The organism is Silvibacterium dinghuense (genome assembly GCF_004123295.1).
GTDB lineage: Bacteria > Acidobacteriota > Terriglobia > Terriglobales > Acidobacteriaceae > Silvibacterium > Silvibacterium dinghuense.
Genome location: NZ_SDMK01000005.1, coordinates 1 through 57671 on the forward strand (window position 1 = coordinate 1; position 57671 = coordinate 57671).

The window sequence follows — 57671 nt, forward strand, 5'->3', positions numbered from 1 at the left end:
GGAACTTGATGTTCGGGTTGTGCTTCGACAGCACCTTCGTGATCGCCGCTGTCAGCGTCGTCTTGCCGTGGTCAATGTGCCCAATCGTTCCCACATTCACGTGCGGCTTCGACCGGTCAAATTTCTCCTTCGCCATTTCCCTTATCCTCTTCTCGAGCTTCCGTTATTCATTCCGGGCCTGCCCTCATCGGGCAGACCCGCGATCTTAAAACCTATCCAGGCTTACTTGCCCTGGTTGCGGGCGATGATCTCTTCCGAGATCATGCGCGGCGCTTCTTCGTAGCGGGCGAACTGCATCGAGTACGAAGCGCGGCCCTGCGTCGACGAGCGGATATCGTTCACGTATCCGAACATCTCCTTGAGCGGCACGATCGCCTTGATAACCTGCGAACCGCCCACGTGCTCCATGCCTTCGATACGGCCACGGCGGGAGTTGATGTCGCCGATGATTGTGCCCATGTGCTCTTCGGGCACGGTCACTTCGACCGCCATCACCGGCTCGAGCAGAACCGGGCTTGCCTTCTTGGCTGCTTCCTTGAACGCCATGGAACCGGCGATCTTGAAGGCCATTTCGTTCGAGTCGACGTCATGGTAGCTGCCGTCGAAGAGCGTCGCCTTGAAGTCGACCAGCTCGTAGCCGGCCAGCACGCCGTTCAGGAGAGCCTCGCGGATACCCTGCTCGGTCGGCTTGATGTATTCCTTCGGCACCACGCCGCCCTTGATCGCGTCGATGAACTCAAAGCCCTTGCCAGGCTCATTCGGCTCGAGGCGGATCTTGACGTGGCCGTAGTTACCCGAACCACCCGTCTGGCGGATGTACTTGCCTTCGGCTTCCGAAGCCTTGCGGATGGTCTCGCGGAAGGCCACGCGGGGCTCGCCCACGTTCGCCTCGACCTTGTGCTCGCGCTTCATACGGTCGACAAGAATTTCGAGGTGAAGCTCACCCATGCCGCTGATGATGGTCTGGCCCGATTCCTGATCCGTGCGAACCTTGAAGGTCGGATCCTCGTCAGAGAGCTTGGCCAGAGCCATGCCCATCTTTTCCTGGTCGCCCTTGGTCTTCGGCTCGATGGCAACCGAGATGACCGGCTCGGGGAAGGTGATGGCCGAGAGCGCCACCGGAGCGGAAGGCACGCAGAGCGTGTCGCCCGTCTTGATATCCTTCAGGCCCACCACCGCGCAGATGTCGCCGGCCATGATCTCGGTGATGTCTTCACGCTTGTTGGCGTGCATCTTCACCAGGCGGCCTACGCGCTCCGTCTTGTTGGTGCGTGGGTTCAGGATGGTGTCGCCGGTCTTGAGCACGCCCGAGTACACACGGATGAAGCTCAGCTTGCCGAACGGATCGTTGATCAGCTTAAACGCCAGAGCCGACATCGGAGCATCGTCCGAGGTCTCACGGGTCAGAATCGTCGTCTCGTCGGAGGGATCGATACCCTGAACCGCAGGCAGATCGAGCGGGCTGGGCAGATAGTCAACCACCGCGTCGAGCAGCGTCTGGACGCCCTTATTCTTGAAGGCCGTACCGCACATGACCGGGAAGACGTGCATGCCGATGGTCGCCTTGCGCAAAGCGCTCTTCAGCTCTTCGACCGTCGGGGTCTCACCCTCAAGGAACTTGTGCAGCATGTCGTCGTCATTCTCGGCGACGGTTTCGATCAGCTGCATACGGAAGGCTTCCGCCTTCTTGAGCAGGTCGGCCGGAATCTCTTCGACCGAGTATTCCGCACCCATCGTTTCGTCGTGCCATACGATGGCGCGCATCTCGATGAGGTCGATTACACCCTTGAACTTGGCTTCGGCACCGATCGGAATCTGGATGGCCACCGCACGGGCGCCGAGGCGCTTGCGGATGGTCTCGATCACATGCTCAAAGTCCGCGCCGGCCTTGTCCATCTTGTTCACAAAGCAGATGCGGGGAACCTTGTACTTATCACCCTGGCGCCACACGGTCTCGGTCTGGGGCTGCACGCCGGAAACCGAGTCGAACAGCGCAACCGCGCCGTCGAGCACGCGGAGCGAGCGCTCCACCTCGGCCGTGAAATCCACGTGGCCGGGGGTGTCGATGATGTTGATGCGGATGCCCTTCCAGTTGCAGGTCGTGGCAGCCGAGGTAATCGTGATGCCGCGCTCCTGCTCCTGCTCCATGTAATCCATGGTCGCAGTGCCTTCGTGCACTTCACCGATACGGTGCGTGATGCCCGTATAGAAAAGGATGCGCTCGGTGGTCGTCGTCTTTCCGGCGTCGATGTGCGCCATGATTCCGATATTCCGGCAACGAGTAAGAGGTACTTGGCGAGCCACGGTATTCTTCTCTCTCTACTTCTCTCGGACCGCAGGCCCGAGGTTGAAATCCAGTTGCTATGCAGGCAGGGCGCGCGATGCGCGCCTTATGCCTGGACGGCCAGTCTTACCAGCGATAGTGCGCGAAGGCCTTGTTTGCCTCGGCCATGCGATGAACGTCTTCCTTCTTCTTCATCGCCGCGCCGCGGCCATTCGCCGCGTCCAGCAGCTCAGCCGAAAGCTTGTCGATCATGCCCTTTTCACCGCGGGCGCGGCCGTAGCCGACCAGCCAGCGGATCGCGAGCGAGGTGCGGCGCTCGGGGTTCACTTCGATCGGCACCTGATAGTTCGCGCCGCCCACACGCCGCGTCTTGACCTCGAGCAGCGGCTTGCAGTTTTCGACGGCCTTCTTGAAGAGCGTCAGCGCATCCGCGCCGCCCTTGGCTTCCAGGTTCGTCATCGCGGTATAGAAGATCGTCTGCGCGGTCGACTTCTTGCCGCCCCACATCATCGAGTTGACAAACTTCGTCACGAGCGTCGAGTTGTAAACCGGGTCGGCAGCGACCTCACGCTTGGCGATATGACCTTTTCTAGGCATAAATCTTCAATCTCTCTCTGAAACTAAGCTTCGTTTCTTTGGCCAACCCGCTGGCTTGCGACCAACGGGAGCGCCGCGCGCAGCTTATCGCCGCGCGCGCAGCGCCTACTTCTTCTTGCCGCCTGCGGCCGGAGCACCGGCCTTGGCGCGCTTGGCGCCATACTTCGAGCGGCTCTGCGTACGCTTGACCACGCCGACCGAGTCGAGCGTGCCGCGAACAATGTGATAACGAACACCCGGCAGATCCTTCACACGGCCACCGCGGATGAGCACGATCGAGTGCTCCTGCAGGTTATGGCCTTCGCCGGGGATGTACGACGTCACTTCGATGCCGTTCGTCAGGCGCACACGGGCAACCTTACGGAGCGCCGAGTTCGGCTTCTTGGGCGTCTGGGTGTAAACGCGCGTGCACACGCCACGACGCTGCGGCGAACCCTGCAGCGCAGGCGATGCCGTCTTGTACCGCGGGGCCGTACGGCCCTTTCTTACCAGCTGACTGAATGTAGGCAATCCAGACTCCTTGCAAATCCAAACCGATGTAATACTTCCAAAATCAAATTCCAGGCACCATCGAGCAGCCCGACCGACTCCCGCCGCGCAGGATCTCTCGCATATCCGGCCCACAATCCATGCCCGGAAACATCCGAAACATGGGGGAGCCGCCCACTGCGCCCGCCTATCCCTATCCCAGCCTTCAATCCCTGACAAGAATCCCGACGGTGGCCGAGCGCAGCCTCGGAACCCTGAAAAAACGGGCTCATCCAGCTGGCCAACTCCGTTTCGCTGATTCCGGCCCCCATAGCCCGCCAAGGTGACGGGTGTCGAAGGCATCCATGCGATCCGTGCTGCGATCAACCCCTGCCCTACGTTCGTACCCCGGCAGGGGCTTCACAGAAATTCCGCGCCGGAGATCCACTTGCTGCCGGCTGCTTCTGTGACGGTTACTACCTGAGAGTCTCACTCGCCGCCATACATAGACGGAAAATAAGCACACTCGTGGAACCTTTTAAGAATAGCAATGGGAATCCGGGGCGTCAATAAAATCGCGGTACCGGCAGATAAAAATTCATGCTTTCCCACATCTTTTCCACGCAAAGGAACACTGCCCGGCACAAAATGACCCTTCCGGCCAGCCATAAAGCCATAAAGATGTCCATCAACCCCGGAGAGGACGAAAGAATGCGCGCAGATCCTCGGCCAGCAGCTCCGGCTGCTCTGCCGCTGCGAAGTGACCGCCCCGCGGCATCTCCGTCCAGCGCTGCACGTTGTAGCCCCGCTCCACCCACGCTCTCGGCGGAAACAGAATCTCTTTCGGGAAGCATGCGATCCCACAAGGAGCCCGCACAAAGTCCTCCGCGCCAAAGCGCAGCGGTGTCCGCCGCCCCTCCTGGTACATGCCGAAAGACGAGCCGATGCTCTCCGTCATCCAGTACAGCGTGATATTCGCAAGCAGCCGATCACGCGTAAAGGAGCGGAGAACATCGCCTCCGCAATCCGACCAGGCACGAAACTTTTCGACAATCCAGGCCGCGAGGCCGGCCGGTGAGTCATGCAACCCATAGGACAGAGTCTGCGGGCGCGTTCCCTGGATATGCGCATACGCCCCGTTTTCGTCGTACCAGGCCGCGGCGTCGCGCAGAAAGCGCTGTTCCGCTTCGCTCAGCGCCGCGCCTTCCGGCAGGTGCGGGCGGTAGGAACCAGAAATGAAATTGAGATGGATGCCAATCAGGCATTCGGCATGACGAAGTCCCAGTGCCGTGGTCACCCCCGCGCCCAGATCTCCACCCTGGGCGGCAAAACGCTCGTAGCCCAGCTCGCGCATCAAGCCGGCCCACATCTCCGCCACGCGGAAGAAGTTCACCCCAGCCGGCCGTGGTTTATCCGAGTAGCCAAAACCGGGCAGCGACGGCACCACCACATCGAAGGCGTCTCTCTCATCTCCACCGAAAGCCGCCGGATCGGTGAGGCGAGGGATCAGCTCCAGCATTTCCAGAAAAGAGCCAGGCCAGCCGTGAGTCAGGATCAGCGGCATCGGCGACGGCCCGTTACCCCTGGCATGCAGGAAGTGAACCCGCCCCTCCTTTGCCAAGTAGAGGCCGTGATTCCACGCCCGGAGCCGCTCGATCTCCTGCTCCCAATCGAACTCCGTAGCCCAGTAGCGGCAAAGGTCTTTGAGAAAGCCGGCGTCGGTACCGGATGACCATCCGGCCTCCTCCAGCGTCTCCGGCCAGCGCGTACGTGCAAGCCGCTCCCTGAGATCCGCCACTGCGGCAGCAGAATACGGCGGAATCCATGCTTCCAGACGAGATTCCATAGTGCGATCCTATCTCGCCCTGTGCGCAACCGGCCGATAGAACGTATCCACATAGAACCACGAGAAAGGGTTGTCATTTCGACCGGAGCAGGACAGCTTTATCGTCCTGCGTAGCGGAGAAACCTGCGGTTCTCCCGGTACCGGCAAAAACGCAGGTCCCTCCACTGCGCTGCGCTCCGGTCGGGATGACAACGATATGGGTAAGTTCTTTACTTTCAGACCATCTCTATGCGGATACAACCTAGGCCTTCCTGCGGTCCGCCTTCTACAAGTGGATACATCCTAAAAGCGACAAGGGCCGGATGCGCTTCACGCATCCGGCCCTTGTCGCACACAGACGAATCAGGCTTTCTTCTGCGGCCGTGACAGCGCCACTGCCGCTTCGCTGGTAAACATCCGGAAAACGAAGGTCTCCTGCAGATAGAGCTGCACCGTCTTCTCGTTGTGGCTCGAATACCCGATCGAAACATCCTGCCCGATATTGAGTTCGAAGTCCCCGCCGCGCGTCGTCAGCACAAAGGCGCCCTCGATCGCCGGAGCCCAGATCAGGTTGCCGTCCACGATGCGCTTCACGTGCTCGAGCACCGGGTAGCCGTGATCGCGGGTCTCGGCCAGCGCCGTGTACTCCTCGGCGCCCAGCACCACGGAGTAAGGACCATTGACGCCGACCAGCCGCAGCTGGCTCAGCGCATGCGCCACCGCGTCAGGATAATCGCGCACATCGGCAGGCAGCTTCTCGATGGGATTGCTGGTCACCTCCCGAATGCCTTGGATATTCGCGTCCTTATATCCGTTGAAGATCGCCCGATCTTCGGCAAAGGCCAGCTTCTTCGCCGCATCCTTGGCCGGCTGCCAGTCGGAATCCTCCGAACCGCGCTCCACGTCGTCGATAGTCTCGCGCGAGAGCTCGAAGGGCACACGCAGCTCCACCAGCGGCTTTACCTCGCGCTGCCGCGCCACGATGCCTTCGGCCGGAGCCGAAATGGCCTTCAGGTGACCAGTCCCCACCCCCGGCAGGGCAACGCCGCCCGGCGCAGGCACATCCACCACGCGACGTCCGGCCAGGTAGCGCTTCAGCGTCCGCCGCGTCTCTTCTTCGATCTGCTCCCATGCGGCGTCAGAAATCGGCGCCAGCTCCCGATGGAGGTTATTCATTGCTCTCTCCCTTCAGTGATCCTATCCCGAGCGAGCCTGCAGGCCCGGCATCCTTCTCCGGCGCGGTCGATGCCACCGCCGAAGCCTCGGTCTCTGCCGTTTCCGGCGCTTCCGGTTGTACGGCGTCAAGGAACGAGGCCGCGGGCACAAAGAACAGGTTGCCGGTCACCGCCGTGCTGAAGTCGAGCAGCCGGTCGTAGGTTCCCGGAGGGTTGCCGACGAACATGTTCTCGAGCATCTTCTCGGTCACACGCGGCGTACGGCAGTAGCCGATAAAGTAGGTGCCGAACTCGCCGTATCCCGGACGCCCAAAGGGCATGTTGTCGCGCAGGATCTGCTGCTGCACGCCGTTTGCGTCGTTGATGTTGGCCAGCACGTTGTGCGCATAGGGAGGCTTCTCGGAATCGAGCAGCTCCACGTCGGAGAGCTTGTGCCGGCCGATGATCTTCTCCTGCATCTCGGTCGGAAGCGCGTTCCAGCCCTTCATGTCATGCAGATACTTCTGCACGATCACGTAGCTGCCGCCCGTGAATGCCGGATCCTCGTCGCCGATGAATGCCGCTTCTTTGATCGCGATGCCGCGAGGGTTCTCCGTACCGTCGACGAAGCCCAGCAGATCGCGGGCATCGAAGTAGCGGAAGCCATGCACCTCGTCGACCACCGTCACCGCATCGCCCAGCCGGCCCATCAGCTCGATGGCCAGCGCGATGCACAGGTCCATGCGCTTGGCGCGGATGTGGAAGAGGATGTCGCCCGGCGTCGCCACGGCATGGCGGTTGCCGGCATGAAACTCCCGGAAGGGATGCAGCTCGGCCGGACGCGGCGCGCCGAAGAGCCGGTCCCACACCTCGGAACCGAAACCCGCCACGCAGGTCAACCCTGCCTCCATGTCTCGAAATTCAATGGCGCGGATCAGGCTGGAAAGATCGGCGCAGAATTCGCGCAGCTGCGCATACGCCTCATCGTCCGGACGAATGGAAAGCACCAGGAAAATCGCCGCCCGCGTCAGCGGCGAATCCACGGCCTGGGGAACCACGGGGTCATTTGCAGGGGACGTACCCATATCCTTGTTTGTCACTCCACACCGAGTATCGCATCTCACTTTGACGATAGCCGTTACGTGCTCTTCAAGATTGCCTCAATCTATGATCCCCAATCATCGAAGGATGCTGTTCTAGGCTGTATCCACCTATAGCGAACGTAAAAGGCTGTCATTTCGACCGGAGCAGGACAGTTTCATCGTCCTGCGGAGTGGAGAAACCTGCAGTTTTCTCCGGTACCGGCAAAAACGCAGGTCCCTCCACTCCGCTGCGCTCCGGTCGGGATGACAACCATATGGGTACGTTCTTTAGTTTCAGAACAGCTCTATGGGGATACAAACTAGTCTGAGAAACGCTATGAAAGAAAAAAGCCTCCCCCGGCTCCTTTTCGAGCTCGCCCTGCTCTGCCTGCAGATCGCCATTCCTCTGTTCTTTGCCTTTGTCGTGCCGCCGCGGATCGCGCCTGCCTACCTGCTCCTCGCGCTGGCGGGCGAATGGATCGAGTACCGCATCCGGCACAAGGTCTCGGTGCTGGATATGTGGGTGCTCGGCGGCAATGTCGCGCTGACGCGCTGCGCCGTGCTTTTGATCCACGGAAGACCTCCCGGGGAAAAAATCCTCCAGGTCCTCACCGGCACCGCCGTATTCATTCTGCTGCTCCTCCTGCATGAGTGGTGGAAGAAGGCCTGCGGCATCCGGAACCCGGAGCGCAAGCCTAAACCCGCGCCCGCGAGCCCGGCAGAGACCGCGTCCATTCCGCGGCGGCGCGAGCCCGTGCCCGACCCGGAGATCACCGGGCCCAGCGCCTGGGGCGCGGAGTTTCCGGTCACGCCCGAGGGCGAGACCCTGCGCGTCCTCTACGAGTCGGAGATCGCCATGGGAGGTCCGGTGACCGGCGACTACCTTTTCCCCGACGGCAGCCTGCTGACCGGCTGCGGCTCCTCGACCGGCTTTACGCCCGATGGCCGCTATTTCGTTGCGCCCCTCCCCTCGCGCGGCGAGTGGAGCCTGCTCCTCTTCGACCGGCAGGAGCATGTGCTCCATGTCTACAGGGACGAGGACAGGAATATCCCCTGGGAGATCGACCAGGTCGACAACGAGTCGGTGACCGGGAGAATCAGCCCGATCGTGAACAACGCCAACATCACCCTTCGCATCGACGACATCCTCGCCTATGCGGCCGCCCACGCCACTGCCGATCCCCTGGTGAACGTTGTGGACCTGAAGCTAGCACGGAAGCACCTGGAACATCTCGAGCGCTATCCCGGGACGTGGACACTACCAGACGCGCCGGCAGGCGCTCCGCTGGTCTCTCTGCACCCCTGGATGCCGGCGAGCCTGCGTGCGCTCAAAAACCCTCTTGCGCCGCTGTCCTCGCCGAAGAAGGAGCTGATCGTGAACGGCCAGCCCAGCGGCATGCTGGTCTGGCCCCACCAGCTCACCTCGTGGTTTGTCTGGCGCACGGACGGGCTGGCCTTCGCCTGCGAGGCCTCAACCGCCGAAGAAGGCGTGGAAGCGGCTTACCGCGTGTGGAGCGAGGCCGAGGGCTGGCGCGAGCTTTCGAAGCGCAGCCCGCTCCACTCCACCCGGACGAGCGTGAAGCGGGAGAAGATGGCCGCGCTCTATGCCGAAGCGCTCATCCTCGCGGGCAAACTCGAGCGGCTCTCCCTGAGCAGCGGCAGCTTCGGGCGGCTCAGCTCCTGGTGGCCGGACAGCTCGCGAAGCGGAGGGGTAAAGCCCTTTCCTCCCACCGCGATCGACGAGAAGATTTCGCTCACCGGAGCGTCCGTCCGCTATGAGAGCGAGCCACTGCGGCACGGCCGGCGGCTGACCTGGGAGTTTCTCCGCAAGGATCGCGAGGAGTGGGGAGGGTATGCGATCTTCCTCTGCTCGTTGGTGGGTCAGGGGGTGGGCCAGGGCGGCGCCCAGGCGCTCGACGGCGAGTGGCTGCTCGACCATGCCATCTCCCTGGACACCATTTCCCGGGACCGGCGCCACGTGGCCATGATTGCCTACGCGCCCGCCCCGGCGGTGCCCCACCGCGTGGCGGTGCTCGACAGTGAGACCGGCGCGCTCACCTGGCTCGCGGAAAGCTTCCCGGACCCGCATTTCGCAGGCTTCAGCCGCAGCGCCATCCATATCCTCTCTCTGGCCGGCCGCTCCTCCGAGAAAAAACGGGACATCTACGACTCGGCCAAGCAGCCGCCGGAGAGATACGACGAACTTCCGCCGCCTCCCGATCAGGCGTATGCGTTTCTGCAGTCCCGCCCGGATTCCGATCTCTACTACCGCCTCACCGAAGTAAAGCCGGACTGACCATGGCCCGGACCGGCCATGGCATGGAACGGCTATGGCATGGAACAGCCGCCTTCGGCCTTCGGCTCCCGCTGGTCGCGATCTGGGATGCATGGAGTGGAAGAGAAAAGGGTGCCCCACCCAAGCTCCGCCTGGGTGGGAAGGCACGGACCCCGCGCCAGCATCCTGCGAACCCGCACCTCGAACAGCGTGAGTTGCGTGGAGCACCCGGTTCAAACTCTGTCCCCCACTCAAGCAACAGAAGCTTGCGTAGGTCACCGCCGAGCGCCCATCAATTAAACTAAGTCCAGTGGACTAAGTTCACCTCTAAAACCCCTGCACCCGTCTCGCGACCATCGGGAGCGGGTGCCGAAGGCGAAAGGCCTGGACGGCCAGTCCTGCACGCAGCAGCCTTTCTGCTACATTCCCATCCATGAACGTTTGCCGTATGCTCCCGCTCGGCCTGATGGCCGCGGCGCTGCTCTCCGCCTCGCCTTTTCCCGCTCTTGCCCAGACTCAGAAACCGGCCGAAGCCGCTCCGGCTCACGATCCGCGTATCCCCGCGCTGCTCCATGATCTTGCCCAGGTTCACAGCATCCGTGAGACCGCGCTCTCGCCGGATGGCCAGTGGATCGCCTGGAACGACGGCCGCATCGAGCTCGCTCCTCTGACCGACACCCGGCATCCACGCATGGTCACAGCCTGCCAGCCAGGCGCGCGCGGCGCCGAGTCCGGACTCGCCTGGTCGCCCGACTCGAAGTCTCTCGCTTTCTTTTCCGAGTGCACGCCTGACCATAAGACGGCCATCTTTCTCGACGACGCAGCCTCCAGCACTGCACCGCGCCAGCTCACCGCCTTGAACGGCTATGCCAAGGAGCTTGAGTTCACTCCTGACGGAAAATCGCTCTCCTTCCTTTATGTCGAAGGCGCGACCCGGCCCTCCGGCGCTCTTGCCGCCATGAAGCCTTTCTCCGGTGTCATCGGTGTCGAGGGTCTCGAAGTGCAGCGCGTGGCCGCAGTTGACGCCGCCACCGGCGCCCTCACCCATCTCACGCCGGAAAATCTCCATGTCTATGAGTTCAGCTGGTCCCACGATGCGAAGCAGCTCACCTACGTCGCAGCACCTCCGCCGGGCGAGAACAACTGGTGGGTAGCGAAGCTGTTTACGCAGGCTCCGGGTAGCCAGCCCAAGGTCGTCTTCGACCCCAGCACGACGACCGGCGCGCTCCACGGTCTGCAGATCGCCGTACCTCGCTTCTCACCCGACGGAACGCAGATCGCTTTTATCGGCGGCCTCATGTCCGACCAGGGCTCGACCGGCGGCGATATCTACAGCATCCCGTCCACGGGCGGCGACGCCACCGACCTGACACCGAATCGCGAGGCCAGCCCGGCCTGGTTCCAGTGGATCGACGATTCCAGGCTCGGTATTGCCGAAACAAAGAATGCGGCCTCTCACCTCTTCGTCTGGGATCTCCATACCCGGCAGGAATCCTCCGCATACAACCTCACCCTCCCTGCTTCCGTGGGCGCAGGCGGCCTGTCGATGCAGATCTCCGTCGCCAGCAACAACACCATCGCCTTCATCGAATCTTCCTTCGCGCATCCGCCCGAGGTCTGGGCCGGCGAGATCAACGACCTTCACCAGATCACCCACCTCAACGACGGCCTCCAGCCCTCGTGGGGTAAATCCGAGGCGGTTTCCTGGACCAACGAAGGCTTCCACGTCGATGGCTGGCTGCTTTATCCGGCCAACTATGACCCGGCAAAAAAGTACGGCCTCATCGTCTATGTCCATGGCGGGCCTTCGGCGGCGAACATGCCCCGCTGGCCCGGAGCCGGCTTCGGCGCAGCGCCCTTTTCGGCGCTTGGCTACTTTGTCCTCCTGCCCAACCCGCGCGGCAGCTTCGGCGAGGGCGAGAAGTTCACCCAGGCCAACCGCAAGGACTTCGGCTACGGCGACCTGCGCGACATCGTTGCCGGCGTCGATGCCATCACCGCCTCCCACCCCATCGATCCGCAGCGGGTCGGCATCACCGGCTGGAGTTATGGCGGATTCATGACCATGTTCGCCGTCACCCAGACCGGCCGCTTCCATGCTGCCGTCGCCGGAGCCGGTCTCTCCAACTGGCAGAGCTACTACGGAGAGAACTCCATCGACCAGTGGATGATCCCCTTCTTCGGCGCCTCGGTCTATGACGACCCGGCGGTCTACGCGAAGAGCTCGGCGATCAACTTCATCAAAAACGTAAAAACTCCCACGCTGGTGGTCGTCGGGGACCGCGACGGGGAATGCCCGGCTCCGCAGTCCTTCGAATTCTGGCACGCCCTCCGCGATCAGCATGTCCCCACCCAGCTGGTCGTTTATCCTGATGAAGGCCACGGTTTCGTCAACCCCGAGCATCGCGTCGACGTTCTTGAGCGCGCACTCACCTGGTTCGACCAATACCTCCAGTAATCCTGCCGCGCCGCTCGTAGCATCCCAGGAGCGGCGCGGTTCCCTTGTCGATCCTGTTACCCAAAATCAACTAATACCCAGCTACGGCTGAACTCTGTGCTGAAAGGCTCCCCCGTGCTCGACGCACCTTTCCACAAGCTCGACCTGATCCGCCGCTCCCTGTCTCTTCACGAACCGACTATTTACCAGGCTTTCCTCGATATCGAAGACGAGTTTTACGCCATGCAGCGCCGTCTGCTCAAGCTGCAGGAGGAGATCCACCATCTGCGCAGCACGATCGCGGGAAATCTTCCTCAGGCACCGGAAAGCGGTCCCATGTCACAGACTTGACCCATTCCCGCTCCGGCCCGCTGATGCCGCTGCATTACGCCTCCAGATTCCATCCATTTGCTTTGGTACACTTCTGTGGAACCCTCAGTCTAATAAGGACGGTTCGACACTTTCGGCTGGTATAGACCGTCCGCGCCGCCAGCGCCCGGACGGGGAGGTTGCATGCAGCGGTTTCTCGCCTTTTTAGCACTGTTCATCTTTGCTCTTCCCGTAGGACTTTCGATCTCAGGTTGCCAGACTCAGACCGGCGACTATTGCAACGGCCTCGGCTATGGTCCAAAGACCACGGCTGTCTATGCAATCGACCTTGAGCCGAAGACCACCGGCATCTCTCTCTCCTGGGGCCAGACCGGCCAGATCACCTCGCCGACCGCGACCACCTGCAAAGGCGCCAGCGCCTCCGTCTCCAGCTATACCTACGGCAGCAGCAATCTTGACCTGGCGGACATCTCCCCGACCGGCGCCATCTGCGGCGGCACCTGGAATCGCCACAGCGCCGGCGGCATCGCCGACTACACCATCTGCACCCCGCCCTCCGGCTACACCAGCGAGACCTGCTCTTCCTCCACCTGCGGCGTCGTAGAGATCACGGCCACTGCGGCGGGCGTCACCAGTAATACCGTCCCGGTTTACATTCACCCGCCCATTTCATCGATCAGTATCAATGAGTCAGACTCCAGCTCGTCCGGCTCTACCCTGCCGACCTCCTGCGTCTCTCAGAACAACGCCGGGCCCACATTTACGGCGACGGGCAGCGATCCCAACGTCTTTGTCTATGGTCCGAATGGCACGGTGATTCCGTCCGCCGACATCGGCACCATCACCTATACGCCGGTCACCAGCTCGGTCGTCACCATCAATAACCTGAGCTCCACCGGAACCGGCACCAACGGCGCGACCACCGCCGAGCTCCCCGGCTCGACCGTCGTCAACGCCTCGGTGGCCAGCGTTTCGGCCGCGGCCGGCTACTTCTTCACCTGCGCGCCGACCAGCATCGACCTCTCGCTCAGCTCCACGACCATCAATCCGAGCACACCGCTGACCATCTCGGCGGCCATCGCGGATGCCAATGGCACCTCGCTTACCGGTCTGACGCTCGATTACACCTCGACCCGGCCGGAAGAGCTCGCCGTCAGCTCCGCAGGCGTCGTTACGGCAACCTATGCCTCGGAGGCCGCCGTCAACGCGATCTGCCAGCCGACCACCTGCAATCCCTCGCCTATCGACCAGATCGGCTATCTCGGCAACGGCATGCCTGTGGTCTCGAATACCCTGGACCTCACCTCGACCGGCCAGTCCAGCACCCTGCTCTGGATGGCCTCCACCGAGTCTCAATACTTCTCCGAGGTCGACCTCACCAACGGCACTCCCTCTTCGCCGGTCAAGCTGCCCTATATTCCGAACTCGATGAAGACCGATGCCTCGGGCACCAACCTCTTCTTCGGCAGCTATCGCGAGCTGATGGAGTACTCGGCCTCGACCAACTCACTGAGCCAGGAAAATACCAACGTTCCGGGTGTGGTGCTGGCTGTCTCTCCCGACTCGACCACGGTGGTCATCAACGACCAGCTCCGCGACGTGATCTACCTGTACACGGTCTCGAGCGAGTCCTACACGAGCATCGCCGGTGTAGCCACCAGCGCTCAGTTCTCACCCGACGGCAAGAATGTCTACATCGTCGGCTGCGTGCCCAGCGGCAGCACCACCGCCGGCCAGGGCTGCAGCGCGTCCAACAGCGGCGGCTCCGGCGCGCTCTTCGTCCACAACGCCAACAGCGGCTGGAGCACCTACAGCGGAACCTTCACGCTGAGCAGCGCCGCACAGGCCTGCACGCTGAATAACAACAGCTCGCTGGTGACCGGCAACTACGATCCCTTCTGCGGAACAGGCGTGGCCGTGACCATCCCGGCGGTCGGCCCCTTCATCTCCGGCGGCAGCGCCACCACCGCGCATAGCTTCTGCCCCAATACCAACGCAAGCCCGGTCTATTACCCGGCGGCTTCGATCGGCACTGCGGCCAACGCGGTGACCGATAAGGTCGGCGCCAGCAACGATGGCGCGCACATCTATGGCGCCAGCGCTTCGGACAATACCTTCTCCGACATCGGCGTCACCGTGCCGACCGGCGCATGCCCCTCCTACTCGGGCGATGCGTTGAGCTTCACCACAACGCTCAACCAGACGACGATGTCGCAGATCTCTCCGACCGAGATCACCGATATCGAGTCCTCGCCTTACTCCACCTCGGCCTTCGTCACGTATACCGCCAGCTCGGCCTCAGGCCTGCTGCCCTACTACGTGCCGTCCACCACCTCGGGCGCAGCCGGAACCCTCAGCTACCTCCAGCTCTCCGGCTCGGCTGAGGCGCCGGTCGCCGGTATCTACTCGCCTGACGCGTCGCTCTTCTTTGTCAGCACCACCGGCGATAACCTGGTCCACTTCGTCAACACCTCGACCTTCACCGACACCAAGACCATCAACCCTGGCCTGGTCAATCCTTCCGGGACCGCGGTTCCGGTGCAGATGATGGTCGTCAAGCCGCGCTCTACCACCTAGTCCGTGGCTCACCGCTCCAACTGAAAAAGCCTGCCTTCACCGGCAGGCTTTTTCAGTTGGAGCGGCCGAACTGGTCAGGCCCCAGGCTGTACCAAACCTGCGGCGGCCTGTGCCACGGCAGCAATCGCTGCCTCCTGGTCGGGAAACTTCACCTGCGCCTCTGTCAGATAAACGCATAGAAATACCGGGCTCCGTCCCTCGGGCCAGAGAACAGCGATGTCGTTCGCGGTCGCATGATCTCCAGTGCCGGTCTTGTCGCCTATCCGCCAACTCCCGGCGCGGCCCGAAGCAGCAAGGCCTGCACGGATGCGCGCTTTCCCTGTCGTATTTGCTTCCATCCACGCAACCAGCTGCGCCCGCGAAGCCGCCGACAGCACATTCCCCGTCACCACTTTGCGTAAATCGGAGACCATCTCTCCCGGAGCCGTCGTATCCCTCGGATCACCCGGCACCGCCTCGTTCAGCGAAGTCTCTGTCCGGTCCAGGCGTGTCACCTCATCGCCCAGGCTCCGCGCGAATGCCGTCACGCCGGCAGGCCCGCCGATCGATGCCAGGATCAGATTGGCGGCCGTGTTATCGCTGAGGGTCATGGCCGCCCGGCAGATATCGCTCACCGTCATGCCCGTATCCACGTGCCGGCTGCTCTCCGGCGAATAGGAGACGACATCCGCCTTCCCATACCGGATGAGCCGGTCCAGATGCTCCTCGCCACGATCTGCGCGTGACAACAGCGCCGAAACCGCGAGCACCTTGAACGTGCTGCACATGGGAAAGCGCTCGTCCTGCTTCCATCCGGCTCTGATACCGTTTGCCGGATCGAGAAAGCCCACACCGAGCCGGCCGCCTGTCCCTGCTTCGATGACCTTTAACCGCTGTTCGAATGCCGCAACGGCATCCGGCTTCTGCGCCCACAACCGACCGCTTCGCGCGATCAGCGCTTCTCCCGTCAGCAGCAGAGAAGCCCGCACCACATCCCGCCTCGAGATCACTTCCTATCCTCCATTCCCCTAGGGTGTATCGACCTATAGCGATAGTAAGAGGCTGTCATTTCGACCGGAGCAGGACCGTTTTGTGGTCCTGCGGAGTGGAGAAACCTGCGGTTCTCCCTGTACCGGCAAACCGCAGGTCCCTCCACTGCGCTTCTCCACCCCAGTGCGCTCCGGTCGGGATGACAACGATAAGGGTTAGTTCTTATTTTCAGACCATCTATGAGGTCGATACACCCGGGTGCCTTACTCTTCATCCGCCCATGCCAGGTGCGCGGTGACCTGCTCTGCGGTGAGAACGCCTCCCCACAAAAAGCCTTGTCCGATGCTGCATCCTGCGCGATACAGCATCGCCCGCTGGCGGCCGGTTTCAATCCCCTCCGCCTGCACCTCGAGCGACAGGTGCGGCCCCATCTGCAAAATGGCCTGCACGATCTTCAGAATCCCCGGCTCCTCCGCCATGCGCGCAATGAAACTCCGGTCGATTTTCAGGCAGTCCACGGGATACTCGCTCAAGTGCTTGAACGAGGAATATCCCGTCCCGAAATCGTCCAGCGCGATCCGCACGCCGGCCTTCTTCAACATGCGCAGCGCGCGCACCGCATAACCTGAGCCACGCTCCGCCAACACCTGCTCGGTGATTTCGATCTCGATCAGCGAAGGCTCTATCTGGAACTCATCCAGACGCGCGAGAAGGCTTTCGGCGAAATCATCATAGAGAAATTCCATCGGAGAAACATTGATGGAGACCGGCATCACCTGCAGCCGCTGCTGCTTCCATTCCTGTATATCCCGCAAAACCTTTCCCAGCATCGACTGACCGATCCCGGTCGCCAGCTGGTAATCGCGGAAAGCTTCGGCGACCGTAGACGCCGGCTGGAACGACTCGTCGCCACGACGCCAGCGGAGCAGCGCTTCAAAGCCGACCGTAACGCCATCCTTAAGCCGCACCTTCGGCTGATAGTGCGGCTCCACGAAGTCTTCGCGCACAATCTCACGCGCCACGGCGCGCTCCGTCGCGGCCTGCTCCATGGCCTGCTGCATGCTGCGGCTGTACATGAGCACGCCGCCACGCCTGCTGGTCTTCAGGTCATTCAGAGCCATATCCGCACAGCGCATCAAAAGCTGCGCGTCGCCCCCATCGGCAGGAAACATGGCGCAGCCTGCGCTCACACCCCAGTGGATAGGACGCCCCCTGTATGTGACCGGACGACTCATCCGGCTCAGCAGATCTTCCGCCTTGCTCTGCACCGCTTCCGCGTCCGCAACATTGCCCAGCACTACGGCAAATTCATCTCCTCCCAGGCGAACCGCAATGTCGCCACCGGTGAGCGCAGAGGCCAGCCTTCGAGAGAGCTCGCGCAGCAGATGATCTCCGGCGATATGCCCCATCGTGTCGTTGACATGCTTGAAGTAATCGAGATCGAACAGCATCAGCCCAAAGACCTGCCCGCTCTGCCGCGACTTATCGATCATGCGGTTCAACCGCGCGCGGAAGATACGCCGGTTGGGCAGACCGGTCAGGGCATCCACCTCGCTCGCCATCCGCAGGCGCTTCTCTGCTTCCCGTTCGAGCGTCACTTCACGGGAAACGCAAAGGATTCCTGTGATCTCGTTGTCTTCGCCACGCATCGGAGTCAGAACGTTGTCCCACTCCCTGGGCTTCTCCCCGGAAATCACGCTGCGGCCGGTGAATCGCGCGCTGCGACCGCGCCTTGCGGAGGCCAACGCTCTGCTACCGCGCTTGCGGACCTCTGCAGGCAACAGTTCCAGCCATTTCATGCCGAAGCCACTCTCGCCCTCTGCCACACCCAGTGCGAGGCATCCGGAACGATTCATGTGGCGCAGTGTGCCGTCGCGATTGATGATCTTGATGCAGTCGATGCTGGCATCCAGCATCTCCGTCTGTACCTCCAGCTGGCGCGCCTGAGCCTCTCCCCGCAATCTTTTTTCATGGATATCGACGCAGGAGCCGCACCAGACGGTGCCCTCTTCCGAATCCCCCGGCTGAATATGAAATAAGAACCAGCGATATTCCCCGGAAACAGATCGAAGACGGCACTCCACATCAAAAGTGAGTCCGCTCTCCTGGGCCTGCTTCCAAAGCTGCGATGCGCGCGCGCGATCTTCCGCATGCACCCATGCCAGCCATCCGGCGCGTCCAGTCTCGGTTGCTTCCGAACCTGTATACATCCGCCAGGAACGATTGAAGCAAACTTCTTCTTGACCAGTTCGTATCAGCCACATCATTTGCGGCAACCAGTCCAGGTTTCCGCAAAGCGTTTCCCCCATAGCCCCCAGTTCCCGAATACCTCTTCATCCTTTCCTCGGCCGCCGCTTACGCTGGAGTTGCCTGAGAATCGGGCCCCCTCGCATCACGCGAGCATGGCTCGCCGTCAGGACATTCCCTGTATCCCGCCGGCGCATGCCGCAATTGACACGAGTGATGCGTTGGATGCGCGCAATCCCGCAGCGCTGCCCGGCGGTCAAATTTTGGTCGTGAACATGTTCAGAGCCATGGGCTCTTCTAACCAATACTTCATCAGCAGACAAACTTTGATTCAGAAATTCAGTGCCACATGTAAATACATAATCCGATTCGCCTGGTTACTCGAGTACACCGTCGTCACCAATGCGGTCGAGTGCCCGAACTCCGGCGCGCTGAGCACTCCCTCCGGAGGACCGCCATTCACGATATTCAGAATGTTTTGTCCCTCGAAGCCCAGATTCATCTGGTATTTCCGTGCTCCCGGAGCTCCGCCCTCACCAGGCGTCACGGGGCCAAAGGCAAAGTCCCGCGAAGCACTGAAATTCAGCATCACCACCGCGGGCCCGGTGCCGTAATTGATGGGGATGACGTTCTGGCCCGGCAGCGGATCGGCATCGAAGTTCCCCCACTTCGTGCGATAGACACTCGGCCGCGAAAGATCGGTCGCAAAGGCCGGGCGGTCGTTGTACTGGGAATCGCCGTTCAGGTCCGTTCCAGTTGTGATGTTAAACGGCATGCTCGATTCGAAGACCAGGAAAGGATTGAGCTCGAACTTGCCCGGCGTGTTTGCCAGCGCCCCGACATACAACCGGTGCCGGATGTCGTTCGCTGCGCGGCCCCAGTCCTGGCGCAGATCGTACTGGTTCGAAGGAAAGCTGCCCGGTCCTGCTGTATCCGCTCTGGCATGCCCATAGCTGTAATTGCCGTAGAGCGTAGCCCATGAGGTCCGGTAATGCACGTTCACAAAGAGACGGTTGCGCGTTGAGTTCGCCTCGCTCTCGTATTCGTAAATGTTCTCGTTGCCGCCCATCGGCCGCGTACCGCTGGTTGGGTCGTCAGGGTTATACGTGCCGGGCAGCGGCGCGTTCACATTGCGCGTCAGCAGCTGGTCGAAGCCTTTAAACCAGCTCCAGTCCGCAGAGACCGTCCAGCGCTTGTCGAAGGTCTTGTCCACGCTCACGCCGCGCTGCACCACATAGGGAGCATGCAAGCGACTGCTGATGCGATAGATCGTCGGCTGCGCTCCAGGACCAAAATCCGCAGGAGCGGGAACGGATGGGTAGAAGTCCGGATCATTCACCACCCACCGCTGCTGCCGGATGCCGTTTTCACGCCCTGCAATGAGGATGTACTTCGGATCGAAGCGGCCATAGAAGATGCCCGCGCCAAGCCGCAGTACTGCCCACGCAGGCTTATCGTGATCGGGGCCGCGATTCGCTCCTATCCCCCATGACCAGCTCCCGCGCGGCGCCCAGTCCGCATGGTCGGGGATGCCTGACTGCATCTCATACCGCAGCCCGAGATCGAGGGTCTGGTTGGAGCGTATCCGCCATTCATCTTCGGCATAAAGTCCGAGGTCGGCCACATTCACGCGCAGCCGCGGCGTTCCCAGCGCATAGCTGAACTGGCTGGCTCCGCCGCCCAGGGTGCGGATCTCCGCCATCGTCAGCCCTGCTGCAAGCCCCTGCTCGGTAATCTCGTAGGCCTCGATCGAATCGAAGAGGAACTGTCCGTTGTAGCCTGCCGTCGAGGTGCTGTCGTCATCGACATCGCGCAGCCGTCCCCCCAGCCGCAGCAGATGGCGGCCCAGTTCGTGCGAAGCATAATCCTGCAGCTCGTAGCGGTTCTGCCCCTCATGCAGCTGCCCATTGCTATTGCCGCCTCCATTGAAGGCGCCCTCGACCACCACCTCGCTCGCCGCGCTCACCGGCACCGTGCTGTCATTGGTCCGCTGGAACTGGAAGCGCGTCTCGTTCACCGTGTGCGGTCCCCAGGTCTGCATATCGGCCAGTTGCAGAGCCTGCTCGGTATGGCGCGTGCTGAAGGCCATCGACGGCAGCGACAGCTGACTATCCAGCAGGTTGTCCTGCGCCTGCCGTCCAAACTGGTAGCGCATCGTGATCTGCTGGTGCTTTCCTATCTGAAAATCGATCCGCGGCCCGGCGTCCGTCGAGGTAAACGGGCTGCTCAACGCCGTCTGATACACCGGCCCGGTGCTCGACGTCGTCGCATACACATAAGACTGCGCGCCCACATCCTGCCGGTCGGCAGCCAGAAACCACGAACTGGACCTGGTCAGCGGTCCACTCAGATCGCCGCTCGCATAAAACGCCGCATACTCCGGCTGCTCCACGACAAACGGATTCTTGGTATCGAACGCCGAATCTTCACCCAGCAGGTCCAGGTCACCGTGCAGCTTGTCCCCGCCGGCCTGCGTGAAGACCTCCACATGGTTTTCGCCGGTCGAGTCGTACTGTGCCGAATAGGGGTTCTGGTTCAGCCGGATCTCGCGGATCGCTGCCTTGGGAGGCAGGCGGCTCATCGTGAAACCATCCACCTGCATGTTCATCGGCGATCCGCTGCCAGACATCGCCTGCAGCAGCGTCTTCAGATCGCCCGGGTTTGTCGGCAGCGATGCCAGATCGCGCCTGGTCAGCACCAGGGCCTGCTGCGAGCGCTCCGGCGTCGCATCCAGCTCTTCCCCGCTCACGGCTATATCCTGCCGCTGTATTTCTATCTTCAGAGAGAGCCTCAGCCGCAGTGAAACTCCGTCCTCAACCTGCAGCCCAGTGCGGTCCTCGGCCTGAAAACCCTTTGTCACGATGTGCAGAGAATAGGCTCCGGAAGCCAGAGCCTCGAAGCGAAAGGTGCCTTCCGCATCGGAGCGGCCCAGCAGCGAGGCTCCATCCGGCCCAGTCAGCACCACCTGCGCTCCAGCCACCAGCGCCCCGGTCGGATCGACAATCACTCCGGAAACGCTTCCTTCTGCTGCCCGTACCTGGCTGTGTCCTTCGGTGAGCACCTGCGCCCGCACCATTCCAGCCCCGGCGATCAACAGGAGAGCCAGAATCAACCAGGCTTGCGGAGTTCTTCGCCTCTCAGGCTTCCCCAACTGTCGATACGCCGCTACAGACCACCAGCCCATGGATCTCCCACACTGCGCATGGAGCAGAAAACAAGGCTCCTGTCGCGTCTTCACATCTACCTGGCAGACACCTCCAGCGGCACGCCGCCCGTACTTCTGCGCCGTCGCCCGCAAAGCTTTCTATGCGCGTTCCGGGTGACCTCAAGATAAATGAAAAATCTGCAATCGAGACAGCCAGCACGCGCTGGCCCATGCCGTCCGGTTGGGGGGAAAGACGGCTTTATTAACTAAACCGTAAATCCGCACGAAATCCCTTTTTCCCCACTCCCACTCTCGTGTTACTTCGTTGCTCGCGAAGTGGGATTTCCCATCCGGTGCTCTCGCAGGAGACTGATCCTGTCACGAGGGTTGCGGTTTGGGGGAACAACAGCTCTCAAGACGCGCAAGGCCCGCCATCCGGCGGGCCTTGCGTCTTTTGTATAGAGCCAATACGGTATTGTTCCGACGTGATTGCAGCGCTCATCGGAATCGGCATCGAAGCAGCTTCTACGCGCCGCAGCTTCTACACACCATGGTGCTGACTCAGCGTCCCGCCTGCTTCTTGAAAAACATACCCGCCGCCAGAAACAGCGCCGACACCACGGCCGCAAGCACGCCCCGGCTCAGAGCATGGTGATGCAGTGCGAGCACGGCATCGAAAAACCATGCCGCCGCACCCAGAAACCATATCCGATAGGAATTCCGGCTCACTCTATTTATGGGATGCAGCAGTCCATGGCAACGGTCCCTACTCCACCTTCAATACCAGGCACTTCAGGTACTCGGTCTCGGGGATGGTCAGCACCACCGGATGATCGGCAGCCGCGCCGCGCCGCTCGAGCAGCCGCACCCGCCGTCCGACATCACCTGCCGCAGCGGCCACGACGGCCTGGAACTCTGCTCCGGAAACATGATGCGAGCAGGAGTTCGTGACCAGTACGCCACCCGGACGCAGCATCTTCATCGCGCGCAGATTCATTTCCTTATAGCCGCGCAATGCCCCCTCCACCGCACGCTTCGACTTGGCAAAGGCCGGAGGGTCGAGCACGATGGTGTCGAACTTCGTTCCTGCCTCGCTCCAGTCCTTGAGCAGATCGAAGGCATTCGCCTCCATCCAGTCGACCTGCGCCTTCAGGTGCGGGTTCAGACCGAGATTGCTTTCGGCCACTTCGAGAGAGGCGTGGGAGACGTCGACGCCGGTGACCCGGCTGCAGGTCTGCGCCAGGTGCAGCGCGAAACCGCCCTGATAGGTGCAGACATCGAGCGCCTCGCCGTGCGCATAGCGCGCTGCGGCGGAGTAGTTCTCACGCTGATCGAGGAAGGCCCCGGTCTTCTGCCCGGCCGCCGCGTCGTAGTGGAAGGCAAGCCCATTCAAGCGAAAAACAGTCTTCAGCAGCGGCTCTTCTTCCGCCGACCACAGCGGCGCAGAGCCAGCATCGGCGCTCAGCTTCTCCAGCTCGCGAATCCGCGGGTCGGGCCGTTCCACGATGACCGACACCTCCGGACCGAGTGCCGCACGCAGCGTCTCTGTGACCACAATCCGTACCGCTACCGAGTCCAGAGCCTTCGAAAGCAGCTGCACCACGACCAGGCGGCCGTACTTGTCCACAATCAGACCCGGCAAACCATCTGCCTCGCTGAAGACCAGCCGGCTGGCGTCCGTGTCCGTGCCGGTAAAAATCGGCTGCCGCTGCTCGATAGCCGCCTTCAGCCGTGAGGCCAGCAATCCGAGCCACGCTGCCTCGCTCTCCAGCACCTCCGTCGAGATCAGCCGCAGGGCGATCTCCGAGTAGGGACTGTAAAGCGCCGTCCCCAAGGCCACGCCGCGCGTATCGTTCACCGTGAGCAGGCGCGGAGCATCGGCTTCCGCCCCGGCCTCGACGATCGCGTCGGCCGGCAGCGCCGCAATATCCGACCGGTAGACCCACACATGCCCACGCCGCAGCCGCTCGGCGCCGCGCCGCGAGACTACCGCTACGCCCGCCTCGCCCATCTCCAGCGCCGGAGCCGGCCGCACGCTCTTCTGCGCCGGCCGGCGAGCGCCATCGCGCTTCTCCTGCCGGTTTGCGAGGCTCTTCCCCTTGCTCTTTGCCTGGGCCGGACGTTCTGCGCGCGGCCCTTTCCCTGTAGCCTGTTTATCTGTCTTCATGCCAAACAGTCATCTTCGCACAGTGAGCCTGCGCTCTCCCATGGGGCGTTCTCCCACTACCGTGGTATCCCACCTCCCGACTCGTGGGATACCACTCCTGTTGGACCTGCGGGAGACTGATCCTGTCACGAGGTTGCGGTTTGGGGGAATCTCACTCTCGGGACACAAAAGGTCTGCCTCGCCGGCAGGCCTTTCGTTTTGTGGGGATTGCCTCATCCCACCTCGGGCACCAGTCCTCCTGCCCCTCCGTAACCGATACCGCACTACCTCTGTGCTACCCAGCCGCACCACTTGTGGGATACCCAACAGGAGCAGGCTGCGAGACACTAAGCCTGTCAAGAGGGTTGCGGTTTGGGGGAATCTCAGCTCTCAGGGCACGAACGGCCTGCCATACGGCAGGCCGTTCGTATTTGCCGCCCAAAGAGCCTCCCAGATCACCGGTCTCAGCCTTCCGTTCATGCATCTGTCGCCCGGCCCGTATAAAATAAGACATGGCAACCGCCCCGACCGAATCGAAGACCGGGACCCAGACCGGCTCGCCCGCCGAGCAGAACGCCACGCTCTTCGCCGAGAAGTTCCAGCAACTTGTCGACACGGTCCATGCCAATCGCCCCTCCGACGATACCGAGATCATCCGCCGCGCCTGGCAGTTCTGCCTGGAACACCACGACGGGCAGCTCCGCGCCTCGGGCGAGCCCTACGTCTTGCATCCGCTCGAGGTCGCCATCGTCCTCGCCAGCATGAAGCTCGACTCGACGGCCATCGCCGCCGGTCTGCTCCACGACGCAGTGGAAGATACGCCCGTCACCACCGCCGACATCACCACCCGCTTCGGCGAACAGGTCGCCCACATCGTCGAGGGCGTCACCAAGATCGACAAGATCGAATTTGCCAACAAGGAAGACCGCCAGGCGGAGAACGTCCGCAAGATGCTTCTCGCCATGGTCTCCGACGTGCGCGTCGTCCTCATCAAGCTCGCCGACCGCCTGCACAACATGCGCACGCTCCAGCATCTGAAGCCGGAGAAACAGCAGGCCATCGCACGTGAAACTCTCGACATCTATGCGCCGCTCGCCCACCGCCTGGGCATGGGTAAGGTCCGCGGCGAGCTCGAAGACCTGGCCTTCCGTTACGTCGATCCCATCCAGTACGAGCAGGTACAGGAAGCCGTCGACGAGCGCCGCAGCGAAGGCGAACAGTTTCTCTCCGGCGTCGAGGCCCTGCTCAATGAGAAGCTCCGCGAGGCCAACATCAAGGCCCGCGTGCAGTGGCGTATCAAGCGTCTCTACTCCATCAACCAGAAGCTGCAGAAGTCGCAGATCTCGGTGGACCAGGTCTACGACCTTCTCGCCCTGCGCGTCATTACCGCCAGCGTTCCCGACTGCTACGCGGTCTTCGGCATCATTCACAGCATCTGGCGTCCTATCCCTGGCCGCATCAAGGACTTCATCGCCATGCCGCGGCCGAATCTGTATCAGTCCCTGCACACAACCGTGATGGGCGAAGCCGGCCACCAGTTCGAGGTCCAGATTCGCACCGAGGAGATGCACCGCATCGCCGAAGAAGGCATCGCCGCGCATTGGAAGTACAAGGCAGGCGGCTCACCGATCTCGGCGCGAGATGAGCAACGCCTCACCTGGGTCCGCCAACTCGTCGAGTGGCAGCGCGAGATGAGCGATCCGAACGAATTCCTTTCGACGCTCAAGATCGATCTCTACCCGGAAGAGGTTTACACCTTTACGCCGAAGGGCAAGGTCGTCGTGCTTCCCAAGGACGCGAGTCCTCTCGACTTTGCCTATTCGATTCATACGGAAGTCGGCCATACCTGTACCGGCGCAAAGGTGAACGGGCGCATCGTGCCGCTGCGCTATAAGCTGCGCAACGGCGACATTGTCGAGGTCATCACCCAGACCGGCCACACGCCGAGCCGCGACTGGCTCTCGATCGTCAAGAGCTCGCGCGCTCGCAACAAGATCAAGCACTGGCTCAATGAGCACCAGCGCGAGCGGGCCATCGAGATTGGCCGCAAGCTGCTGGAGCGCGAAGCCCGCAAGTACAAGATCTCGCTCTCGAAGTACGACGAGTCCGACTACGAGCGCATCGCTATCGACTACAGCCTGACCACGCCGAACGACCTCATGTCGGCCATCGGCTTCGGCAAGTATTCGGCGCGGCAGGTGCTCAACCGTCTTGCTCCGGGCGTCATCAGCCAGCCCACGCCGCAGCCCGGCATCGAAACCGACTCCGGCAATGGGCCCTCCGATACCGTCAAGCGCGTCGCCATCACCAGCAATGCCGACTCTCTCCAGGTGGAAGGCCAGGACGAGTTCCTCGTCTACCGCGCGCGATGTTGCAATCCGATCCGCGGCGAAGAGATTATCGGCTACGTCACGCGCGGCAAGGGTGTCGCCGTCCACGCCCGCAGCTGCCCCAACGTGCAGAACCTTCTTTATGAGTCGGATCGCCGCATCGCCGTGGAATGGGCGCGCGCAGGCGACGATATCGCGGGCCGCAAACTTACTTACCCTGTGAAGCTAACTGTCTTCTGCGATGACCGCACCGGCATGCTCAAGGAGCTCACTGCCGTCATCAGCGACGAGAACACCAACATCCGCACCGTCGACTCCAAGCCGGGAGAGAACGACGACGCCATCGTCGAATTCGTCGTCGAAGCCGAAGACCTCCGCCACCTGAACCGGCTGGTCATGGGCCTGCGCCGCGTTCCCGGCGTACGTGACGTGCAGCGGTCGCAAAAGCTGTAAGCTTCCAGGCAGGCTGCTCTCGACACTGGTTTACGGATTACTGATCCGCCAGGCATGCGCCGCAGTTGTTGTGCAGCAGGATGTTGTAGATCTTGTCCAGATCCCGCAGGTGGCTTCGAATCAGGCCGATCTCTGTCGCGGCTGCGGAGCTCGATTTGTCTTCGGGATTGTCGACCATATCGGCGGTCACCTGTGTCTGCGTGGCGCTGTATCGATCCCAGGCTTGCTCGGATGCTTCGAAGTCTTTGAGCATCAGTGGCGGGAACAGGCGCTCCCTGGCTTGGATACTCATCCGGATCGCCGAGCGAAATGCGTTCAGGTTGGACCTGGATTGCAGCAGCGCAGTTTTGTAACAGGCATCGATTTCCGCGGATGTTACCTGGTTCGGGCAATCCCCTTTGGCCGCGCGATCCATCTCTGCCGTAAACGCCATCTTTGCTTCCGCCCGGATGGGGGCAAGAGAAAGCTGCACAGCCTGCTGGCCAAGCAGGGGCAGCGACAGCACGAAGACAAAAAACAGGGACTTCATCACGTCGCACGCAGTATCGCAAAGCCTGCCAGCCCTGTTCAATCCCCATTCCATTCCAGCCGATAGGGAACAGGACAAGTGCGCACAGGGGCCATGCTGTCGATGACGGCCCGATGCTCTCCGGAAGCTATAAATCCGTTGTTGTATACAACGTAGCCGTACTGTATAACACGCGATAAGCGCAAGTCGCGCCTGTTCCCCTTCATTTCTTTCCCGGAGCCTCTGCTCATGCCGCGTCTTCGCTGTGCTTCTGTTTCTGCCAGACTTTCCTTCGTTCTTCTGGCCTGTAGCTCGCTGCCCGCACTCGCCGCGCCGGTTGCGCCCGCAGCCATCAACCGCCGCATGCCGGACTTCATCCAGAACTACTCGGCCGACCTGCGCTCACTGGAGATGACCTACACCATCCCTTTCGAACCCTCGACCTTCGACCGGATGGAAAAGTTCTACAACGACGAGCTCACGGCACTCCATGCCATCTCCTTCGATTCGCTCACCTCGCAGGAAGACCGCGTCGACTATGTGCTCATCAAGACGCACATCACCGGCGAACTGCACCAGCTGGCCATCCAGAAGCATGAAGCGGAGGAGACGCATCCGCTGTTGCCCTATGCGACGACCATCGAGGGCTTCATCGACGGCAAGCGCAAGATGCAGCGCCCCAATGCCGAGCAGACCGCCAAGGCGCTCAGTGAGATGGTGAAAGCGATCCACGCCGCCGAGCACGATCTCGCGCCGAAGCCTGATTCCGCGAAAAAGGTAAGCCCCATCGTCGCCAACCGCACCGTCGAGGCCAGCGAGCTGCTGCAGGAGCAGCTCCACCAGTGGTACGGACAGTACACGGGCTACGATCCCGACTTTACCTGGTGGGTTGACCAGCCATACAAAGACGCGGACAAGGCCATCACCGAGTACATCAGCTTTCTCAAGTCGAAGCTGGTCGGCATCGCGCCCGACGACAAGACCACGATCATTGGCGATCCCGTGGGCCGCGATGCCCTGCTGGCTGAGCTGAAGGACAACGACATCCCTTACACACCGGAAGAGCTGATCGCCATCGCCCAGACCGAGTACGACTGGTGCATGAAGCAGATGCTCGAAGCCTCGCGCGAGATGGGCTACGGCGATAACTGGCACGCCGCCGTCGAGAAGGTAAAGGAAATGCACGTGGCGCCGGGCGAGCAGCCCGAGGTAATCCGCGACCTGGTCGACTCCGGCGCCGACTTCGCCACGCAGCATGATCTGGTCACCGTGCCGCCGCTCGCCAAAGAGACGCTGCGCATGATCATGATGACGCCCGAGCGCCAGCTGGTGAATCCGTTCTTCACCGGCGGCAACGAGATCAGCGTCTCCTACCCGACCGACACCATGACCTACGAGCAACGCGAGATGAGCATGCGCGGCAACGCGACGCCGCTTTCGCACGCGACTGCCTTCCACGAGATGATCCCCGGGCACTTCCTGCAGTTCTACATGTCGGCCCGCTACAACCCGTACCGCCGTGTCTTCGAGACACCCTTCTGGCACGAGGGCAACTCGCTCTGGTGGGAGATGCTCTACTGGGACCTGGGTTACGACAAGACGCCGGAAGAGCGCGTGGGCGCGCTGGCGTGGCGTATGCACCGCTCGGCGCGCGTGATCTTTACGATGAACTTCCACCTGGGCAAGTGGACGCCGCAGCAGTGCGTGCAGTTCCTTATCGACAATGTGGGCTTTGAGCCGGACAACGCGACCGGTGAGGTGCGCCGCTCGTTCAATGGCTCAGTCGGCCCGCTCTATCAGTGCGCGTACCTGATGGGAGGCCTGCAGTTCCGCGCGCTGCATCATGAACTGGTGGACTCGGGCAAGATGACCAACCGCGAGTTCCACGACGCTATCCTGCACGAGAACTCGATGCCGATCGAGCTGCTGCGCGCCGACCTCGAGAACCAGAAGCTCACACCGGACTTCACGACCAGCTGGAAGTTCTATGGCGAGCATCCGGTGCATCCATAGGCAAGCTTCCATCCCCAGGCCGAATCCGGTCTGGGGATGGAAGCTTGAAGATGCCTCGTCACCACTTCTTGCGCATACGGAGAAAAATCACCGCCGAAAAGCCGACATATGAGGACTGGCTAGGCGCAAGATAGTGTGACTGGCGATAGTATTATTGGCGCCATCCCTAAAACATCCTGTGAGGACGTTGATGCCCCTGAGCAATGCATACGTGCTGGCGACAAACCGTATCCCAGATATTTTCAGCAAAATCCGAGATGGACAAGCGCCTGAAAGATTCACGCGTCAACTCTTAAGAGACTGGGGGTTTACCTCTTCCAACGATCACGCTTTCATACCACTTCTGAAGGCGCTAGGTTTTCTATCTTCGGAGGGCAAGCCGACACAGCGCTATAACGATTATCGAGATCATTCCCGCTCAAAACTGATAATGGCAGAAGCGCTGCGCGATGCCTATGGCGATATTTTTCTCATTAAAGAGCACCCGACGCAATCCGACAAAGATGCGATCGAAGGAAAGTTCAAAAGCTTCCACAACGCGAGCGAGAACGTGGCCGGCTTGATGGCAAAGACTTTCATGGGGCTTCTCAGTCTAGCTGACCTTTCGAAGAAACCGGGGAATACATCCCCGGCTAAAGAGCCCGAGAAGAAAGCAGAATTAGATATTCAGCCCCCTCCACACATGCATGGTCAAGGTGTTTCGGGTCTGCACTACAACATCCAGATACACCTTCCAGCAACAAAAGACGTCGAGGTCTACAACGCTATATTTAAATCGCTCAAGGAGCACCTTTTTGAAAAATAGCGAGGTCCGAGATTTCTTATTCCGTGGCCTCATGTTCGAAGCCGAGTCTGAAAAGTTCCGTTTGGCGGGTATTCAGATAGGAGCGGATTCAACTGAGGCCGAAGAGAATCTCCTAAAGGAAGCGCTCGCCCCTTTCGGAATAGCGAGGCGGAATAACGCGCTGGAGATGGCTCGCCTTTTTGCCGTATTGTTTTGTTTCGAAAATGAAATCCGCGACTTCATTCGCGAGGCGCTTGCAGAGAAAGAAGGGCTGGATTGGGTCGAAAAATTACCGCCAAAGATAAAGGAGCACGCCGAGTCAAGGCGGGAGTCGGCGTTGAAGGATTCTTGGCTCGAAGGTGAGAAATCTGATTTGTTAGGATTTGTCGACTTTGGCCAACTCGCACAGATCATCGTTGCGAAATGGGAGATATTCAAAGACGTGATCCCAACGCAGCATTGGTTAAAACAGCGCATGGATGAGCTTGAGAAATGCCGAAACTTTATTGCTCATAACAGAATGCTCTTGCCGAGCGAATTTCAACGAATCTATATGTACATCGCGGATTGGAACCGCGTGATTGGGCTTTAGCGTATCAGGTAAATCTTCTAGATGTTCCTTCGCCTTCTTCGCTCCGTATGGGCGGTTTTCCCAGTAGGCTCGTTAGTTATGGCAGACAAATCGAGTTTCAAGCATGGGCGTCGTCCATCTGTCACAGGGTCGCCAGGCCCTCTTCCCCGCCGATACTTTTGTGCTCACCAGTGCTATGCAGGCAACCCCGAGTCAGGAAAAGATTGCAATTGCAGAGGTTGTCGAGGCAAAGCTCATGGGCGTGGAAAAGCCTATGCGTTCAACAATGGCTTTCTCAAGAATTCGCCTCCAACTTCGCGAAAACCACCCGAGGACCAAGAGGAGCTTTTTCCGAGCGAACTTGGAATGGACTCCTGATAAACGCCGTTATCGTCACTGCCGACAAGCCGACATATCGGGAGTAGTTCTTCAAATTTTGTTTGGCATCTGGCCAGTGAAGCTACTCGCGAGCTGCGTGAACCAACGCATCGCCAGTGCGCAGTAGTAGAGAGATTCCCTCACCAGGTTTGAAGATCGCAGAGCTGACAAAGGCGCCATTGATGAGCAGGGACAACTGACCGGCGAGCTGATCCGGACGGGCCACTCCTAAGCGCTCGGCGATGCTCTTTAATCGTTTCCGCATTTCGCGCTTGTGTGCCGCTGCAACCTTCCGTGCCGGGTGGTCGGCCTCTGGAAACTCCGCCGCCACATTGATCTGCGGACAGCCACGGTAATTGGAGCGTCCGACGCGCTCGCCAATCCATTTCAATTGAGCTTTCAACTCGGCGGCTGGCTGGTCCATGTGTTGCCTCGCAACCCGCTCCCAGGTACCCCAGAAGTCCTCGTCCTCGCGTCTCAGAAAGGCAGCCACAAGTTCATCCTTCGTCCCGAAGAATCGGTACAGACTGGTTTTTGCGACACCAGCCTTCTCCACGATCAAATCGACACCCACCGCTCGCACCCCCTGCTCGTAAAACAGCGCACACGCTGTATCAAGGATTGCCTCTTTGACACCGCGAACGGGCGTTGCTGCTGGAACTACCTTGCTTTTCATGGGTCCTCCGAAGAACCGCCTTATTGACATGATACAGACTTGTACGTAGCGTATAAAACATACAGGTCTGTATCATCCAGGAGGAGATCCTTTGAGACCATTCGCACCACATCACGTTCAGAAAACCGTAGCGGTCTTCGGAGCTGCGGGCCATACGGGGCGCTTCGTGGTACACGAGTTGCTGCGTCACGGCATCACGCCCATCGCCGTCGCTCGTGATCTTGCAACGCTCGCCGCTGCTGGTTTTCCAGAGCATACTGTTTTGTTGCGCCAAGCGTCAGTCCAAGACCTACCGTCTCTTCTCAAAGGATTTGAGGGGGCCGCAGCCGTCATCAATTGTGCCGGGCCATTTCTTGAGACAGCCGACGCTGTAGCGAATGCCGCTTTGCGTTCCGGGATGCACTACCTCGACGTCACGGCCGAACAGCCCAGTGCACGAGAGATTCTGGATAAATACGACAAAGACGCGCGGACAGCAGGCATCTCTGTCGTTCCTTCGATGAGCTTCTACGGCGGTTTCGTTGACCTGCTGGCCACCGAAGCGATGGGCGACTGGAACCATGCCGATACCATCGACGTAATGATCGGTCTCGATAGCTGGCATCCTACGCGTGGTACGCGCCTCACAGGAGAGAAGAATATCTCGGAGAGATTGGTGGTCTCTTCCGGCAGACCTGTTCCCATATCTTCGCCGCGCCAACAGCGAAACTGGCAATTCGCCCCTCCGCTCGGTCAACAGCCAATGGTAGAGGTTCCCTTTGCAGAGATGGTGCTATTCCCCAGGCACGTGCAGGTGTCCGAACTCCACACATGGCTCAATCGCCTGGCGCTCGATGACCTTCACGACTCTTCGACCCCGCCCCCGCGGTCTGCTGACGACAGCGGGCGTTCTCCGCAACGCTTCCTCGTTGAGGTCGTCATAGCGCGTAAGGCCGAAGTGCGCCGCATCGTCGCACAAGGGCGCGATATCTATGCCTTTTCGGCAACGCTGGTCTGCAAGGCGGTGGAGCGATTACTCAACGGCAACATCAGCGGTGCGGGGGCCCAGCCACCGGGGGTCGTATTCAACGCACGAGAACTTCTCTCAGCCCTGTCGCCGGAATACCTCACTTTCGAGAGCAGTGTAGGCAATCGCAGCCCGGATCAGTGGACTTCCCGTAAATCCCTGTAAACGCGCCTGTGTTGAGTTGAGCACCGCAGGCAGTCCAGGGGAAGGTGCAGGAAGTGGGAACGAGCCTGTTACGAGACTCACCGAACGTTATTTTGCGGGACTGATTGCTGACGAAAAGCCGACTAATGAGATGGTCCGCCGCTGTAACCCTCTGCTGAGGCGGAGGATGGTATCAGCGGTTTCAGAGGAGGATCATCGACATGCAGATTCGTTCGGTAGGCATCGATTTGGGCAAGACGACATTTCACCTTGTTGCGCTGGGAGCATCGGGCAAGGTGATGGTGAAGAAGAAGTTTACGCAGAAGCAGTTGCTAACCTTTACGGCGAACATGCAGACTTCGCTGATCGGCCTGGAAGCCTGTTCTGGCGCGCATTTTCTTGGACGAGCACTGAAGCAACAAGGCCATGATGTACGGCTCATCGCTGCGCAGTTCGTGAAGCCCTTCGTGAAGTCCAACAAGAACGACTTCGTCGATGCAGAGGCTATTGCCGAGGCCGTCGAGCGCAAGAACATGCGTTTCGTTCCGATCAAGACGGATGACCAGCTCGACCTGCAGGCGATGCACCGGATTCGTGACCGGCTCATTTCACGGCGCACGGCAGTCATCAACCAGATACGAGCGTTTCTCCTGGAGCGCGGCATGGTCTTCGCTCAGAAGCCAGCGAAGCTGAGGGCCGCGATGGCCGATGTGCTCGAGAACGCGGACAACGCGCTGACACTGATGATGCGCAACCTGATCGGCATCCTGTGGGACGAGTGGAAAAGCGTTGAGCAGCAGATCGATGAGCTGACCGACAGCCTAGAACAGATCGCAGAGAGCGATGCCGGTTGTTGTCGCATCCGTCAGATCCCGGGCATCGGTCCTATCGTTGCAACCGCGATCGTCGCCGCCATCGGTAACGGCGCGGCGTTCCGCAAGGGCCGAGACTTCGCTGCATGGCTCGGCCTCGTGCCACGGCAGTACTCGACCGGTGGCAAGACTAAGCTGCTAGGCATCAGCAAGCGAGGCAACATCTATCTACGCAAGGTGCTCATCCACGGAGCACGCGCAGCCGCGATGCGCATAAAACGAGACCGCTTCCCGATTGGTGCATGGATGAACGGTCTCGAAGCTCGTGCGCCACGCAACGTGCTGGTCGTAGCTATGGCCAACAAGCTCGCACGTATCGCATGGGCTGTGCTCTCAACTGGGGAAGACTATCGCCCCGCCGTCAGCGCGGCAGCAGCGGTATGAGCTAGCAGCACAGCGAAGGGGAAGGACCGCATCCACAAGGATGCCAGAGGGTAATGCTGACCGCGCCCAGGGGCTTGGGCACCGTCTGCGAGCAACGGTCGAGCGCAGACCACGCCTTCGCTGTAATCAAGCTTCCACAAAGTCTGCAATGGAACAGTAAGGACGAAAGAACAGTCACAACGGCGTATCTGAAACCTGCTCCTGATAAGGGTCTTCAACGACTGACCGACTTGTAAGGACAGATGCGCAGCGGAACTCATCCTGGCCAGGAGCGCGCGGCTCCATCAAAGGCCGAACACATTGCCGCAGACGTGTCTTCCCGCTCGAACTAATCCTTGCAGTCACGCGGCGGACCATACATTACGAGGACCAATTTGTTTGTAAAAGGTTTTCATCGTTTGCAGATTTTGACCGCCGCAGATGCATGACGTAGATATCTAGAGAGGTCTATTCATTGGATGATCGAAGCGTCAAGTCCGGCCTTCCTGAGATGGAGACAGAAAGCCTAAGACTGAGATGTGCCCTGTCTATCGACGCCAAAGCTCTTTGCGCGCTTGTGACGCCAAGGAATCAGTCGTTGGCTCGCCTCATGGAACTGCCCAATACCTATCGAGTCGGTTACCAGGCGGATTGAAATGCTCCAGGATCGTGCGATGCTTCAGGAAGCGCTCCTCTACGTCATCGTGGACCGATCTACAGAGCAGACGATGGGTTCGATTTGCATCCAACGAGGCGATCTTCCGGGCCGAGGCGAACTCAGCTACTGGCTCGGCGAAAGATATCAAGGTAGAGGGTACGCGCGCGAGGCTGTCTCTACGATGCTTCCTTTGGCGACCAAACATCTAAACCTTCCATTGATCGAGGCAGGTGCGCAGATTGAAAATGCGAACTCCTTCGCCGTCATGGTTCGATGCGGCATGGTCCCAGGTGGCGAGAGGCTTGTTTACGCACCGACACGTGCACGCAACGAACTCTGCCGATTTTATGAATGGGTACCCTCGACCTAGCCCCGCATCCCATTCCACTGTTTAGGTCGAAAAAGCCGAAGCAGATCACTATTGAAGCTAAATAGAATGTTCTTAGAGGGAGTTGTTCCGGTTATGCCAGAAGCACCATTGAAAATCGGGCTGCAAGCTGCTGCACAAAGGCTCGAAGAGATCGACAGCGCGTTCGTCATACTCTTTCAGCGCGGAGACTTTTCCGCCGAGCTCTACGCACCGAAGGAGGTCGATCTGCAGCAGCCACACGAGCAAGATGAGGTCTATATCGTGGCATCTGGCAGCGGGATTTTTCTGCGAGGAGAAGAGCGTGTTTCGTTCGAACGAGGAGACTTTCTGTTTGTCCCCGCTGGCGTCGTTCACCGATTCGAACAATTCACAAACGATTTCTCGACATGGGTGCTTTTCTTTGGACCAAAGATTGCACAGGAGCAGTAGAGTTCGATAAGAACCCGGCACCCATAGTACAGAGCCTTCTTGTACAAACGCTGTCCCTTGTCAGCAGGAATTCTTGATGAATTGCTACTGAGAAACGCCCTTCCCAGAAGTTCTCCCGTCAAGCCCACTTCTGGCTTGCGGAGCCGACTCGCTACAATCACCACATGAGCGCAAAGACTGTCATCGCCACCTCCGGGGCGCCTACCGCCATCGGACCTTATTGCCAGGCCATCAAGGTCGGAAACTTCCTCTTCACCTCGGGCCAGATCGCGCTCGACCCGGCTTCGGGCCAGGTCATCGCAGGCGGCATTGCCGAGCAGACTACCCGCGTGCTCGAGAACCTGAAGGCTGTGCTCGAAGAGGCCGGGACCTCCTTCGCCGGCGTCATCAAGACCCTTGTTTTTCTCAAGGACATGAACGATTTCGCCGCCATGAACGAGGTCTATGCCCGCTATTTTGCGCCTGAAGGCGTCACCCCACCGGCGCGCTCCACTGTCGAGGTCGCCCGCCTGCCCAAGGACGTGCTGGTCGAGATTGAACTGGTCGCCGCCGTCTAGCCACGGTGTAACCTACGCGACCGGATTTCATCCAATAGAGCGAAAGGAGCGCATTCCGTCATGTCTGACACAAAGCTCGAGAAAATTCAAAAGTCCGAAGAGGAGTGGCGCGACCAGCTCACACCCGAGCAGTACTACATTGCGCGGCAAAAGGGCACGGAGCCGCCTTTCACGGGCGCGTTCTATCGCCACAGCGAAAACGGCGTTTATCACTGCGTCGCCTGCGACGCGCCGCTGTTCACCTCGGAGACGAAATTTGACTCCGGCTGCGGCTGGCCGAGCTTCTACCAGCCAATTGCCGGCGCGCTCGACGAACACGAGGACCTGAGCCACGGCATGCACCGCATCGAGGTCACCTGCGCCCGCTGCGGCGCGCATCTGGGCCACGTCTTCCCCGACGGCCCCAAGCCGACCGGCGACCGGTACTGCATCAACTCCGTCTCGCTGAATTTCGAGAAGACGAAGTAAGGCAGAGAACAAGAGCGCGGGCGCGGCCTTCCTGGCTGCGCCCGCGCTTTTCTTTGCGGCTGAAGCAGCGAAGCATGCCGGGCGGCAGCAGCTCCGCATTTCTTCCGAACCCTTCTCGCCCTCCCGGGAATCATACATGCGAAAATGCTGTAATTTTTTGTTCGGCAGGGCGGTCAAGAATGACAGAAAAGACATGCTTTCTCTGGGCAGGGATACTTGCGGTCGGGCTCTCGGTTGCGCAGGCGCAGAGCCCACAGGAGCTCATCCAACAGGCCGTCAACGCCGAGCACGCTGCGGATGAGAACGACCACTCGCAGTGGGGTTATCTCGAAGAGGTACACAAACCCAAGGAGCAGGTGTTGCAGTGGGTGGCGGCCACGCCAAAGGGCGATGTCGAGCGCGTCCTTGAGAAGAATCAGCAGAAGCTCACCGCCGCACAGCAGGACGAGCTCATCCGGAGCTTTCTGCATGACGCGCATGCGCAGAGAAAGCAGCTCGCCGAGACCGACCACGACAACAAGCAGATCGACGACCTGATGCTGCTACTGCCTGTCGCCTTTATATGGACAGAGACCAGCGCCACGGCAACGGATACCTTTCTGCACTACGAGCCGAACCCACGCTTCCATCCGCCGACGCGCGAGGCGCACGTCTTCAGCAGCATGGCTGGCGACCTGGTTATCGATAACCAGCAGCATCGTATCCGCAGCATGAGCGGCCACCTGATGCACGAGGTCAACTTCGGCGGCGGCCTGCTGGGCAAGCTGAAGGAGGGCAGCTCGTTTTCGCTCGAGCAGAAGCAGGTGGGCCCGATGCTCTGGCAACTGACCGCCTTCCATGTCGATCTCGAAGGCAATGCGCTGCTCTTCAAGAACATCTCGCTCAAGCAGGACGACAAGCGCTCGGCCTTCGAGCTGGAACCGCCTGCGATCACGCTCGACCAGGCGGCTGTGGCAGTGATGCAGCGTCCGGAAGGTGTGGTTTTCTAAAGCACACTCAGGGTGTGCCTGATGCGCAGCGAGGGCAGATCCTGCTCCCACCCACGCATTCATAGGTTTTGGAAAGAAACTTAAATTACTGATTGTCATCCCGACCGAAGTGAGCCGTCAGGCGAACGAAGTGGAGGGACCTGCAGTTCTGCCAGCGCAGGCAAACTGCAGGTTTCTCCGCTACGCAGGACGATGAAACCGTCCTGCTCCGGTCGAAATGACAACCTTTTCCAATTGTTCTATGGGGATACGACCTGCCCCTTCGGCGCAGGCTGCACCACCACCTCCACCAGCCGCGTGTTCACGTCGTAGACAAGCCCGGAGAGCGTCTGCGAGAGTGAGGGCTGAGGCAGCGTCTACCCCTCGGCGATAGCCTTGTTACGCGCAAGCAGGGTGCCGAGATAGGTCATGGCGTTCTCCTTCGGGGAGGGCGATCGACCATCTGATGCTCGAAACGCGGGAGTAGGGGCAGGGAATCTTTTGCGGCTTCTTGATCCGGGTAGTGACGGCGTGAGATGCCAGTGGCGATATGCCGACTGCTTAGGGATAATCCACTATCAAATACCTCTGCTAGAGTGTAGGCATGCTCAGAAGGCTGGTTTGCGTTGCCCTTCTTTTAGCTTCCTCCACAATCCGTGCCCAAAGCGCCGCCGATGCGGCTACCAACGAGGGTATTTGGCAAGGCTACGATGGAGAATTACGGTATGCTTCGCGCCTTCTCATCTCACTTGCGGAGGCAATTCCCGCCGATAAGTATGATTGGCGGCCGGAGCCTGGGGTGCGCTCGGTGAGCGAAGTGCTCATGCATATCGTTCAGTCGAATTACTACCTGCTCAGCGTAACCGGGCCCCAAATGCCACCCGAACTCGCGTCAAACGATGTGGAGAAAAGGATTACGTCCAAGCCAGAAGTCGTGGCGTACCTGCGGAGATCCCTTGAAGCGGTCAAGACAGCGCGAGCCAAGCTGAAGCCCGGTGATCTGCAGCACAAAGTAAAGATTTATGGCGAAACCGTAAACGTGGATGGAATGTACCTGCGAATCATCTGTCACGATAATGAGCACATGGGCCAACTCATTGCCTATGCTCGCATGAACGGCATAGTGCCACCTTGGTCGGCAGGTGTAGTGCTCCCGAAGTAAGCGACACGCTCAGCGCAAGAGCTTATTAGATATCTATCGGCAATCCGTTTTGATAAGCGCCACTGGCTTCATCAAACTTTCTGAAACGCACAAAAGCCCGGGCTTGCGCCCGGGCTTTTGCTTTCAATCTGAAGTTGAGAGAAGGCTTAGGCCTTCACGACCTTGCCGCTCTTGATGCAGCTGGTGCAGACGCGCAGCTTCTTGGCGTTGCTGCTGCCTTCGACCTTGGCCTTGACCGGCTGCAGGTTGACGTTCCAGCGACGACGCGAAACATTGTGGGCGTGCGAGATGTTGTTACCGAATTGCGGCCCTTTGCCGCAGATTTCACAAACCTGTGCCATGACAGACTCCAAGAACCTGAATTGTTCGCGCTGACCAGGTCCAACAAGTCTCCCGCGCCGTATACCGGCTGTACACTTCTAAGGGAGAGCGGGTGGATAGAGAAGATTCCCACCCTGGCGCCGAAGCTTCAGTGTAGCCCAGACCGTGGCCTGCGGGCAACTCTCCCAGAGGAATTTCCCGCGCCAAGCATTGACCCAGCCCCTCTTCCTCGATAGAATCAAGTGGTTTGGCGATTCTGCCTTTCGCTCTGTAAGGTCACTGGACGGGACAGGCTGTAGCGTTCCGGTCCGATGGCCGCGTCACTCCCGGAACAGGTGGAGTTTGAGACCGGAGCGAGCACTATCCGCCCGAGCTACGAGATTGGTATCGCGCGCGGCTTGAGCCGCCCGCTGGAGGAACTATGTACGCGGTCATCCGCACTGGTGGAAAGCAGTATCGCGTCGCCCCGGGCGATGTGGTGAAGATTGAAAAGACGGAAGCCGGCGAGAACGGCGCCGTTGAGTTTGCCGAAGTCCTGGCGTTTGCCGGCGAGAATGGCATCAGCAAGCCGGCCTCGGCCAAGGTGCGGGCCACCGTGCTCGGCGAAGGCCGCGGCGAGAAGATCCTGGTCTTCCACTACAAGCGCAAGAAGCAGTACAAGAAGCTGCAGGGCCACCGTCAGGATTACACCGAAGTCCGCATCGACGCGATCGAAGTGGATGGGAACAGCTACAGCGCCGCCAAGTAAGCGCGCGAACTAAAGAGGATCAGCAATGGCACATAAAAAAGGTCTTGGAAGTTCCAAAAACGGCCGCGACTCGAACGCGCAGCGGCTCGGCGTCAAAAAGTTCGGTGGGGAGATTGTCACCGGCGGCTCGATCATCGTCCGCCAGCGCGGCACCCGCCTCAAGCCCGGCCTCAACGTCGGCATCGGCAGCGATGACACGCTCTTCGCGAAGGTCGATGGCCGCGTGAAGTTCATCGACCGTGGCCGCACCGGCCGCTTCGTCGCGATCGAGCCTGTCGCTGCTGAGTAACAGCTGCGCCCTCGGCGCAATGGTCGGCAGCCAGTAGTCAGTCATAAAAACGGCCAGTGGGAGCCCCGCTCCTGCTGGCCGTTTTGCTGTACCTATAAAGTTATACGGCGGCCAGTGGCGCCCGCTGCGCGGGCCCAGCAGCCAGGCACAAAAACGGCCAGTCTTCCTTTCAGGCAGGCAAGAAAGCGGCCAGCAGGAGAACCCCGCTGGCCGCTTTTGTGCCTGACTGCTGGCGGCTATCCGGCCGAATTCTTCGTCATGACCCGCTCGACCACCTTCTCCACATCCTGCAGGAAGTAGGCCTGCGATTGCCCCATAGCGACATGCGGCGGATTGTGTCCGAGCGCCTTGGCAATCTCATTCCAGCGCATCAGCGGCGAAGTCTCGGGCAACTTGCCCTCCGCCTTGCCCTTCTCGGGGAAGAGGAAGTAGGTGCTCCACAGTGACACACTCAGCAGCGTTACGCTGGAGAGAATTGCCCCACCCAGCATGTAACCCTCCGGGTGCGTACCGAGCCAGATCGCCACGCCCAGTTGCGTGAGCGCCTCAATGCTGAAACCGATTGCAATACCGAAAACACGACTGCGGATCGAACGGCCCAACGTATGAATGGTCAGGCCCAGGAAGAGCAGCAGGCAGAGCTCGAGGATGCTGGCGCACTTCATCAGCTGTGCGCCGATCGTCGCCATGCGGTGCGGCCCGGTATGCAGCGGAAAGACGGCAAAGACCGTCACCAGCAGCGAAACAACGGCAACCCAGCGGAAGACGATGCTTCCCAGCCGCCGCAGACCCGCCAGCGGCAGCATCAGTTCATTAAAGATTTCGCGTACGGCAAAGACGATGGTCACAGTCCCGGCCACGTAGAGCAGCCAGAAAAGCGAATCCCGCAGGATGAGCGATACCTGCCCGCCCTGGGAAAACCACGGCACATGCAAGAGACAGAGCAGCCCCAGTCCACTGGTCATACGCAGGCCCAGGTATCCAAGCACAGCCGGATACCGGCGCTTCACCCCGGCACGCAGTGCCGCGACCAATGCAATTCCCGAGAGCACGGGCTCAAGAAAGGTCAGCGTCAGCAGAAGGTTGGAGAGCGAGGACATGGGCTTTACCGGGTACAGCATGACAAGAATATCTCGACATTGGTTGCCTACTCAATGACGGAAACGGGCAATCTGCTTATACGACTTTAGTGGGATAAAAGGGATTCATTTTTCAGGCCTTTCCGCTCCCCTGCACGGCTTTCCCCTGTTGCGCCGCCCGAACCCGGCAACGGCCCCCGCTGTGCTAAAATAAAGGCGTAGACTTATCGGCAAAAACCTTTCACTTTCAAGACTTTAATTCTAATTACGACCGCCCTGGTCCAGAGAGTGAAAGAAGCCAAATCGGAGTTCCATGTCCCAAAAAGAGCTAGAACTTGCGACCGACACCCCTACCGGGGCAGTCCCTTCTTCCAACGGTACACCGAACGGCAGCTACACCAGCGATAACATCAAGGTTCTCGAGGGCCTTGAGGCCGTCCGCCTGCGTCCGGCCATGTACATCGGCTCGACCGGCGAAATGGGCCTGCACCATCTGGTCTATGAGGTCGTCGACAACTCCGTCGACGAAGCCCTTGCCGGCTTTGCCAAGAAGATCGAAGTCATCATCCACGTCGACAACTCCATCACCGTCATCGACGACGGCCGCGGCATTCCGGTAGACATGAAGACGCTGGACAACGGCGAGAAGATGCCCGCGGTCCAGGTGGTGCTGACCAAGCTGCACGCCGGCGGTAAGTTCGACTCCTCGACCTACAAGGTTTCCGGCGGTCTGCACGGTGTGGGCGTCTCCTGCGTCAACGCGCTCAGCGAGGATTTCGACGTCGAGATCTGGCGCGACGGCCACACCTACGAGCAGGACTATGCCAAGGGAGCGCCGACCTCCGAGCTACGCCAGGCGGGCACCTCGAAGCGCCGTGGTACCAAGGTGCACTTCCTGCCCGACAAGACGATCTTCACCGTCACCGAATACAACTACGACACGCTGGCCCAGCGCCTGCGCGAGCTCGCCTTCCTGAACAAGGGCCTGGAGATCACGCTGACCGATGAGCGCGTGACCGATCCCAAGACGGGTGAGGCCAAGCGCGCCGAGTTCCGCTATGCGGGCGGCATCGCCGAGTTCATCAAGCACATCAACAAGGGCAAGCAGATTCTCCACGAGAAGCCGATCGTCATGGAAGGCTTCCGTGACAACGTCGATATGGAGATCGCCCTCCAGTACAACGACAGCTACTCGGAAACGGTCTTCTGCTTCGCCAACAACATCAATACGGCAGACGGCGGCACGCATCTCTCCGGCTTCAAGACGGCGCTCACCCGCACCATCAACTCGGCCGGCCAGCAGCTGGGTCTCTTCAAGGACGTGAAGGAGAACCTCTCGGGCGATGACGTCCGCGAAGGCCTGGTTGCGGTCATCAGCGTGAAGCTGCCGCAGCCGCAGTTCGAAGGCCAGACCAAGGGCAAGCTCAACTCGGACATCGCCGGCATTGTGCAAGCGCTGGTGAACGAGAAGCTGGGCATGTTCCTCGAGCAGAATCCGCCGGTCGCCAAGCGCATCATCAACAAGGCCATTGAAGCAGCCCGCGCACGCGAAGCCGCGCGCAAGGCCCGCGATCTGACTCGCCGTAAGGGCGCGCTCGATGGCGGCGGACTGCCGGGCAAGCTGGCCGACTGCTCCGAACGCAACCCGGAGCGCTGCGAGCTCTACCTCGTCGAGGGCGAGTCCGCAGGCGGCACCGCCAAGCAGGGCCGCGACCGCCGCTTCCAGGCTATCCTGCCGCTGAAGGGCAAGATCCTCAACGTCGAGAAGGCTCGTTACGACAAGATGCTCGGCCACGAGGAAATCCGCGCGATGATCACCGCGCTCGGCACCGGCATCGGCAAGGAAGACTTCGACCCGGCCAAGCTGCGCTACGGCAAGATCATCCTGATGACAGACGCCGACGTGGACGGCTCGCATATCCGCACGCTGCTGCTGACCTTCTTCTTCCGTCACATGAACGAGCTGATCAAGCGCGGTCACGTGTACATTGCGCAGCCGCCGCTCTACAAGATCAAGAAGGGCCGCTTCGAGCAGTACATCAAGGACGACCGCGACTTCGTGAAGGTCATGGTCAAGCGCGCCTCCGACGGCATGATCGTGCGCCACGGCGACGCGGGCGAGAAGCTTGAAGGCGCTGCCCTGACCAAGTTCATGGGCAACCTGAACGACTACCTCGGCTTCTTCGAGAAGCTGAACAAGCGCCTGCGCAACGAAGAGATCACCACGCTGCTGGCCAAGCTCGAGCTGGTGCGCCGCACGGACTTCGAAGGCGAGACCGCTCCTGAAAAGCTGGTAGCGCTGCATGGCAAGCTCAAGCAGATCGAGCGCAAGTACCAGTTCAAGGGCCTCTCGGAGCCGGTGCGCGACGAAGAGCACCAGACCTGGTCGCTGAGCTTTACCGACGCGCAGGGTGCAACCCGCACCATCGACTGGACGCTGGCCTCAACACCGGACTATCGCCAGACGATGAACAAGTACGCGCAGATCAAGGAGTCGCTCGAGCCTCCGTTCTTTGTCGAATACGCGCCGAAGGGCTCGGCAGCAAAAGTTGCAGAAGCCGCCGAAGCAGAGGCTGAGGAGACCGAAGGCGAGACCACCGGTGAAGCCGAGGCGGGCAAGCCCGCACCCAAGCGCGCCGGCCGCATCTCGCTCGATCCGGTCGAAAAGCAGACGCCGCAGGAGCTCTTCGAATACGTTATCGATCAGGGGCGCCGTGAGTACCAGGTGCAGCGCTACAAAGGTCTCGGTGAGATGACCTCGGCACAGCTCTGGGAGACGACCATGGATCCCGAACGCCGCACGCTATTGCAGGTCAAACTCGAGGATCTGGCAGAGACCGAGACCATCTTCACCACGCTGATGGGTGAAGATGTCGAGGCACGCCGCAAGTTCATCGAAGAAAATGCGCTCGACGTGAAGAACCTCGATATCTAACCTTCTGTACCGGGCGAAATGACTCGACCCCAAAGCAAAAAGGCACCCGACGGGTGCCTTTTTGCTTTGTATCGATCGCTTGAGCAAGCCTGCGGATACAAGGCTCTTCGCTCATAAGATCACAGAAAAGTAATAGCCATTTCACACTTTCAAAGGACAGTCTTCGGGCTGCTCTTTGGCGCTCATGGGAATGGTAGAGTTAAATCCCATGAGGCTCGCAACGTCTTTCCTGGCAGCCCTGGCGATAGCTGGAAGCATGTCTCCTGGAGTCGCCCAGCCCCCACAAGAAGGAAATCCCGCTGCGAGCGCGGCGCCGCAGACCAGCCAGACAGAGTTGCCGCCACCGGAGAGCGAGTTCAGCCTGGAGCATCGGGAGCCAGGAGCGATGCATCCTGAAGATCGGGCATTGTGGGCTGCACGAGCCGCCGAACTCTCGCATGCAGCTTCAGCAGGGGGCTATGCCCTGGAGAGTGTCGGGCCAGATCACCTGCCGCAAGGCTGGCAGGTGGACCAATCTGTTTGTCCACTGATGAGCGATGTGCTCCTCCTGCACTATCGGCGCACATTCGAAGACGGACGCGAATCTCTTTTTACCGCCATCCTCCCGCGAAACGGCGGACACGTGCGCGTGCTCGAGATTCTGCATCGCGGAGCCGCGACCTTTGTCCCCACCATCACGAGCCGTCAAACGCTGGAGCTTTTCAACCATCTCGTGGCAAAAGAAGAGCTGCGAAATGCGATGAAACCCTATGGCTCCTGGCTCGCCGCAGGTGTTTGTTATGCCGAGTTGAATGGGATGGAACCGAGAGTGCCTCGCCGGCCGGAAACGGACCCGGCAACAGCAGGCGCAATGCCTCCCAGCCTCTTGCTGGATGGCGAGAACGGCGACCGCAGGATCATTTTCTCCGACCGCGCGTCCGAGCATGGCTATACCGTGTGGACGGTCGTAGTGGATGCACAAGGAGTTCTGCGGAGCGCCAGAGAAGAAGAAGAACACACGACATGGCAGAGAAAACCAGCCTCACATTAGCTGCTGGATTGTGCTGACCGCAGCCCAAGGCTCTCCCTGCCTCCAACCCCACGTGAGTCTGGCAAGCCAGAGACTTTTCGCACTGGAACGTTCTTCTCTCAGCGCGAGAAATGAGAAAGTCATGCTCCGGAGTGCATGCCTTTCTCTGCCTTCTGTAAGCTCCTCTCAAGGCCGAATCGCGAGCTCCTGATGCAGCCGGATATCCGCGGAAGAAGCTCCGATGCGCACGTCCACACGATCACGCTCGAGCGTCCACTGGTTCTTCTTTTCATTCCAGTAAGCAAGATCGTCGGCCTTCACGGTGAGCGGCACGGAGACAGTCTGGCCGGAAGGGATATGCACGCGCTGAAACCCTTTGAGCTCCTCTTTGGCGCGAGCCACCAGGGAGCCCTGGTGCGATATATAAAGCTGCACGACCTCATCGCCGTCGCGTCCACCGGTATTTGTAACATCCACGGTGGCAGTTACCTCCTCACCACCTCGCAGAAACGGTTTATCCAGGCGAAGGTTGCTATAGCGGAACGATGTATAGCTGAGGCCATAACCAAACGGATAGAGCGGCTGGCCCTTGAAGTACATGTAGGTGCGACCGTCGCGGATGTTGTAATCCATCATCGGTGGTAGCTGGTCGAGTGAAGCTGGCCAGGTTGTCACGAGACGTCCGGCGGGATTGTAATCACCGAAAAGAACTTTCGCGAGAGCCGTGCCTTCATCCTGCGAGGCGTGCGCCATGTGCAGGATCGCAGGAATATACTGCTGGCTCCAATTGACCGTATACGGAAAGCTGGAAATAAGAACCATCACGGTGCGCGGATTCACGGCATAGACCTGTTTGACGAGCTGCTCCTGCTCAAGCGTGAGACTCTCGCGGTCCCGGCCTTCGCGGCCATCTGAGGGAACGGCGCAGGGGAGCGTGCCGCCGCCATCGACCGTGTCATGCCAGTCATGAGCCATGTCCGGTCCGCAGGTGGGGTCATTTCCAACCACAACGATAGCGACATCCGATGCACGCGCAGCGTTGATCGCAGCCTGGTTCAGCTCGCTGCCGGCATAGTGGACACGAACGTACGGACCGAGCGCGGCCTTGATACCGTCGAGCGGTGTGACGGCATAAGGCGGATAGCCCCCATACCAATCCCAATGCACCGAATCGGCAAGCGGACCGATCACAGCGATCGATCGAATGGCGTGCTTGTCGAGTGGAAGCATATTGCCTTCATTCTTGAGGAGCACGACCGACTCGAGAGCCATCTTTTGCGAGATGGCGCGATGTTTATCGCTGTTCCAAGGCTCAGGACTATCTTTTTGCATGGCATCCTGATGCTGATCCGTAGATGCAGGAACAACTGCCGGAGGTTGATTGTCCACACCGGCATTGGCCGCGGGCGGCGGCGTGGACTCCTGGCCAGGATCGAGGAGGCCAAGCTTCAGAGAGATCACAAATTTACGCCGCAGCAGATCGTCGATCTCAGCCTCGGTCACAGAGCCCTCCTTCACCGCCGCGGCTGTCTCGTCTTTATAGGTGTCGAGAAACTGGTTGATGCCGGCATGCAAACAAGCGATCACCGCGGCCTTCTGATCGGGAAAGCGTTTATGGTCGGTCCAGAGCAGCCTGACCGCACCACCATCCGAAGAGAGAACATCGACGCCCCACTTGTCTTCCACAATGGACTTAAGGACAGGATTGACGGCCATCGGGGTACCGTTCCATGCGTTATAGCTGGCCATGACACCACGCGCGCCACCATCCAAAAAGCCCATGCGAAAGGGCACGGAGTAATACTCCCAGAACAGGCGAGCATCAAAGACGGAGTTCGATTTTGTGCGCAGGTCTTCGTTGGAATTTGCAAGAAAGTGCTTGAGAAGCGCGGCTGCCTGCCAATGGTTGGGATCGTCGCCCTGAAGGCCTTTGACGAAGTTCACAACCATGGTGCCGTTAAAGAATGGATCCTCGCCGTAAACCTCTTCGCTGCGGCCCCAGCGCGGATCGCGGGCGAGATCGGCCTGCGGCCCCCAAAGCATATAGATCGAACGGTTGTAGCGCGGCTGTTCGGAGATATAGCGGGCCTCTGCACCCTCGACCGCCGCAGCCTGGCGCACCAGATCCGGATCCCAGGTTTCTCCCATGCCCGGCGGCTGCGGAAACTGCGTGGTGTAGATAGCCTCCCGGTGATGTTCTTCATTGCCACGCTGCACGACGCCGTGGATACCCTCGGAGCTTCCAAAGCTCCTCACCCCAAGACGCGGAACAGCAGTGTCGGTGCTAAGGCAGTCGATCTTCTCTTCCAGCGTCATGCGCGAGAGAAGATCGTGAATGCGTGCCTCCGGGGAAAGCGCGGTATTACGAAATCCTGGAGCCTGCTGTGCAACAGCCGCAGGCAAAATAAGAACTGAACCTAGAAAAGCCAATATGGACGAGCGCATCCATGCAGCACGGGGGAGCAGAGCCATCACAGTCAGAAATAAACCTCCAAGGCAGGAGCCGTTCACAGGCTGATTGGAGGCGGCAGGTATTGTCAAGGTGAGAGCTGCTGCCGCTCCAATCGCGCAGTTATCGCGGCAATTCCAACCCTCGCAGCACGCCTTCTCTTTTCAGCAGTCAAAGAGAAGGCATGCTGCGTATGAATGCGGTGATAGCCCCTATGCGGCCTGCACTGTGGTGCGTGCCGGGAGGCTGCGGAGTAGCGGATTTTCACGGCTTGTTGCCACAAGCTCGAATGCTATCGCGCTTCCCTGCTCTGCCTGCACGCTCTCCACGTAATAACAGTCGGCGGTAACACGTCCGAGCCAGGTTCTGGCATTTGACGTCGCATTCATGGCATAGAGATCGTAATAAGCATCCTCATCCCGCATCTGCCAGCGCAACCGCACCTGCATGGTTCCCTGAGCAGCCCCCGCAGCATGCGCTTCAACCGTAAACGAGGATGGCGCGGAATGGGTCTCACCTTTTAAGGGGAGTCCCGCATAGATCTCTCCGATATGAACGTCTACCGGCGTATCGGCATGCGCTGGCTTCTCATGATGAAAGCCAATCAGGAGCGCAGCCAGAGTTCTTCCTCGGTAGGGAGCAAGCGTCATGCGGGATCGCGTCCAGCCATGATCGAGCTGTTCATGGAGAATGGCGTCTGTTTGCGTGAAGCGAACCCATTCCGCCTGATCTGGAGCATCTTCAAAGATCAAACCAGCAAGCAGATACTCCTTTGTCTCAGCAAGACCTTGCCATACCAGATGCAGAGAAAGATCCCCTGCATTCTGAACAGGCAACTTCGTCTTATAGAGACGCAATGAGACGCCATCCCGGGCACGAAGTGAGCCGGAGATATGCAACGATGCACCGCCGTCAAAGGCCAGCGCCCGGTCATACTCCACACGAAGAGGCGCATACTTTGCAGCAGAGCGATCCAGAGAACCCTGCATCGGCTCCAACCACCATTGCCACGTCGGCAGAAGATCCTGAATCCCCAGATTGAACCATGGACGATCTCCCTGCTTCGCGCCATCCACGAAGAAGGCATCGCCGGCACCCAGGTTGAAGTGAGTCAGAAACGGAAAAGCCCCGATCACGGAGTGCTCGACGGTAAAGTTTGCAACGCCATAAGTGATAGGCAGCTTCACCTGATCCGTAGGATGGTCTTCCGTGGGAGAGTAATCCGTATATCTCCGCGTTCTCCCTGCGACCTCGGCGTAAATATGAGCCTGCTCCGCATTAGGCGCATTGTCGAGCGCGGGGTTCTGAGACTGGCCGCTGAAGAAGCGGCGCTCGAGCGCATAGAACTCTTCCTCTCGCGAGAGAGCCGGCGCAGCATCGCCTTTGCCTTTATCCAGCGCCAATTGCATGGTGTGCAGGCCATCCTCAAAGCTATAAACCTGCAAACTGCCATAAGCGGTGGCACTGTCATTCGGATGAATCACAGAAGGAGCAGACAGGCCAAGATATCCCGGCCCCGGATAAAGCTGGTATCCGAAATAAGCCGAGCGATATGGGTCGAGACCGTTCTTCCTGCAATAGGCATAGACGGATGCAGCATCGGTCGGCCTTCCCGAACAGCAGCCGTGCGTCATGCTGTAGCCGCTCCATCCCTGGTCGAGCATCGTGCTATCCGCAAACGATGCGGCAGGAACATACGGTGTTCCGGGTGTCTCGATCGGCATCAACTGATCCATATCTGCAGACCCGTCATAAAACTGGATATAGAAATCGGACTTACCTTGCCGATGGGCCTCTTCGCGCATCATGGCAAGCAGATCGAGTATCTGAGCATGTCCCTCCGGAGTCCCGAGCTCGAAGTTCATGAAGTAGCCGTCAAAGCCGAAATACAGAGCCAGCTCCACAAACTTAGCGGCCACCTGCTTTGCAGGCACGGCACTCGAATCGAAGATGCGCTTGTCTGGCTGAAAGATCGTTCCCAGGCACAAGGCGCCATTGCGATGCGCCGCATCGATCAGAGCCGCATTCGGAATCATGCCGGGACCGCTCCAGCTCACGACAATATCGTGATAGCCGATCATGCGGGAGACATACACTCCACCCTGCGGAGGTGCTCCATAGCGCGACCGTTTGTAGTGATCGTCCGCATGCTCGCCAAGCGTGCGATAACATCCGGTCAGCGTAGCCACCTGCGGTAAAGAGCTGAGCTTAGGATGTGCCTGAGTCGGCGCAAAGGCGGGAATCCTGGCTGCACGCGGTACGCGCGAACGAAAATAGGCAGCATCCGGATCGACGGATGGCACATAGTCCATCAAGGCAGCGAAGCTGTCGCGTGATTTTGCCGTCAAAGGAAAGATGGGGGCAAGTGTATCGAAGGAATTCGCACCTGCATCCTGCCCCTCTAAGGCGAAGGCCTGCTTCTGTCCCCAGAAACTGAACAAGGAAGCAGCGGCTAAAAAGGAAAACTGACGTCGCGTGAACGACACCCCGGCATTTGCACTGTCTTGAGCGGAAAAAGCCATCTTCTCTCATTATTCGTATGCAGAGCGTACATGGCAAAGCGCACGATCGTGGAATGCCGGATGACCGCTTCAGCGACGCCAGAAAGTTATCAAATCGATCCGATTTCGTAATTGAGCGTGGCCAGAGACAGCCGGTACTGATACTGCGCATTCGAGTTTCCGATTGCCGCATCCGTCTGTTGATATTGCGCCTGGCTGAGCTCGACAATCGAGCTGAGCCCCATCTGGTATCGAGTCTGCGCCAGCTTGAGCGCAAGGTTGGCCTGGTTCAGCAAGTCCGTTGTTACGGCTACCTTTTGATATGCGGTTTGCGCCGCAAGCCAGGAGGTGCGCACGTCGCGCACCACGCGATCACGCAGCGCGCGGGTCTGTTCGGCCGCAGCCTCAGCGCGGATGCTTGCCTCCTTCGCCTGCGACGTATAGAGGAAACCGTTGAAGATGGGGATATTCATATTCACCCCGACGGCGCCCCACCAGCTGCTGTTGTAATATTCGCCGGGTCGTACCGGCACCGCGCCCGCCGTGCCCAGCGCACTGATGCTGGGTAAAAGCTGGTCACGCTGCGCGTGGCTGAATTTGACCGCAGCTTGATGGCTCAGGTCGAGCGCCTGCAAATCAGGCCGCTGCTCGAGCGCAAGCTTCAGCAACTGATCGGCATCGGGTGGAGGCGGAGCAAGAGCACCGCCGTCAGCAACAAGCTGGTAGCTCGTCGCGGTATCGAGGCCAAGCACTTCGTCGAGCGCGGCCATCGTAGCGCTGGCATTATTCTGCGCATCGAGCAGCAGCAGCTTGGCCTGCGAGAGATTGACATCGGCAAAGCTCAGATCGAGCGTGGACTTGAGTTTGTTTTTCGTCATCACGCCGATCTGGTCGTCGGTGGTCTGGCGGGTTTTCACGTTCTGCTGCGCCACATTGAGCAAAGCCTGCGCCTCAAGCACGTTATAGAAAGCCTGATCTGTAGTGAGGACGATGTCCTGGGTAGTGGCAAGCGCCGAGGCATCCTGCGCTTTCTCCTCGAGGTTCGAGGAGAGAACAAGATTGCGCGTCCGGCCGAAGTCCGTGATGAGTTGCGAGGCACTGGCACCTGCGCCTGCGTGCTCGAAGAGGCGCGAGGCAGTGAGCGAACCAGCCGAGATGCGTGAAGCCTGGTTCGCATCCTCGGCTGTAACACCACCTGCCACCGAGGGAAGCTCGGCAGCACGGTTCTCACGCACGACCTGGTGCTGCGCCAGTGCGAGCAGGCGCTTTGCGCTAATGTGCGGATTGTTGCGGATCGCCATCTGCTCGGCATCGTGCAGCGTGAGCCGAGCGGCCGCACTCTCTGACGAATCAGAGAGTGCGGCCGTCTGACCTTGCGGCGCGCTGCTCTGGGCCAGCAACTGCAGCTTCGGCGCTTCAGGAAGAGGAGCGCTGCCATGGCTCTGAGCATGCAAATAACTCGCTCCTCCAAAAGCAAACAGCGCACAGAAAATCAGGCGAGAGGAGGTGAAGGTAAGTGTTTGCATCAGTGTGCCCTTCCTTCCGCGAGGAGCTTTTTCTCTTGCCGTCCATGAATGAGGAGATAGACCGCCGGGACCAGGAAGACAGTCACCACGACAGATACGCCGAGGCCACCGATAATGGCTCGGGCCAGCGGCGCATACTGTTCGCTGCCGGCCTCGAGGCCAAGCGCCATCGGAATCATGCCGAGCAGCGTGGCCAGCGAGGTCATCAGGATGGGACGCAGACGCACACGGCAGGCGCGAATCACCGCTTCGAGCAGCGGCAATCCTTCGCTGTGCAGGATGCCGGCAAACTCGACGATAAGGATGCTGTTCGAAACAACAATGCCAGTCATCATGATGACTCCCATCAGGGACATGATGTTCAGCGTGCTTCCGGTAACAAAGAGGATGAGCACTACGCCAGCAAGTCCGGGAGGAATAGCCATAAGAATGATGAACGGATCGATGAATGAGGTGAACTGCGCCATAAGAATGAGATAGACGAGCAGGACGGAGATGATCAGCCCCAGACCGAATTCGGCGAAGGAGCGGTTCATACTCACCACAGCCCCGCGCACTTTAAGCACGGTGTTGCGCTCGGTCTTGGTCTGCGCGAGAAGCTTTTGGATGTCTCCACCCACTCCCTGCAGTGCTTCCTTCTTCGTCGCAACATAAATGTCGATGACACGGCGAATCTGATAGTGGTCAACTTCAGTTGGGGTATTGATCAGCTTGATGTCAGCAACCGAACTGAGCGGGGTGTAGCCCGTGGAGTGATCCCCTGCCCAGATAACCGGATTCGCATCGCCGGCCTGACGTGCCTCTTCGCCCGGCGCATAGCCCGCGGGACGAGTGCCGCGCAGAGGAATGCTGCGGAAGTCTTCCATCGTCATGTGATTCAGAACATGGTTGGCGTACTGCACCGTGACCATGTAATTGTTGCCGGTCTTCGGATCGATCCAATAGCTGGGCGCCACCTGGCCATCCGAGGTCATGGCGGTGATGACGTTGTCGACCACATCTTTCGCAGAGAGGCCGATGAGGCTTGCGCGCTCGCGATCAATGTTGAGTTCTATGCCGGGATAGTCGAGATTCTGCGGAATATAAACGTCACTTACATTGGGCATAGCCTTGATCTTCTCTGCCATTTGTTTGGCGAGTGCATACGCGCTCTCCATATTGTTGGAGCTGATCTGCACATCGATCGGCGCAGGCAGCCCCTGATTGATGACGCCATCCACAAGACCGCCTGCCTGGAAGTACGTGCTGAGCTCCGGCATCTGCTGCGACAGTTTCTCGCGTACACGACGCATGTATTCGTAACTGCCAATCCTGTGATCTTCCTTGAGACTGGTCTGCACAAAGGCCGTGTCCATCGATGCATTCGTCGTAAAGATGGCTGAGAGATCCGGATAAACACCGATGTTAGAGACGATCATGCCGAGATCCGAGGGCTTGACGACACTGCGGATGACATTCTCGACCCTGGCGATATAGTCGTTGCTCACTTCAAGCCGCGTGCCACTGGGCATCTGCACGTCGATGACGAACTGGCCTGGATCAGTACGCGGAAAATAAGCTCTGCCCAGGAAAGGTAATAGACCAGCGAGGACCAGGACCACGCCGCCAAGGATGATAGCAGTGGTGAATCCTGGCCGCCGCATCGCGCGCTTGGCCAGTCCTTCGTACCAGTCGAGCAGCTTCTGGAATTTGTTATTGAAGCCGCGCTCGAAGCGTGCGAAGAAGCTCTGCTTCTTTGCTTCGTCTTCTCCGTGATGGATGCGGATGAAATTCGCACAAAAAAGCGGGACAACCGTCATCGCAAAGAAGTACGAGGCAAAGATGGAGAGCACCACCCCCAGAGCCAGCGGCGTAAAAATGTACTTGCTGATACCGGAGAGAAAGGTAACCGGAAAGAAGACGATCGAGGTAGTAGAGGTCGCGGCAAGCACTGCGAGCGAAACTTCCATGCCGCCTTTCTCCGCGGCTTCGCGCGGTTTACAACCCATTTCCATGAAGCGGAAGATATTCTCGAGCACGACCACCGAATCGTCGATAAGGCGAGAGAAAGCCAGAGCAAGACCACCGAGGATCATCGTGTTGATGGAACCGCCCATGGCCTTCGTCAGCAGCAGACACACGAGCGCGGACAGTGGAATCGACAACAGCACGGCGAAAGTCGCGCGCGGACTGCCGAGGAAGATGAAGATCATCAGGCCAGTGAGCACGAGGCCGATGCTGGCCTCCTTGATGAGGTTCTTCACTGCCATCTTCACGAAGATCGACTGATCGAAGACCACCGAGGTCTTCAGCGTCTCGGGGATATCCACCAGCTTCTTGATGGCATCTTTCATCCCGTTGACGATCGTGATGGTGTTACTGTCTCCGCCTTGCTTGAAGACAGGCACGTAGACCGAGCGCTGACCGTCAATGCGGACAATGTTGTACTGCAGCGTGCCCGCGTCTTCGGCCTTGCCAATATCCGCGACGAGCACCGAAGAGTTGCCCACGGACTTAAGCGGCATCTCGTTCATCGCCTTAGCATCTGGAAACTGGCTGTTGGCGTAAATGTTGAAGTCTTTCGAACCAATGCGAACATCGCCGGCGGGCAGGATGAGGTTTGAGCTGTTCACCGACTGTACGACATCGTTGAGACTTAGATTGCGGGCTTCCATCTTGAGCGGATCGACGTAGATCTGAATTTGCCGATATGTGCCGCCATACGGCTGCGGCACCGAGGCGCCCGGAACATTGGAGATCTGATTGCGAACCTGGAACTGCGCAAGATCCTTCAGTTGTGTCTCACCGAGCCCCTTGCCTTTGAGCGTGACAAGGCAGACAGGCTGCGTGGATGCGTCCATACCGAGCACGACAGGCGGAAGAGTTCCTGGTGGAAGTCTCCGCAGGTCAGCCATGGCGAGGTTCGCAATATTGCTTAGCGCAGCATCTGCATTCGTGCCGGGCTTGAAATAGATTTTGATGAGGCTGACGCCGGTCAGTGAGCGCGATTCGCTATGGTCGACATTTGCAGCCAGCGTAAAGAAGCGCTCGAAGGTGTTGGTGATATCGGCCTCGATCTGCTTAGGCGGCATGCCGTTATAAAACGTAGCGACAACGACGACCGGCATGTCGATTTTCGGAAAAAGATCGACCGGCATGCTGGCAATGCCCACGAAACCCACGAGCATGACCATCAGGCAGAGCATGATGATGAAGAACGGATATTTCAACGCAAACTTCGGCATTACTGCGCACCTCCGTTGCTGTCGTCCGCCTTCATATCGATTACGCCGCCAGATTCCTTCTGTTCCTCTGAGGCTTGCGACGGTACGAGAACAGAGGTGACCTGCTCGCCGTCGCTGTACTTATCCTGGCCTCCCACAATCACCCGATCGCCCTCCTCGAGACCGCTCTTGACCTCTGCAAGTTTGCTCGCCTGCAGACCAACGACTACAGGCCGAATCCGGACGCGATTCTGCGCGTCGACCACATAGACCATCTGCTGGCTGCCGTGAATGACCAGCGCTTCCACCGGAAGCGTGAGAACATCATGCACACTCGCCATCGCAAGGCGCGCGTTCGCATACATGCCGGGAGCGATGGAGAGATCGCGGTTGTCCACATCGACTTCGGTCTCCATGGTGCGGGTCTCAAAGTTGACATTGCGCGTGAAGCGAACGATTTTCCCCGTGATGGAGCGGCTCAAGGCATCGATGCGAATGCGGATGGTATCGCCCTCGTGGATATACTGCACGTCGTCCTCGGGAACAGGCATACGCAGGCGCAGCAGCGTGCTCTGCGCCAGGCGCACGATAGGCAGATCCTGCTGATTGGAATTGGTGCCGCTCTGAATGAGCGCACCCGTATCGGCATAGCGCCAGACCACTACGCCATCAATCGGCGCAACCACATGGGTATAGTCCTGAATGGCCTGCTCACGCTCATTATTGGCATGTGCCGACTCGGCATGTTGCTGAGCAGCATCAGCCGCGGCCTTCGCTGCATCCACCTGCGAAGCGGAGGAGAGGTCCTTACTCTGCGCATCATCGAGCTCCTGCTGCGCGACCAGCCCCGGCTGCGCCTTTGACGTGTCGAGGAGGCGCTGATAATTAAGGTGCTCGGCAGCATGCACCGCTTCCGCCCGCCTGATCTCGTGCTGGGCACGGGTAATCTCTGCCCTGGCCTGCGCCATATCAAAGGCGCTGGCCTCGAGCTGCGCCTGCAGCTCCGGCACTTCAAGCACGGCGAGGACTTCGCCTTTCCGCACTTTGTCGCCAATATCCACATTGATCTTCTTCATGAAGCCACTGACCTTGGGGTGAACATCGACCACCTGGTACGGCTGAAACTGGCCGGCGAGGCTGAGCATGTGCGAGATATCGCCACGTTGCACACGAGCAACGCTGGCCGAGGGCACGGATGCCGATTCTTCCGCAGGATCTGCGGAGTGTGAGCTGCAGGAAATGACAGGAAGAAGGGCAGGCAGAGTAAGGCCCATCGCGAACAAAGACAGAGATCGCTTTCGCATGAAAGGTACATCCTTCTGAGCAGTAAGTTTTCAAACAGAGAAGGGAATGCCCTAGCGCACAGCGCACACTGCGCCGGACAAAGGAACGGTCCGCAGAGACACTGCCGCCCAAAGAGGGCGTCCCAACTTCAAAGAATGGGAAAGCTAGAGAACTGCGGGAGGAGGAAGGACGAAGAAGAAAGACATACCTGCACGCTGGTGTAAATGCCAGCTACGGCCGCTCTCGCGGTAAATTCGCGAAACGAGGGCACCACGAAGCTGCTGAACAAGAAAAGTCAGCAGCAGAGACAGCAGGCCAAGCATAAACGCCGCAAGGGAGACAGGAGCCGGCCGCGGAGGCTGAACGTCTGCGTCCTGCTCGCGGGTCGCCTGCTGCTCATCACGTGAAAGCAGTTTTGCGCACGGAATAAGGCGCACAGACGATTGCGGCGGATAGTAGAGGGAAACCTTGTACCCTGTTCCCCAGCAGAGAACAGTGAGCCCTAAGGCGATGAACGCCAGATGCATCCACGAGAGCAGCAGATGTTTTGTCATAGCGGCATTCACAGGCTTTGCATCTTTCGTCATTGTTTGGATGCGTGGACTTGGTTCGCCGGTTGGCGCTCGAGAAGGCTACCACTCTTCGAGCTACCCATTCGGCCTCTCTCTACTGTAAGTCATAGCACATACGAAGTGGAAAATCTCGTTCGTTCCTGACCGTTCGTTCATCGAACGACCAGATTTGCTCTGCTTCTATACAGTGACGCTTATTCTTCCCCGAGCAAAGCTTTTCCCTTCCAGTTCCAGAACCGGCCTCGCACGGAGAGCTGCATCCTCTCTCAATCCGAGTCCTCAGAGCCCCTATGGCTCTGAAACACTCACGGCTCGATTCTCACCGGCGCGCGCCAGAATGAAGTCTTTCCAGTTGCAGGGTCGAGAATCGTGACCTGGCAGATGTAGTCACCCGTCTCCAGGCTTTGGATGTCGAGATCGAAATGCAGAGGAACCTGCTTGAGCCGGGGCGATGCCTCGGGACTCACAGCCGATGCCTGGGACTGAAGTTTCACCGCGTTGTCGCGATAAAGGCTGACGTAGGCAACCATCGGCTTCGGCTGATCGGGACCAGCCTCATAGGCCTGCAGATAAACATAGAACGGCTGATCACGATGGAAGACACGCGTCACGCTGGGAATCAGCTTCATTCCGTCACTTACAAGCGGATTGACCGCAGCTTCTTTTGTCTCATCCTTGCTCTTCATCGCATTGTAAAGTGCGTCAGCGAGTGACACACGCTGGCCGCTCAGCACAACGGAGCTGATAGGAACGTGCTGCTCCTCGCGATTGAGATTCGGAATGGTGAATGAGGTCTCATACGTTCCAATACGCCCCGTTTCGTCATCGCGGGCGAGAAGCTTGAAGCGATACGTGCCAGGCAGTAACGTAATCCCCGCACCATATTCAATGGGCATACGGGCGAGTTCCTGCTCTGTTTCGCCCGTAAGTTTTATATCCACGTGATCGCGAACATTGGTGATGGTTGTACCGCCATATATATCTTTCACTTCACCGATGAAGTCGATCAGCGTGTGGTCCGCGCCACGACGCTTTGCTAATGCCAGCTCGTGACCAGGAATCTTCACCACATACGGCACAAAGTATTCCGCGCGGTTGAGTTGGAAGTAATTCAACTCCATGGCGACAGTAAGATCCGTTACCGGATCTTCGAGCATCAGCGCGTCTTCCAGCTGGCGCTCCTTGTCCGCCTCCGTAAACTTCGCAAACTCCTTGCCTGCGTAGTATCCCTGTCGGTATTCAAGCTTCGCGTCGGCAGGATGATTGACCGTGATTTTGATACGGCGGAAGCGTCCATCCAGCGCAGTATTCGTCGTGTAGTAACTCAGCACGTAGTAATCGGAAATAGAGCGCTGCGCCTGCGTGATCCCGCGCGTGAGGTCGTTCGTGTCGAGCAGCGCCTTACCGCCTGTATCTGCTGCAAGCCCATAGAGCGTATCCTGCGACTGCTGAAAATCGGCTTGTACAGCCTGCGCCGCAAGCCCCGAGTAGACGCCGATATTACCTGGC

Annotated in this window: 43 protein-coding genes and 1 pseudogene (1 of these 44 running past the window's edge); 20 read left to right on the forward strand and 24 right to left on the reverse strand. The window is 59.6% G+C overall.

Features of this window, described 5'->3' with window-relative positions:
* The 7 genes from ESZ00_RS17850 to ESZ00_RS17880 all read right to left on the reverse strand — a co-directional run.
* Positions 1 to 136, reverse strand: a 136-nt coding sequence (locus ESZ00_RS17850) for a GTP-binding protein (RefSeq protein WP_240034496.1), incomplete at its 3' end; no start/stop codon positions are given.
* Between the two features lie 86 nt (positions 137 to 222).
* Positions 223 to 2304, reverse strand: coding sequence for an elongation factor G (gene fusA / locus ESZ00_RS17855; protein ID WP_129209775.1), 2082 nt, complete (start codon positions 2302 to 2304; stop codon positions 223 to 225).
* Between the two features lie 106 nt (positions 2305 to 2410).
* The gene (gene rpsG, locus ESZ00_RS17860) at positions 2411 to 2881 is read right to left on the reverse strand and encodes a 30S ribosomal protein S7 (protein WP_129209776.1); all 471 of its coding nucleotides are present in this window, start codon (positions 2879 to 2881) and stop codon (positions 2411 to 2413) included.
* Positions 2882 to 2986: 105 nt separating this feature from the next.
* On the reverse strand, positions 2987 to 3391 hold the full coding sequence (gene rpsL / locus ESZ00_RS17865; RefSeq protein WP_050059842.1) for a 30S ribosomal protein S12: 405 nt from the start codon (positions 3389 to 3391) through the stop codon (positions 2987 to 2989).
* Positions 3392 to 4037: 646 nt separating this feature from the next.
* Positions 4038 to 5195, reverse strand: coding sequence for an epoxide hydrolase family protein (locus ESZ00_RS17870; protein WP_129209777.1), 1158 nt, complete (start codon positions 5193 to 5195; stop codon positions 4038 to 4040).
* 342 nt (positions 5196 to 5537) lie between these two features.
* Positions 5538 to 6350, reverse strand: a complete 813-nt coding sequence (locus ESZ00_RS17875) for a family 1 encapsulin nanocompartment shell protein (protein ID WP_129209778.1) — start codon at positions 6348 to 6350, stop codon at positions 5538 to 5540.
* On the reverse strand, positions 6343 to 7413 hold the full coding sequence (locus ESZ00_RS17880) for a Dyp-type peroxidase (protein ID WP_129209779.1): 1071 nt from the start codon (positions 7411 to 7413) through the stop codon (positions 6343 to 6345). Before ESZ00_RS17880 ends, ESZ00_RS17875 begins: the two co-directional genes overlap by 8 nt.
* A gap of 334 nt (positions 7414 to 7747) precedes the next feature.
* Here ESZ00_RS17880 and ESZ00_RS17885 point away from each other — a divergent pair, with 334 nt between their 5' ends.
* The 4 genes from ESZ00_RS17885 to ESZ00_RS17900 all read left to right on the forward strand — a co-directional run bounded on the left by ESZ00_RS17885 (position 7748) and on the right by ESZ00_RS17900 (position 15029).
* Positions 7748 to 9706: a hypothetical protein gene (locus tag ESZ00_RS17885; RefSeq protein ID WP_129209780.1), complete on the forward strand. Its 1959-nt coding sequence runs from the start codon at positions 7748 to 7750 to the stop codon at positions 9704 to 9706.
* A gap of 427 nt (positions 9707 to 10133) precedes the next feature.
* Positions 10134 to 12143: an alpha/beta hydrolase family protein gene (locus ESZ00_RS17890; RefSeq protein ID WP_129209781.1), complete on the forward strand. Its 2010-nt coding sequence runs from the start codon at positions 10134 to 10136 to the stop codon at positions 12141 to 12143.
* Between the two features lie 114 nt (positions 12144 to 12257).
* Positions 12258 to 12473, forward strand: a complete 216-nt coding sequence (locus ESZ00_RS17895; RefSeq protein ID WP_129209782.1) for a hypothetical protein — start codon at positions 12258 to 12260, stop codon at positions 12471 to 12473.
* A 162-nt stretch (positions 12474 to 12635) separates the two neighbouring features.
* Positions 12636 to 15029 (forward strand): hypothetical protein, encoded by a 2394-nt coding sequence (locus tag ESZ00_RS17900; protein ID WP_129209783.1) that lies wholly within the window; start codon positions 12636 to 12638, stop codon positions 15027 to 15029.
* Positions 15030 to 15103: 74 nt separating this feature from the next.
* Here ESZ00_RS17900 and bla read toward each other — a convergent pair whose 3' ends face one another.
* The 6 genes and pseudogenes from bla to ESZ00_RS17920 form a co-directional block, all read right to left on the reverse strand.
* Positions 15104 to 16018 (reverse strand): class A beta-lactamase, encoded by a 915-nt coding sequence (bla, locus tag ESZ00_RS17905; RefSeq protein ID WP_129209784.1) that lies wholly within the window; start codon positions 16016 to 16018, stop codon positions 15104 to 15106.
* Between the two features lie 243 nt (positions 16019 to 16261).
* Entirely contained in the window at positions 16262 to 17959 is a 1698-nt protein-coding gene (locus ESZ00_RS17910) for a putative bifunctional diguanylate cyclase/phosphodiesterase (protein WP_229741096.1), read from the reverse strand.
* Between the two features lie 42 nt (positions 17960 to 18001).
* Positions 18002 to 18307 (reverse strand): annotated as a pseudogene (locus ESZ00_RS20530) (PAS domain-containing protein); the annotation flags it as partial.
* Between the two features lie 269 nt (positions 18308 to 18576).
* The gene (locus ESZ00_RS17915; RefSeq protein ID WP_164981609.1) at positions 18577 to 21357 is read right to left on the reverse strand and encodes a TonB-dependent receptor; all 2781 of its coding nucleotides are present in this window, start codon (positions 21355 to 21357) and stop codon (positions 18577 to 18579) included.
* Positions 21358 to 21951: 594 nt separating this feature from the next.
* Positions 21952 to 22119 (reverse strand): hypothetical protein, encoded by a 168-nt coding sequence (locus tag ESZ00_RS20170; RefSeq protein WP_164981610.1) that lies wholly within the window; start codon positions 22117 to 22119, stop codon positions 21952 to 21954.
* A 37-nt stretch (positions 22120 to 22156) separates the two neighbouring features.
* On the reverse strand, positions 22157 to 23557 hold the full coding sequence (locus tag ESZ00_RS17920; protein ID WP_229741097.1) for a class I SAM-dependent rRNA methyltransferase: 1401 nt from the start codon (positions 23555 to 23557) through the stop codon (positions 22157 to 22159).
* Positions 23558 to 24048: 491 nt separating this feature from the next.
* Here ESZ00_RS17920 and ESZ00_RS17925 point away from each other — a divergent pair, with 491 nt between their 5' ends.
* Positions 24049 to 26319 (forward strand): RelA/SpoT family protein, encoded by a 2271-nt coding sequence (locus ESZ00_RS17925; protein WP_129209787.1) that lies wholly within the window; start codon positions 24049 to 24051, stop codon positions 26317 to 26319.
* 37 nt (positions 26320 to 26356) lie between these two features.
* Here ESZ00_RS17925 and ESZ00_RS17930 read toward each other — a convergent pair whose 3' ends face one another.
* Positions 26357 to 26848 carry a lysozyme inhibitor LprI family protein gene (locus tag ESZ00_RS17930; protein WP_129209788.1) on the reverse strand — a complete coding sequence of 164 codons (492 nt, stop codon included), beginning with the start codon at positions 26846 to 26848 and terminating at the stop codon, positions 26357 to 26359.
* A gap of 228 nt (positions 26849 to 27076) precedes the next feature.
* Between ESZ00_RS17930 and ESZ00_RS17935 the strand changes: the two genes are divergently transcribed.
* From ESZ00_RS17935 to ESZ00_RS17945, 3 genes are all read left to right on the forward strand, one after another.
* A complete protein-coding gene (locus tag ESZ00_RS17935; RefSeq protein WP_229741098.1) occupies positions 27077 to 28840 on the forward strand; it encodes a DUF885 family protein in 1764 nt (587 codons plus the stop codon).
* Between the two features lie 190 nt (positions 28841 to 29030).
* Positions 29031 to 29645, forward strand: coding sequence for a DUF5343 domain-containing protein (locus ESZ00_RS17940; RefSeq protein WP_129209789.1), 615 nt, complete (start codon positions 29031 to 29033; stop codon positions 29643 to 29645).
* Positions 29635 to 30216: a Swt1 family HEPN domain-containing protein gene (locus tag ESZ00_RS17945; RefSeq protein WP_204520235.1), complete on the forward strand. Its 582-nt coding sequence runs from the start codon at positions 29635 to 29637 to the stop codon at positions 30214 to 30216. Before ESZ00_RS17940 ends, ESZ00_RS17945 begins: the two co-directional genes overlap by 11 nt.
* Positions 30217 to 30655: 439 nt before the next feature.
* Here the strand turns inward: ESZ00_RS17945 and ESZ00_RS17950 are convergent, their stop codons facing one another.
* On the reverse strand, positions 30656 to 31249 hold the full coding sequence (locus tag ESZ00_RS17950) for a TetR/AcrR family transcriptional regulator (protein WP_129209790.1): 594 nt from the start codon (positions 31247 to 31249) through the stop codon (positions 30656 to 30658).
* Positions 31250 to 31340: 91 nt separating this feature from the next.
* Between ESZ00_RS17950 and ESZ00_RS17955 the strand changes: the two genes are divergently transcribed.
* The 8 genes from ESZ00_RS17955 (at position 31341) to ESZ00_RS17990 (ending at position 38246) form a co-directional block, all read left to right on the forward strand.
* Positions 31341 to 32420, forward strand: coding sequence for a saccharopine dehydrogenase family protein (locus ESZ00_RS17955; RefSeq protein ID WP_129209791.1), 1080 nt, complete (start codon positions 31341 to 31343; stop codon positions 32418 to 32420).
* A gap of 200 nt (positions 32421 to 32620) precedes the next feature.
* Entirely contained in the window at positions 32621 to 33655 is a 1035-nt protein-coding gene (locus ESZ00_RS17960; protein WP_129209792.1) for an IS110 family RNA-guided transposase, read from the forward strand.
* A 569-nt stretch (positions 33656 to 34224) separates the two neighbouring features.
* On the forward strand, positions 34225 to 34662 hold the full coding sequence (locus tag ESZ00_RS20535; RefSeq protein ID WP_373283914.1) for a GNAT family N-acetyltransferase: 438 nt from the start codon (positions 34225 to 34227) through the stop codon (positions 34660 to 34662).
* Between the two features lie 93 nt (positions 34663 to 34755).
* Positions 34756 to 35091: a cupin domain-containing protein gene (locus tag ESZ00_RS17970; protein WP_129209794.1), complete on the forward strand. Its 336-nt coding sequence runs from the start codon at positions 34756 to 34758 to the stop codon at positions 35089 to 35091.
* A 164-nt stretch (positions 35092 to 35255) separates the two neighbouring features.
* The gene (locus ESZ00_RS17975) at positions 35256 to 35648 is read left to right on the forward strand and encodes a RidA family protein (RefSeq protein WP_129209795.1); all 393 of its coding nucleotides are present in this window, start codon (positions 35256 to 35258) and stop codon (positions 35646 to 35648) included.
* Positions 35649 to 35708: 60 nt separating this feature from the next.
* Positions 35709 to 36116: a peptide-methionine (R)-S-oxide reductase MsrB gene (gene msrB / locus ESZ00_RS17980; RefSeq protein WP_129209796.1), complete on the forward strand. Its 408-nt coding sequence runs from the start codon at positions 35709 to 35711 to the stop codon at positions 36114 to 36116.
* 179 nt (positions 36117 to 36295) lie between these two features.
* Positions 36296 to 37105, forward strand: a complete 810-nt coding sequence (locus tag ESZ00_RS17985; RefSeq protein ID WP_129209797.1) for a hypothetical protein — start codon at positions 36296 to 36298, stop codon at positions 37103 to 37105.
* A gap of 583 nt (positions 37106 to 37688) precedes the next feature.
* Positions 37689 to 38246, forward strand: coding sequence for a DinB family protein (locus ESZ00_RS17990; protein WP_129209798.1), 558 nt, complete (start codon positions 37689 to 37691; stop codon positions 38244 to 38246).
* A gap of 146 nt (positions 38247 to 38392) precedes the next feature.
* Here the strand turns inward: ESZ00_RS17990 and rpmB are convergent, their stop codons facing one another.
* Positions 38393 to 38587 carry a 50S ribosomal protein L28 gene (rpmB, locus tag ESZ00_RS17995; RefSeq protein ID WP_129209799.1) on the reverse strand — a complete coding sequence of 65 codons (195 nt, stop codon included), beginning with the start codon at positions 38585 to 38587 and terminating at the stop codon, positions 38393 to 38395.
* 401 nt (positions 38588 to 38988) lie between these two features.
* Here rpmB and rplU point away from each other — a divergent pair, with 401 nt between their 5' ends.
* Positions 38989 to 39315: a 50S ribosomal protein L21 gene (gene rplU, locus ESZ00_RS18000; protein WP_129209800.1), complete on the forward strand. Its 327-nt coding sequence runs from the start codon at positions 38989 to 38991 to the stop codon at positions 39313 to 39315.
* Positions 39316 to 39340: 25 nt separating this feature from the next.
* Positions 39341 to 39604, forward strand: coding sequence for a 50S ribosomal protein L27 (rpmA, locus tag ESZ00_RS18005; protein ID WP_129209801.1), 264 nt, complete (start codon positions 39341 to 39343; stop codon positions 39602 to 39604).
* 236 nt (positions 39605 to 39840) lie between these two features.
* Here the strand turns inward: rpmA and ESZ00_RS18010 are convergent, their stop codons facing one another.
* Positions 39841 to 40725: a hypothetical protein gene (locus tag ESZ00_RS18010; RefSeq protein ID WP_129209802.1), complete on the reverse strand. Its 885-nt coding sequence runs from the start codon at positions 40723 to 40725 to the stop codon at positions 39841 to 39843.
* A 271-nt stretch (positions 40726 to 40996) separates the two neighbouring features.
* On the opposite strand from ESZ00_RS18010, the gene gyrB reads away from it, so the two are divergent.
* Positions 40997 to 43618: a DNA topoisomerase (ATP-hydrolyzing) subunit B gene (gyrB, locus tag ESZ00_RS18015; protein ID WP_129209803.1), complete on the forward strand. Its 2622-nt coding sequence runs from the start codon at positions 40997 to 40999 to the stop codon at positions 43616 to 43618.
* 385 nt (positions 43619 to 44003) lie between these two features.
* Positions 44004 to 44648: a hypothetical protein gene (locus ESZ00_RS18020; protein WP_129209804.1), complete on the forward strand. Its 645-nt coding sequence runs from the start codon at positions 44004 to 44006 to the stop codon at positions 44646 to 44648.
* Positions 44649 to 44813: 165 nt separating this feature from the next.
* Here the strand turns inward: ESZ00_RS18020 and ESZ00_RS18025 are convergent, their stop codons facing one another.
* The 7 genes from ESZ00_RS18025 to ESZ00_RS18055 form a co-directional block, all read right to left on the reverse strand.
* Positions 44814 to 47030 (reverse strand): glycoside hydrolase family 3 C-terminal domain-containing protein, encoded by a 2217-nt coding sequence (locus ESZ00_RS18025; protein WP_204520236.1) that lies wholly within the window; start codon positions 47028 to 47030, stop codon positions 44814 to 44816.
* Between the two features lie 258 nt (positions 47031 to 47288).
* Entirely contained in the window at positions 47289 to 49517 is a 2229-nt protein-coding gene (locus ESZ00_RS18030; protein WP_164981611.1) for an endo-beta-N-acetylglucosaminidase, read from the reverse strand.
* Positions 49518 to 49687: 170 nt separating this feature from the next.
* Entirely contained in the window at positions 49688 to 51031 is a 1344-nt protein-coding gene (locus ESZ00_RS18035) for a TolC family protein (RefSeq protein ID WP_229741099.1), read from the reverse strand.
* Between the two features lie 71 nt (positions 51032 to 51102).
* On the reverse strand, positions 51103 to 54327 hold the full coding sequence (locus ESZ00_RS18040; protein WP_129209807.1) for an efflux RND transporter permease subunit: 3225 nt from the start codon (positions 54325 to 54327) through the stop codon (positions 51103 to 51105).
* On the reverse strand, positions 54327 to 55499 hold the full coding sequence (locus tag ESZ00_RS18045; RefSeq protein WP_164981612.1) for an efflux RND transporter periplasmic adaptor subunit: 1173 nt from the start codon (positions 55497 to 55499) through the stop codon (positions 54327 to 54329). Before ESZ00_RS18045 ends, ESZ00_RS18040 begins: the two co-directional genes overlap by 1 nt.
* A gap of 255 nt (positions 55500 to 55754) precedes the next feature.
* A complete protein-coding gene (locus ESZ00_RS18050; RefSeq protein WP_129209809.1) occupies positions 55755 to 56177 on the reverse strand; it encodes a hypothetical protein in 423 nt (140 codons plus the stop codon).
* Between the two features lie 290 nt (positions 56178 to 56467).
* Positions 56468 to 57671, reverse strand: the 3' portion of a protein-coding gene (locus ESZ00_RS18055; protein WP_129209810.1) for a VWA domain-containing protein. Its footprint extends 914 nt past the window's final position; 1204 of the gene's 2118 nt are visible here — the last part of the coding sequence; its start codon lies off the right edge, out of view; its stop codon occupies positions 56468 to 56470.

Excerpts from the sequence above, each read along its gene's own strand:
- rpsG (WP_129209776.1), bottom strand. The coding sequence starts at position 2,881 with ATGCCTAGAAAAGGTCATATCGCCAAGCGTGAGGTCGCTGCCGACCCG.
- ESZ00_RS17870 (WP_129209777.1), bottom strand. The coding sequence starts at position 5,195 with ATGGAATCTCGTCTGGAAGCATGGATTCCGCCGTATTCTGCTGCCGCA.
- ESZ00_RS17875 (WP_129209778.1), bottom strand. The coding sequence starts at position 6,350 with ATGAATAACCTCCATCGGGAGCTGGCGCCGATTTCTGACGCCGCATGG.
- ESZ00_RS17880 (WP_129209779.1), bottom strand. The coding sequence starts at position 7,413 with ATGGGTACGTCCCCTGCAAATGACCCCGTGGTTCCCCAGGCCGTGGAT.
- ESZ00_RS17885 (WP_129209780.1), top strand. The coding sequence starts at position 7,748 with ATGAAAGAAAAAAGCCTCCCCCGGCTCCTTTTCGAGCTCGCCCTGCTC.
- ESZ00_RS17890 (WP_129209781.1), top strand. The coding sequence starts at position 10,134 with ATGCTCCCGCTCGGCCTGATGGCCGCGGCGCTGCTCTCCGCCTCGCCT.
- ESZ00_RS17900 (WP_129209783.1), top strand. The coding sequence starts at position 12,636 with ATGCAGCGGTTTCTCGCCTTTTTAGCACTGTTCATCTTTGCTCTTCCC.
- ESZ00_RS17920 (WP_229741097.1), bottom strand. The coding sequence starts at position 23,557 with ATGAAGACAGATAAACAGGCTACAGGGAAAGGGCCGCGCGCAGAACGT.
- ESZ00_RS17925 (WP_129209787.1), top strand. The coding sequence starts at position 24,049 with ATGGCAACCGCCCCGACCGAATCGAAGACCGGGACCCAGACCGGCTCG.
- ESZ00_RS17930 (WP_129209788.1), bottom strand. The coding sequence starts at position 26,848 with ATGAAGTCCCTGTTTTTTGTCTTCGTGCTGTCGCTGCCCCTGCTTGGC.
- ESZ00_RS17935 (WP_229741098.1), top strand. The coding sequence starts at position 27,077 with ATGCCGCGTCTTCGCTGTGCTTCTGTTTCTGCCAGACTTTCCTTCGTT.
- ESZ00_RS17940 (WP_129209789.1), top strand. The coding sequence starts at position 29,031 with ATGCCCCTGAGCAATGCATACGTGCTGGCGACAAACCGTATCCCAGAT.
- ESZ00_RS17950 (WP_129209790.1), bottom strand. The coding sequence starts at position 31,249 with ATGAAAAGCAAGGTAGTTCCAGCAGCAACGCCCGTTCGCGGTGTCAAA.
- ESZ00_RS17960 (WP_129209792.1), top strand. The coding sequence starts at position 32,621 with ATGCAGATTCGTTCGGTAGGCATCGATTTGGGCAAGACGACATTTCAC.
- ESZ00_RS17970 (WP_129209794.1), top strand. The coding sequence starts at position 34,756 with ATGCCAGAAGCACCATTGAAAATCGGGCTGCAAGCTGCTGCACAAAGG.
- ESZ00_RS17975 (WP_129209795.1), top strand. The coding sequence starts at position 35,256 with ATGAGCGCAAAGACTGTCATCGCCACCTCCGGGGCGCCTACCGCCATC.
- msrB (WP_129209796.1), top strand. The coding sequence starts at position 35,709 with ATGTCTGACACAAAGCTCGAGAAAATTCAAAAGTCCGAAGAGGAGTGG.
- ESZ00_RS17985 (WP_129209797.1), top strand. The coding sequence starts at position 36,296 with ATGACAGAAAAGACATGCTTTCTCTGGGCAGGGATACTTGCGGTCGGG.
- ESZ00_RS17990 (WP_129209798.1), top strand. The coding sequence starts at position 37,689 with ATGCTCAGAAGGCTGGTTTGCGTTGCCCTTCTTTTAGCTTCCTCCACA.
- rpmB (WP_129209799.1), bottom strand. The coding sequence starts at position 38,587 with ATGGCACAGGTTTGTGAAATCTGCGGCAAAGGGCCGCAATTCGGTAAC.
- rplU (WP_129209800.1), top strand. The coding sequence starts at position 38,989 with ATGTACGCGGTCATCCGCACTGGTGGAAAGCAGTATCGCGTCGCCCCG.
- rpmA (WP_129209801.1), top strand. The coding sequence starts at position 39,341 with ATGGCACATAAAAAAGGTCTTGGAAGTTCCAAAAACGGCCGCGACTCG.
- ESZ00_RS18010 (WP_129209802.1), bottom strand. The coding sequence starts at position 40,725 with ATGCTGTACCCGGTAAAGCCCATGTCCTCGCTCTCCAACCTTCTGCTG.
- gyrB (WP_129209803.1), top strand. The coding sequence starts at position 40,997 with ATGTCCCAAAAAGAGCTAGAACTTGCGACCGACACCCCTACCGGGGCA.
- ESZ00_RS18020 (WP_129209804.1), top strand. The coding sequence starts at position 44,004 with ATGCATCCTGAAGATCGGGCATTGTGGGCTGCACGAGCCGCCGAACTC.
- ESZ00_RS18040 (WP_129209807.1), bottom strand. The coding sequence starts at position 54,327 with ATGCCGAAGTTTGCGTTGAAATATCCGTTCTTCATCATCATGCTCTGC.
- ESZ00_RS18050 (WP_129209809.1), bottom strand. The coding sequence starts at position 56,177 with ATGACGAAAGATGCAAAGCCTGTGAATGCCGCTATGACAAAACATCTG.